Genomic DNA, 53,411 nt, shown 5'->3' with positions numbered 1-53,411 from the left:
CACCGACCTCGCCGAGGCCGCGGGCCAGGGCGGCGGCCACGCCATGTTCGTCTACCAGGGCAAGGACCTGCAGGCCTGCATCGGCGGCGAGCTGACCGTCCGCCATGACCCGGCGCGGATGGAGAAGTACTGGAGCCCGGTGGTCGCCGCCTGGTACCCCGAGGGCAAGGACGACCCGCGCCTGACCATGCTCTGCCTGGACTGCCACGACGCCCAGGTGTGGATCACCGAGGCCGGGCCGCTGCGCTTCGCCTTCGAGATCGCCAAGGCCAACGCGTCGAAGGCGCGGCCGGACCTCGGCGAGCGGACCAACCTCAACCTGCACTGACGCAGCCCTGAGTAGCGCGACGGCGGGGCCGGAGAGAAAGAACTCCGGCCCCGCTGCGCGCATCAAATGACAGGCTGGTCGTGATTCGCGGGCGTCCGCCGCCGCCAGCTATAGTTAAGTCGCGGACGCGACATTCGGACTGGACCGGGAAATCACCGGATATCCACAGGCTCCATCTAGTTTTTCTAAGTTTTTGCCGATCATCTGACGCCAGTGTCGAGTTCTCGACAGTCTTTGGCCAACCGCATCGATAACTTGAAACCCAAGCCGTACGGCGACGTTTCGTATCCCCGATGCAAAGGCCCTTCACCGCGTTGCGAAACCGTCTGCTCGCGTCGCTCTCCGCAGAAGACTACGGGCTGATCGCGCCCAACCTCGCCCAGGTGGACCTGGAGCGGGGGCGGCTGCTCTACGATCCCGGCGACGACATCGAGACCGTCTACTTCCCCCAGGACGGGGTGATCTCCCTGATGACCCTGATGGAGAACGGCGCGGCCATCGAGAGCGCCACCATCGGCCGCGAAGGGGCGCTGGGCCTGATGGCGGCGGTGGCGCCGCGCCAGTCGCTGTCGCGGGCCATCGTCCAGACGCCGGTGCGGGCCGCCCGGATCAGCGCCGCGGCCCTGCACGACGCCTGGGAGAAGTGCCCGGCGATCCGCCGGCTGGTCGACCGCCACAACGAGGCCCTGTTCGGCCACGCCATCCAGTCGGTGGCCTGCAACGCCCTGCATTCGGTGGAGGCCCGCTTCTGCCGCTGGCTGCTCTCCTGCCACGACCGCATCACCAACGACACGGTGGCGCTGACCCAGGAGTTCCTGGCCGACATGCTGGGCGTGCAGCGCACCACGGTGACTGCGGTCGCGCGCGGCCTGCAGGACAGGGGCGTGATCCGTTATCGCCGCGGCGTGGTGGACATCCTGGACCGCAGCGTGCTCGAGAGCCTGACCTGCGAGTGCTACTCGGCGATCAACCGCACCTATGAGCGCCTGCTGCCGTAAGGGGGTTGCCCGGGGACGGTTTTCCCACTTTGTTGCGCGGCAAGGCAGGCTGGACCTGCCACAGCCCCATTGCGCATCCCGGGACCGTTCATGACCGCCGTTTCGCGAAATATCCTGCTCTCCGCCGCCGCGGCGGCCGCCCTGATGATCGGCGCGCCGGCCCTGGCCGGCGTCCACGACCACGCCTGCGCCGACGCCGCCTGCGAGACCGAGCTGCTGTTCCAGGAGGCCCAGTCGGGCGGCGGCGCGGGCGACGCCTCTCTGGCCTCGCCGAGATACGGGACCTGGGGCTTCGACCGCTCCGGCATGGACGCCTCGGTGAAGCCCGGCGACGACTTCTTCAAGTACGCGAACGGGGCCTGGGATGCGCGCACGGAGATCCCCGCGGACCGCGCCCGCTACGGCAACTTCGACAAGCTGAGCGAGCTCTCCGAGAACCGGGTGCGCGCGATCCTCGACGAGGCCGCCGCCGGCAGACTCGCCGATCCCGACGCGGCAAAGATCGGGGCGGCCTACACCTCCTTCATGGATGAGGCCACCGTCGAGGCGCTGGACGCCCGGCCGATCGCGCCCGCCCTGGCCGAGATCCGCAAGGTGAAGAGCCGCGACGAGTTCACCGGCCTGATGGGCAAGGCCAACACCACCGGCTTCGCCTCGATCCTGCCGGTGTTCATCTCCATCGACGCCAAGGCGCCCACCCGCTACGCGGTGATGACCGCGACCGGGGGCCTGACCCTGCCCGACCGCGACTACTATCTGGCTCCCGCCTTCGCCGAGAAGAAGGCCGCCTACCAGGCCTATGTCGAGAAGATCCTGACCATGATCGGCTGGGACGCCCCGGCCGCCAGCGCCAAGGCGATCGTGGACTTCGAGACCCGGCTGGCCGAGGCGAGCTGGACCCGCGCCGAGCGCCGGGACCGCGACAAGACCTACAACCCCGCGACCCTGGCCGAACTGCAGGCGCTGACCCCCGGCTACGACTGGAACCGCTACCTGGCCGGGACGGAGCTGCCCAAGGTCGACCGGTTCATCGTCACCACCAACACCGCCTTCCCGAAGTTCGCGAAGGTCTACGGCGAGACGCCGCTGCCGACGCTGAAGGCCTGGCAGGCGTTCCGGGTGGCCGACGACGCGGCGCCCCTGCTCTCCAAGCGCTTCGCCGACGCCGCCTTCGAGTTCCACAACAAGACCCTGCAGGGCCAGCCCGAGCAGCGGCCGCGCTGGAAGCGGGCGGTGGCCTTCACCAACCAGGCGGTCGGCGAGTCCGTGGGCCGGGTCTATGTCGCCCGCTACTTCCCGCCGGAGAGCAAGGCGAAGATGGACGACCTGGTGGCCAACATCCGCACGGCCATGAAGGCGCGCATCGAGAAGCTCGACTGGATGGGGCCGGAGACCAAGGGCCGCGCGCTGGACAAGCTGGCCAAGTTCACCGTGAAGATCGGCTATCCGGAGGAGTGGCGCGACTACTCCGCCCTGACGCTCGATCCGAAGGACCTCTACGGCAACGCCCACCGCGCCAACGCCTTCGAATGGCGGCGCAACGTGGCGCGGCTGAACGGGCCCGTGGACAAGAAGGAGTGGGGCATGACCCCGCAGCGGGTGAACGCCTACTACAACTTCGCCAACAACGAGATCGTCTTCCCGGCGGCGATCCTGCAGGCCCCGTTCTTCGATCCCGACGCGGATCCGGCGATCAACTACGGCGGCATCGGCGGTGTGATCGGCCACGAGATCAGCCACGGCTTCGACGACCAGGGCCGCAAGTCGGACGGCGACGGTGTGCTGCGCGACTGGTGGACCGCCGAGGACGCCGCCAAGTTCAACGCCCAGGCCCAGAAGCTGGGCGCCCAGTACTCGGCCTTCGAGCCGCTGCCCGGCGCCAAGGTCAACGGCCAGCTGACCATGGGCGAGAACATCGGCGACATGGGCGGGCTGTCGCTCGGCCTCGACGCCTACCACGCCTCGCTGGACGGCAAGCCGGCGCCGGTGATCGAGGGCTTCACCGGCGACCAGCGGGTGTTCCTCGGCTGGGCTCAGGTGTGGCGCCAGAAGCAGCGGGACGACGCGCTGCGCCAGCAGGTGGTCTCCGACCCGCACTCGCCGTCCTACTACCGGGTCAACGGCACGATCCGGAACCTCGACGGCTGGTACACGGCCTTCGACGTGAAGCCGGACGATTCGCTCTACGTGGCCCCCGTGGACCGCGTGCGCATCTGGTAGGCGACCTGCGTTCTCCGGCCGGCGCCGCCGCCGGCCGGAGAAACGTGGATAATGAAACCTTGAGGCGCGGATCCGCCCGCCCCCTCAATCGGAAGGGTACGGCGCGTCGTCGCCCCCTGCGCGCGCCGCTTCGCGGTGAACCTTCCCGCGCTTACGGAGTTGTTGCGACGGCGGACAGCTTGGCCGTCGGGAACCCGACACTCCAGGGGCAAGATGCGGATCGCGGCGCTACTCAGTCTTGGGCTTCTCGCCGGGTGCGCGACCACCACGACGGTCGACGCGCCGACCGCGCTCAGCGGGCGCGAGCTGGACACGGCGCTGAACCTCTACGGCCGCTGGGACGAGCGCATCGTGCTGGCCGACCGGCCGCACTACGTCTGGCGCCGCGCCGTCCTGATGAACGGCAAGACCTACTACTGCGAGCTGCGCACCGAGGTGGCGTTCCGCAACACCATCAGCGCGGTGGCGGTGGAGGGCTATCCCGCCGCCTGCTCGCTGTTCCAGGTGCAGTACAAATCAGCCCATGAGGCCAGGGCCACGCCCGAGGCGCCGCGCACGGAGATCGTGGCGGCCCGCAACTACCGCCCGGTCGGCGGGGCGGAGAGCGTCACGAGCGCCAGCCGAGACGCCGCAGCGCATCCTCAAGAACCGGCCGCTGGCCCGCGTGGATCCTGACCCGCGCCTCGTCGGGGGCGAAGTAGGCCGCCTGGTCCACCTCGGGAAACGCCGCCCGGCGACCTGAGCGCGGCGGCCACTCCATCTCGAAGACATTGCTGCGCAGGCCGGTGAGGTCGAGGTCGGCCCGCACCAGCCAGGCGTGGATCCACTTGCCGCCCGGGGTGCGGCAGGGCGAGAGCGGCTGGGCCTCGCCCGAGATGGGCTGGCCGAGTTCCTCCTCGAACTCGCGCAGGGCCGCGGCGTAGAGGTCCTCCCCCGGCTCGGCCAGGCCCTTGGGGATCGACCAGGCCGCCCTGTCCCTGCCGCGCCAGTATGGCCCGCCCGGATGGACCAGCAGCACCTGCGGGCCGTCAGCGGCCGGCCGCCAGGCCAGGACGCCGGCGCTCACCTCCGGCATGGCGAGGGCTCCGGACGCGGGATCGCGGGGGCGAAGATCATCGGCAGGACGAACGCTCGGTCGAGGCCAGGGGGCGGGTTTTTGTACGCCGGCGACTGAATTGCCCCGGAACGTAGCGGCCCGGCGCCCGCGCGCCTATCGTATGGGCAAAGACCACAAGCGGAGGAAGACGATGCGACCCCTGATGCTCGGGACCCTCGCCCTGGCGCTGGCCCTTCCGGCGGCGGCGTCCGCCCGCGAGACGGCGGTCCGGTCGGGCGACCTGAATCTCGCGCAGGCCCGCGACGCCCAGCTGATGCTGCGCCGGCTGGACAGGGCGGCGCTGGAGGTCTGCGGCGCCGCCATCGTCAGCGTCGCCGACCAGCAGCGGGCGGTCCGCCGTTCGGCCTGCTACCGCGGGGCCATGGACGGGGCGGTGGCGTCCCTCCGCGCGCCGGTGGTCATGGACCTCTACCGGGAGCGCGCGAACGGCGCGGACTGACGGCCGCTCCCCCTCCCCGCGCCCTCTTCCCGCGCGGCGGGGGCCTACGGCTTCTTCGCCGCCTGGACCTCGATCTCGGCGAGCATGCCGGGCTGGACCAGGGCGGCGACCTCGGAGGTGATCCGGGCCGGGCGGTTCTTCAGCGGACCGTACACGGCCATGTAGGCCTCCATCATGCCGGCGAAGTCCATGCGGCCGCCCTTGGCCGGGTCGCCGACCAGCAGGACGCGCATCATCACCACGTCCTCCCAGCCGTAGCCCTGGGCCTTCAGGATCTCCTCGATCTGGGAAAGGATGCTGGTGACCTGACCCTTGGTGTCGGCCCATTGCGGCGGCGTCCCCTGGGGCGCGCCGGCGTTCAGCGGCCGGGGCGTGATGCCGCTGACGTAGAGCATCTCCGAGCCCGCCGGGACCTTCACCGCCCGCGAGATGGCCCCGTTCGCCGGGTTGACGTGCAGGTTCTGCGCCTGGGCGGCGCCGGCGGCGGCGAGGCTCAGCGCGAGCGCGACGGTGACGGACTTCAGCATCTTCAGGAACTCCCCCGGGATTCAGCGGCGACCGGACTGCGGCCGCCCGCGAGTCATAGCCTCGGGCCCGGGCGGGCGCCGATCAAGCCGGCGCCGAGGGCCCGGAAAGGACGCCCCGCGGCGGGCAGCGGGCAGTCGCGGCCGGCCGGCGCCCGAAAATTGGTCGTCCCGGGCAGGCGCCCGAGCTTTCGACAGCCAGATCAAAAACACGGACCGCGTTTTTTGGTCTGGCCCGCTCAAATCGACGGCTGGCTCAAAGATGACGATGTTGGATAGAAAATAATCACTACCGTCTAGTCTGACCTGAATCCAAGCATCCGCTGGAATACGACCCTAAATCCATTGACTCCAGACAACTCCGGCCCGGTCCTGATTGCGGGAAGACGGCCGCGATGGGGCATGTAGCGCCCTGAATAATGAAACACGTGGTCCGGCTTCTCTGCAGGCAAGAAACGGGGGTTATCTCATGCAGACGAAGACGGGGCGGCGGCTTTGGCTCGCCGGAATTTCGGTCCTGGCGGTGGTGGGGGCGCTGGCGGGAGCCGGATCGGCCGGGGCCGCGGACGCCGACATCGGCGAGGTGATCGTCACCGGCTCGCGGGCCGCGCCGCGCACGGCGATCGAGAGCCCGGTGCCGGTGGACAGCTTCAGCCAGGAGGATATCGAGTCGATCTCGGTGACGGACACCCAGGACCTGCTGAAGACCCTGGTGCCATCCTACACCCTGACCCGCCAGCCGATCTCGGACGGCGCCACCTTCATCCGCCCCGCCTCGCTGCGCGGCCTGCCCTCGGACAAGACCCTGCTGCTGGTGAACTCCAAGCGCAGGCACCGCTCGGCCCTGGTGGTCACCGGCGGCTCGGGCGTACAGGCCCAGGACGCCGCCCAGATCCCGGCCGCGGCGCTGAAGTCCGTCGAGGTGCTGCGTGACGGCGCGGGCGCCCAGTACGGCTCGGACGCCATCGCCGGGGTCATCAACTTCATCCTCAAGGACGGGCCGGACGGGGGCAGCCTGCAGGTGCAGGCGGGCCAGTACTACGAGAAGGACGGCGACTCGATCATCGTCAGCGGGAACAAGGGCCTGCCGCTGCCGAACAACGGCTTCGTGAACGTCTCCTTCGAATATTCTACCGAGCAGCCGACGGCGCGGGTGCAGACCTTCTGCAACCGCGGCATTCCGAACCAGTCGGCGGGCTTCTGCATCCCGCTGTTCGCCACCGAGACCACCGGACCGGGCACGCCCTTCACCGCCGCCTACGCCCAGCAGGTGAACTACGCCGGCCTCTACCAGCGCATCCCGCAGAAGTGGGGCCAGCCGGAGGGGACGGCGACGCGGGTGTTCGTCAACTCGGCGATGGAGCTGGGCGTCGGCGAGCTCTACGCCTTCGGCAACTACAGCCGCAGCCATCAGAAGGAGGACTTCAACTACCGCAATCCGGTCGACGTGGGGGCCTCGACCAACAACCTCGACGACTACGTACGGATGGCCAACGGCCAGCTGTTCCGGGCCAACCAGATCTTCCCGCTGGGCTTCACGCCCGAGTACTTCGGCACGGTCACCGACTACTCGCTCGTCGGCGGCTACCGCGGCGAGGCCGGCGCCTTCGGCTACGACCTTTCGGCCCGCTACGGCTACGACAAGCTGCGCTACGACTTGGACGAGACGGTGAACTTCTCGCTCGGCGAGAAGAGCCCCACGGAGTTCCACCAGGGCGACCTGGTCTCCGACGAGATCGCGCTGAACGCCGACCTGACCTACGCGTGGGAGACCGGCTTCACGGCGACGCCGGTGGCCGTGGCCTTCGGCGCCGAGTACCGCAAGGAAGGCTACGAGATCCGCGAGGGGGACATCCCGTCGTACATCGCCGGGCCGTACGCTACGCCCGACCCCTACGACTTCTGCACCGACGAGCCGCTGGTGGCGAACCGGACGCTGCGGCCCACCGCGCCGCAGAACGCCGGCATCGTCTGCAACACCACGACCCAGGTGATCGACGGGCGGACCTTCACCAACCCGGTCTATGCGGTGTTGGGCGTGGGTTCGAACGGCGCGCCGGGCTTCCCGCCGCTCTACGCAGGGCGACTGACCCGCAACTCCAAGGCCGCCTACCTCGACGTCTCCACCGACGTCACCGAGCAGCTGTTCCTGCAGGCGGCGATCCGGGCGGAGGACTTCTCCGATTTCGGCTCGACGCTCGACTACAAGGTCGCCGGCCGCTTCGAGATCAACGACATGTTCGCGGTCCGCGGCTCGGTGGGCACCGGCTTCCGCGCCCCCACCACCGGCCAGAACTTCACCACCATCGTCTCCACGGTGGTGAACAACGGCCAGCCGGTGGCCCAGGGCCTGTTCCCGGCCTCCAACCCCGTGGCCCAGTTCCTGGGCGCCGAGGACCTGGAGCCGGAGACGTCGCAGAACTTCTCGTTCGGGGTGACCGCCCAGCCGATCGAGGGCCTGACGCTGTCGGTGGACGCCTACTACATCCTGATCGACGACATGTTCTACGCGGTGACGCCGATCACGGTGACGCCGGCCCTGCAGGCGGCGCTGATCGCGGCCAACGTGCCGGGGGCCGACACCATCGGCCAGGTGAACTTCTTCCAGAACGCCTTCGACGCGAAGATCCAGGGCGTCGACGTGGTGGCGACCTACGCGGCCGAGTGGCCGAACGGGCAGTCGACCAACTTCAGCGCCGCCTTCAACTGGAACATGCCGATCGTCGACACGGTGAAGGTGATCACCGACCCGTCGGGCGTGCAGCGCCGGTTCTTCGACGGCGAGTACGTCTACGACTTCAAGCATTCCGAGCCGCGCTGGCGCGGGGTGATGACGGCGGTCCACAAGGCCGGGCCGTTCAGCGGCGTCGCACGGCTCAGCGTCTACGGGCCGTACAAGAACATGTTCAGCGCCACCAATCCGGTGATCCAGAAATGGGACCCGGAGGTGTTCCTCGACCTCGAGGGAAGCTGGGACGCGACGGAGAACACGACGCTCACGCTCGGCGTGCGCAACGTGTTCGACAACTACCCGACGCGCGACCTGATCGGCGAGTCGGCGACCAACGGGCGGATCTACCGCTCGGACATGATCGTCGACTGGCAGGGCGGGTTCTACTACGCGCGGGTGGGCGTGAACTTCTGACCCGCCCCTTGGTGTCAGGGTTCGCGTGAGCGGCGGGCGGGTCGAAGGACCCGCCCGTTTCGCTTTGCGAGCCTCAGAGCGGCTTGGACATCCGCACGAGCGGCACACGGACGCCGCCGGAGGTCGCCACCTCGAAGGGCTCCACCTCCCGGTAGCCGCAGGCCCGGTAGAGCGGCACGCCGCCCATCGTCGCGGCGAGTTCGGCCGCCCGGAAGCCCTCGGCCCGGGCCGCGGCCTCGCAGGCCTCGAGGATCGCCCGCCCCAGGCCCCGGCGGGCGAAGTCCGGGTCGGTGTACATGGCCCGCACCCGGGCGGGTTCGGCGGCCGGGTCCAGCAGGGCGGCGCTGCGGCCCGTGGTGTGGTCGCCGCCGAACAGGGTCGCCCGCCGGCTCCAGCCGCCGCTGGCGGCGAGGCGGCCGTCAACCTCGACGACGTAGTAGGTCGCGTCCGCGAGGAGCTGGGTGTCCAGACCCATGATCTCGAAGGACGCCTCCACGGCCTCGGGCGGCAGGAACGGCTCCAGCAGCCGGCGGATCGACCGGTCCATCAGCACCCGCAGGGCCGGCGCGTCGGCGGCGGTGGCGGCCCGGAGGGTCGGGGCGGGATCGGCGTCGCTCATCACGGCCCAGTTTGGCCAGGCGGCGGCGCCCTGCAAGGGCGCAGCGGGGCCGTGAAGTAAACAAGCTTGGCACGGTCAACTTGACGCAGGTTTGCGGCGCCGGGCGCCACATTCCGGCCTGCGCAAATGGCGATCCCTGAGGGCGTCGAGCCGGGGGGCCCCTCCCTAACCAACCTGCAAGCCTCAGGCGCCGTTCCACGGCGCTTCCCAAGCCGCGACGCCGACGGGGGCGCGCGGCCTTTCCAGACCAAGGGTGATCAGTAATGAGCGCTGGAAGCTATTTCGACCTGCTGCGAGCACTGGGCCAGAACGAGTCGGGCAACAACTACGCCTTCGTGAGCAGCGTGGGCTATCTCGGCCGGTTCCAGTTCGGCGAGGAGGCCCTGCAGGCCATCGGCTTCTACGAGGGCAACGACGGCACGGGCGCCATCGACTTCATCGGCCGCTGGACGGCCAAGGCGGCCGGATACGGGGTCTATGACAAGGCGAGCTTCCTCGCCTCGCCGGCCGCACAGGACGCGGCCCAGCAGGAGTGGTTCGTCAACATCCACAACGACCTCAAGATGCTCGACCTGCTGCGCTTCGAGGGCCAGTGGGTGGACGGCGGCCAGGTGACCATGTCCGGCCTGATCGCCGGCGCCCACCTCGTGGGGGTGTGGAACCTGAAGGACTACCTGACCTCGAACGGCGCCATGAACATGCGCGATCCGTACGGCACGCCGGTCTCGGAGTACGTCAAGAAGTTCGCCGGCTACGACACGCCGTTCTCCGGCTCGCCGGCCCCGGCGCCGGTGACGGCGGGCGGCGGCGCGACGGCCGGCGACGACATCCTCGTGGGCGGCGACGGCCAGGACGTGCTGCACGGCGGTGACGGGCGCGACAACATCTCCGGCGGCGGCGGCTTCGACGACCTGCACGGCAACGCCGGCGACGACACCGTCTCCGGCGGCGGCGGCGGCGACTGGGTGGTCGGCGGCAAGGACCAGGACCTGCTCGACGGCGGCGACGGCGACGACGTGGTGCTGGGCAACATGGGCGACGACACCGCCGCCGGCGGCTGGGGCGCGGACGTGGTGCGCGGCGGCCAGGGCGACGACTCGGTGAGCGGCGGCGAGGGCGCCGACTGGCTCTCCGGCGACCGCGGCTCCGACGTGCTGGTGGGCGGCGCGGGCGCCGACACCTTCCACTTCTTCGGCGAGGCGGGGTCGGACCGGGTGCTGGACTTCAATGTCTGGGAAGGCGACCGGGTGAACATCCTGCCCGGCGACAGCTATACGGTGGCCCAGGTGGGCGCGGACACCGTGGTGACCGTGGACGGGACGGCCCAGCTCACCCTCGTGGGCGTGCAGCTCTCGTCGCTCGGCGACGGCTGGATCTTCTGAGGACGGCCCGGCGTCCCCCTGCCCGCTTGGGTCAGGGGGACGCCGCCGGCTGGCCGGCGAACAGCAGCCATGCGTTCAGGAGATAGGCGGCCACCAGGGCGAGGCTCGCCCAGCTGACCGCGCCGCGGACCCGTCCGTTGGGACGGTAGACCAGCCCCGCGGTGACGATGCCGGTCATCAGCAGGGCCACCAGCACCGTGGTCATGTGCCCGTCCGAGACGCTGGAGAGCAGCGGCGCCCGGGCGTAGGCGACATCGTCGACGGCCAGGATGACCATGTTGAAGAGGTTGCTGCCCAGCAGGTTGGCGAACGCCATGTCGAGCACGCCGATGCGCACCGCCGCCAGGGTGACCACCGCCTCCGGCAGGGAGGTGACGGCGGCCAGGAACAGGCTGCCGACCAGGCTGTCGGACCAGCCCATGGCGTCGGCGAGTCCGACCGCCGCGCCCGGCAGCAGCAGGGCGGCGGCCACCACCCCGGCCGCGGCCGCCGCGTAGCCGACGCCGGCGCGCCGCAGCGTGATGTGAGGATATTTGGCGGTCGCCGGCTCGACGGGCTCCAGGAGCTGCCGCCGCTCGAAGGTGAAGGTGCTGCGGAGCGCGAGCAGGTAGACCGGCACGATCAGCAGGGTGGCGACGCTGAGCGGCAGGCCGGGGACCGCGGCCGGGGCGGCGAGCCCGAGGCCCACGATCGAGAGCATGGCGGCGCTGAACCCCAGGGTGAGCGCGTGCCCCTGGGACGCGCGCACGAACATGCAGGCGGGACGGTAGAAGAGGTCCACGACGCTGAGCAGCAGCAGGTTGAGCACGCAGGCGCCCAGGATGTGCGCCACCGCCAGGTCCGGCGCCGCCTCCAGCCGCACCGCGCTCACGCCGGAGACCAGTTCAGGCAGGGAGGTGACGGTCGCCATCAGGACAAGGCCGATCCAGGAGCCGGACAGGCCGGTGCGCTCGGCGATCACGTCGCCGTAGTGCGAGAGCCACGAGGCGGCCACGGCGACGACGGCGCCGAGCAGGAGAAATTGGGTCCAGGCGAGGATCACGCGACCTCCGGCCAGCCTGATGGCCCGGCGCGGCGCGCGGCGCCTTGCGGCGGATCAATCCGGATGGGCAGGAAGACTGGAGCGGGTGAGGGGAATCGAACCCCTGACATTCAGCTTGGGAAGCTGACGTTCTACCTCTGAACTACACCCGCGAAGGCCCGCGGTTTCAGCCGCTTAGGGCCAAAGAGTCAAGGCCGCGGGCGGCGCCGGCGGAGATGACGTAGCGCTGACGCTCGCCGACGCGGAATTTGTACGAAGAAGGCGCCGGTCCCGTTGGACCCTCTATAGGCCCCAAGCTAAACTTCGGGTTCTGGCGTTCCCGCAGAGAAATTACCGCTAGGTAGAACTGGTTGGAACGGATTTCTTCGCCTTCGCGGCCTGATCCAAGTCAAAGAGGCTCAGTCCAACTCACGCTCAGCGATTCCCGGATGGATCCGGGGGCGGCAAGCCAACCAATCCCTCACTAGCGCCACCTTCTCCACACTGGAGGGTATGGCGGTCCGCGGCACGGGCTTGTTCAGCACCCGGCAAGCCTCTTCAAGTTCGCCCATGCGGTAGAGCGTAAGTGCTAGTCCTACCAACGACCGTCCGTCGTAACCACGTGACGTGAGCGCTCCGGCGCGGCCATACCAGTTGGCCGCTTGCTCTTCTAATGAGCGCACGCGATCGAACCAGGGCAATCCGTGCTCCACCACGGCCTGGGCCATCTCAGCGGGACCATTCGGCTCGTCCTTCTTCCACCATCGATCGTAGCCGTCGATCAGTTCTCCGATCCTCGCGCCGATCGTCGGCATCTGGATCGCTCCGCGCGCGGCGAAGATCGACAGGAAGAGTTTCTCGGTCTCGAGGTCCTTCATGTCGACGTTAACCGTCACGCCACCGAGCCAGCTGGACTGGCGGTTCACGCACTCCCACATGTCGCCCCGCACGCGGATCCAGTCGTCGCCGCGCCGCTCGAACCCGAAGGGGCGAAGCGCGTCGTCCAACGCTTTTGCGTATGATTGGCGTGTCACATGAAGTCCTTCGGATCGTAGAAGATGGCTCGGGTCTTGTTCCGCGTTTCCCGGGTGTACCTCTCGACCGGCTTAGCAGCCGCAGCGCAGTAACCACTATGGCTCAGCTAAGCTGGATCGTTAAGAACAAAACAAGAACATACGAAGTGACTGCTCCGCAGTGAGCTATGGCGCCGTCTGCGTGTGGGAATTCGGATCCTAAGGCCGCGCCACTTGGAAAGCGGCAGAGCCCGAGCTTCCAAGAGGCTCGGTGCGCGGCGTATGGATGCCGCATGTCAGACCAACCCATGACCTATGCGCGCTATCTCGCGCTGGACGAGCTGCTGGCGGCGCAGAAGCCGCTGAGCGACCGGCACGACGAGCTGCTGTTCATCGTGATCCACCAGACCAAGGAGCTGTGGCTCAAGGAGATCATCCACGAGGTGAAGCTGGCGCGCGGGCTGATCGCCGCGGGCGACCTGGAGCCGGCCTACAAGGCCCTGGCGCGGGTGTCGCGGATCCAGACCATCATGACCCTCTCGTGGGATGTGCTGGCGACCATGACGCCGGCCGACTACCTCTCCTTCCGCGGCAGCCTGGGGACCAGCTCCGGCTTCCAGTCGCACCAGTTCCGGGAGCTCGAGTACCTGCTGGGGCTGAAGGACGAGAGCTTCCTGCGCTTCCACGCCGAGCGGCCGGCGGCGCTGGCCGACCTGAAGTCCGCGCTGGAGGCGCCCAGCCTCTACGACCTGGCGATCGCCCAGCTGGCGGCGCGCGGCCTGCCGGTGCCCGAGGCGGTGCTGAGGCGCGACGTCTCGCAGACCTACGCCCCCTCCCCGGCCGTCGAGGACGCCTGGCTGGAGGTCTATCGCGACACCAGGGGCCACTGGGAGCTCTACCAGCTGGCCGAGAAGCTGGTGGACCTGGACGACGCCCTGCTCACCTGGCGGCACAAGCACGTGCTGACCGTGGAGCGGATCATCGGCGGCCGGCCGGGCACCGGCGGGACGGAGGGGGTGGGCTACCTCGCCCGGACCCTGACCCGTCGGGCCTTCCCCGAGCTGTGGAGCCTGCGCACGCGGCTGTAGGGACTTCCCTACTGCCGCTCGACCTTGAGGCCGCGTTTCTCGAGCTGGGCCTGGACGCTGTCGGGGCCGACGAGGTGGCCGGCGCCGACGGCGACGAAGCTGACGCCGGAGCCCTCGAGCTTGCGGGCGAGCTGGCCGGCCCAGTCCTCGTTCCGCTGCACGACCACGACCCTGTAGAGCTGGGGATAGTCGCGGCGGGTCTCCTCGACGAACTCCCGCTCCAGGCCGGCCATGTCGCCGGCCGCCCAGGCGGCCACCATGCGGTCGAGCTGGGCGGGGCCGTCGGCGACGTCGTCGAGGGTGGCGCTGAGCAGGGCCACCTCCACCTCCGGCGGCATGTCGGCGAAGAAGCGGAGCTGCTGGTCCAGGGTCTCCAGCGCGCCGAGCGTCTTGCCGGCGGCCTTCGCCTCGGCGGTGAGCACGGTCTCCACGCCGCTCTTGGCGTCGTAGCCGGCCTGGACGATGGGCAGGACGGCGAGCGTCAGGGCGGCGAGCCAGGGGCGCATGGGCTCCATGGCGCCGTCGGGCAGGCCCATGGCCCGCGCCGCGGCGGCGAGCCGCGGCCGGTCGGCGTCGGAGAGCTTGGCCGAGAGCGAGCCGGCGGGATCGACGCCGTAGCGGGCGATCAGCGGCTGGACGGCCTTGGGGTCGTCGGCGCCCAGCACCTCCAGCACCAGCTCGTCGCTGCGGCCAAGGGCGGCGGCCACCTTCGGCGAGCGCCATTCCGTGCCCGGCTTCAGCACGTGGACCGTGCCGAACAGGTAGATGGTGGAGTCCGCGTCCTTGACCGCCCAGAGGGGAGGCTCGGCGGCGGCCGGGCCGGCGGCGGCGAGCGCCAGGGCCGTGGCGGCGAGGGCGAGGCGGCGGGCCCCGCGGGCGAGGGTCGACAGCATGGGCGTTTCCTGTTGCGGGGCCGCGCTCAGGCGGCCTCGTCCTCGAAGATGGACTCGATTGGCAGGTCGAAGACCTTGGCGATCCGGAAGGCGAGCGGCAGGCTGGGATCGTACTTGCCGGTCTCGATGGCGTTGACGCTCTGGCGCGAGACCTGGAGGCGCTCGGCGAGGTCGCCCTGGCTCCAGTTGCGCTCCGCGCGGAGCACCTTGAGGCGGTTCTTCATCGCGAACGCTCCTAGCGCTTGGAGATCCACCAGCCGACCCAGACCAGGAGGTAGCCGACGAGCTGGGCCGAGATGACGAGGATGGCGCCCAGGGCCACGAAGGCCTCCGGCGTCGTGCCGCCGTTCAGGCCGGCGGTGATCAGCCCGCCCTCGGTGCGCTCCAGGAGGATCAGCCCGACGAGGCCGACGAACATCCCGAGGGAGGCGCCCCAGTACCAGGCCGTCTTGTGGGCGTCGCGGGCGACCTCGTCGAGCAGGCGCCACCACATGATGGAGGCCACGAGGGCCAGGACCACCGGCACCGAGAACCAGAGAGCGAACTGCAGCGGCTGGTCGGGATCGACGAAGCGCCGGGTGGCGAGGCCGAACACCAGGCCCACGGCGACGGCCGTGAACGGGATGACGCTGCGCCGGAAACTCGAGGTGAGGAACATGGGGACCCCTTTTTCAGAAGCGCCCGGCGACGATGCGGCCGGCCAGGAGCGGGAGGATTTCGGTGGCGGAGGCGAGCAGGCGCGGCGCCTCGGCGACGGCGCCCAGCGCCGGCGGCCGCAGCAGCAGGGCCGCGCCGGCGAGGGCGTAGGTCCCCAGGGCGGCGGCGGCGAGGACGGTGATGACGGCCCAGACCGACACGCGGCGCGGCATGGCAAGCTCCCTTGTCTGAGTGACAAGGAAACATGACAACGAAAATCTGTCAAGCACCCATGACAGAATGTCGGGCGTGCTTGCTACTGCACCCGCTCGACCGCGAAGCCGCGGGCCGCCAGCAGGGCCGGCAGGCCATGTTCGCCCACCATGTGCAGGGCGCCGACGTTGACCAGCTCCACGCCGGCGCCGGACATCTCGCCGGCCAGCTGCTCGGCCCACTGGAGGTTGCGGCGCTTGAGCAGCGCCTCGTAGAGGCCGGGGTTCTCGTCGCGCAGCTCGCCCACCAGCGCGGGACCGAGGCGGGCCAGGTCGCCGGCCGCCCAGGCCTGCTCCAGGGAGGGCGCGGGACGCAGGCTGAGCCTCGGTCCCTGCGAGCGCTGCCGGATCACGTCGGAGAGGTACTGCACCTCCGCCCGCTCGGAGAGGCCGGCGAACAGCCGGGCCTGGTCCTCCAGGGTCTCGAAGGCGCGCACGGTCTTGGCGGAGCGGCGGGCGGCGCGGGTGACGGTCATGTCGGCGCCGGCCTCGACGCGGGCGCCACGGCCCAGCATCGGCTGCATGGAGAGCATCAGGGCCGCGGCCCAGGGCCGGAGGTGGTCGATGCGGGCCACGTCTACGTGGCGGCCCAGCGCCGCCAGGTCCTGCGCCGACAGCTTGCGCGACAGCGGCCGGTCCGGGTCCTTGCCGTAGGTGTCGAGGATGCGGCCGATGGTGCGCGGGTCGGCGGTGTCGAGGTCGGCCTCGAACCAGACGGTCCCGGCGCGGGCCAGCACGGCGTCATAGGCCGGCGTCCGCCAGCGGGTGGCGGGATCCAGCGCGTGGAGGGTGCCGAAGAGGTAGATCTCGCTGTCGGCGTCCTTGACCACCCACAGCGCCGGCGCCGCCGAGACCGGCCCGAACACGCCAAGCCCCCCGAGCACCACGGCCGCCGCCAGGACGGCCCTGCGAAACCACGCCACCCACGCCCCCCTTCGGGACGGCGGGCGTGCGTCGCCCGTTCTACTCGCCCCAGACCCTGAAGTGCTTGGATAGCTTCAGCCCCTGGCGCTGGTAATGCGACCCGAGGTCGCCGTAGAGGCGCGTGGGCTTCTCGGTCAGCGGCTCGTAGACGAGGCGGGCCACGGTCTGGCCGTCCTCCAGGATGAACGGGGTCTCGTGGCTGCGCACCTCGAGCACGCCGCGCGAGCCCTTGCCGTGCGCCTCGTCGGTGCCGAAGCCCGGGTCGAAGAAGCCCGCGTAGTGGACCCGGAACTCGCCCACGGAAGGATCGATGGGGGTCATCTCGGCGGCCTCGAGGACGGGGATCTCCACCGCCTCCTTCGACGCCAGGATGTAGAACTCGCCCGGATCGAGCAGGAGCTGGCCGTTCTGCGGGATCAGCGGCTCCCAGTAGAGGCGCGGATCGTGGCCGTCCACGTGGTCGAGGTCGACGACGGGGGCGTGGCGGCGGCCGCGGAAGCCCGCGACCTCGCCGGTCAGGTCGACGCCGACGCTCTCGGTCCGCAGCCTCGGCGGGTCGCCGCGCTTCAGGCGCAGCTGGTTGAGGCGGGTGCCGCGGCGGACCAGGACCGAGAAGGTCTGGGGCGCGATCTCGATGTAGGCGGGCCCGTGGTAGCCCTCGACCACGTCGTCGAAGGCCGGGCCGCCGTCGGAGAGCAGGCGCACGAAGACGTCCACCCGGCCGGTGGAGCTCTTCGGATTGGCGCGGGCCGAGACGCCGGGCGGCAGCGCCAGACGCTCCTGGAGCTCGGCGATGTAGACGCAGCCCTTCTCCAGCACCGCGCCGCGGGTGAGGTCGAGCTCGTGCATGGCCACGTCGGCGATGCGCTGGGCGACCGTCTGGCCGACCCTGGGCAGGAAGGAGGCCCGCACCCGCCAGCACCGGGCGCCGAGCCGCAGGTCGAGGCTGGCCGGCTGGACCTGGTCGTCGTCGAAGCGGTCTTCGGTGAGGATCGCGCCCTGCTCGATCAGGGCGTCGATGGACTGGCAGGGCAGGATGCCCGGGCGGTTCGGTTCGCTCATGGGCGGCGAAGCCTTAACGCGGAACGGGAGTCTTGCAAGGCTTCTCCGCCAGCGAACCCGAGGGCGGGGCCCTGCGACGGCGAAGCCGTCTGTTTGACCACGAACCACACGAACGGGAGCCGCTGAGAGCGCGGCGCATCGACTGTGACGTTCGTGTCGTTCGTGTGGTTCGTGGTTTCATTGCGCGGCTGCGCCGCGCTCGAGGCCGCAGCAGAGCTGGGCGCGGGTTCAGCAACGCTCGCCTTGACGACGGCCCCTCGGCTGCCGTTCATGCCGCACCGCCGAAGGAGGGTGCGTCATGGCTGAGGATCCGCGCGACTGGGAAGAGGCGACCCGGGCCGTCCGCGGAGGCATGGCCCGCACGCCGTACGGCGAGATCTCCGAGGCCCTGTTCCTGACCCAGAGCTTCGCCTACGAGAGCGCCGGCGCCGCCGACCGCCGGTTCTCGGGAGAGGACCCGGGCTTCATCTACCAGCGCTTCGGCAACCCCACGACCCAGGTGTTCGAGGACCGGCTGGCGCTCATGGAGGGCGCCGACGTCTGCCGGGCCACGGCCTCGGGCATGAGCGCGGTGCACGTGGCGCTGATGGGCCTGCTGAAGGCCGGCGACCACCTGGTGGCGGGGCGCGCGCTGTTCGGCTCCTGCCGCTGGATCATCTCCGAGTGGCTGCCGAGGTTCGGCGTCGAGGCCACCTATGTGGACGCCACCGACCTGGAGGCCTGGAAGGCCGCGGTGCGGCCGAACACCCGCGCCTTCCTGGTGGAGAGCCCGGCCAACCCGCTGCTGGAGGTGACCGCCATCGGGGCGGTGGCCGAGATCGCCCATGCGGCCGGCGCCAGGCTGATCGTCGACAACGTCTTCGCCACCCCGATCTTTCAGAAGCCGCTGGCGCTGGGCGCCGACGTGGTCGTCTATTCCGCCACCAAGCACATCGACGGCCAGGGCCGGGTGCTGGGCGGGGCGATCCTCGGCGGGACCGAGCTGATGACCGAGGCCTACAAGGACCTGCTGCGCCACACGGGGCCGGCGCTGTCGCCGTTCAACGCCTGGGTGCTGCTGAAGGGGCTGGAGACCCTGGAGCTGCGCGTGCGCCGGCAGACCGAGAACGCCGCGCGCGTGGCCGACGCGGTGGCCGCCTCGGGCAAGGTGCGCAAGACCGTCTACTGCGGGCGGCCCGACCATCCGCAGGCCGCCATCATCGCCAACCAGATGAGCGGCGGCGGCAACCTGCTCGCCTTCGACCTTGGGAGCCGGGAAGCCGCCTGGCGGTTCCTGGACGCCCTGCAGATCGTCGACATCTCCAACAACCTGGGCGACGCCAAGTCGATGGCGACGCACCCGTCGACCACCACCCACCGGTCCATGCCGGAAGAGCAGCGGCTGGAGATCGGGCTCACCGAGGGCTGGGTGCGGATGAGCGTCGGCCTGGAAGGCGCCGGCGACCTGGTGCGCGACGTCTCACGGGCGCTGGACGCGGCCTAGGCCGCCTGTTCGAGCTTCTCCGGGGCCACGGCGTAGACGCGGCTGCAGTACTCGCAGGTGACGTGGATCTTGCCGTCGGGCTCGACCATGTCCTCGCGGTCGGCGGCGGGGAAGGACTTCAGCACCGTCTCGATCCGGTCCTGCGAGCAGCGGCAGAAGGCGCGCAGCGGCGTGGAGCCGAACACGCGCACGCCGTCCTCGTGGAAGAGGCGGAACAGCAGGTGGTTGGAGGAGAGCAGGCTGTCGATCAGCTCGTCCTCGCCGATGGTCTCGAACAGCGCCTGGGTGCGGTTCCAGGCCTCGGCCGTGGAGCCGCGGGCGTCGTCCTCGGCGATGTTCTGGATCAGCACGCCGCCGGCCCGCCACTTCAGGCCCTCGCCGTCGTCGGCCTGGCCGACCGCCAGCCGCACGCGGGTGGGGGTCTGTTCCGACTGGGCGAAGTACTGCTCGGCGCAGAGCGCGAGCGTCTCGCCCTCGATGGCGGTGACGCCCTGGTAGCGGTCCATGTCCGGGCCCTGGTCCACGGTCATCAGGAAGATGCCGTCGCCCAGCAGCGAGCGCGCGCCGGGGCGCACGAAGCCCTCGGACGCGGCGGCCACCTCGTCGGGGTCGAAGCGGCAGTAGCCGCGCAGGCCGCCGGAGGTGTCGTAGTCGGCGACCACGTAGCGCACGGGGCCGGAGCCGCGGGCCTCGACGATCAGGCGGCCGTCGAACTTCAGGTTGGAGCCCACGAGCGAGGCGAGCGCGCAGGCCTCGCCCAGCAGGTTGGCGACGGCGTCGGGATAGTCGTGCGCGCGCAGGATCTCATCGACCGAGGGGCCCAGGCGGGCGACGCGGCCGCGCACGGGCTCGCCCTCGATCTGGAAGGCGCCGACCAGGTCGTCGGGTACGGAAGGCGTAATCATCGGCCCCATATAGGAAGACGATTCCAGGATTCGAGCTTCGCCCTATCGGCCGGTCCAGGCGATGGGCCGGATGGCCGCAGGGTCAGCCGATGTGGCCGAAGCACCAGGCGAGAATGGACTTCTGGGCGTGGATGCGGTTCTCCGCCTCGTCCCAGATCAGGCTGCGCGGTCCGTCGATCACCTCGTCCGTCACCTCCTCGCCGCGGTGGGCGGGCAGGCAGTGGAGGAAACAGGCGTCCGGGTTGGCCAGCTCCATGAGCTTCTCGTCCACCTGGTAGGGCTCGAGCGCGTCGAGCCGCTCGTCGTGGTCGGTGTCGCCCATGGACACCCAGGTGTCGGTGATCACGCAGTCGGCGCCGCGCACCGCCTCGCGCGGGTCGCGGGTGGTCATCACCTGGCCCTGCTGCTCCTGGGCGCGGGCGAGGTCCACGAGGTCCGGGTGGTAGACGGCGGGGCTGGCGATGTTCAGCCGAAAGCCGAGCTTCGGCGCGGCGTGGATGAAGCTGGCGCACACGTTGTTGCCGTCGCCGATCCAGGCGAGGGTCTTGCCCTCCACCCGGCCACGGTGCTCCTCGAAGGTCATCAGGTCGGCGAGGATCTGGCAGGGGTGGCCCTTGTCCGAGAGGCCGTTGATCACCGGCACGGTGGCCGAGAGCGCCAGGCGCTCCACGTCCTCGTGGTAGTTGGCCCGGATCATGATGGCGTCGACCATGCGCGAGAGCACGCGGGCGGTGTCCTCGATCGGCTCGCCGCGGCCGAGCTGCATCTCCGCGGCGTTGGAGATGATCACGTCGCCGCCCAGCTGGCGCATGGCCGCGTCGAAGGAGAAGCGGGTCCGGGTGGAGTGCTTCTCGAAGATCATGGCCAGCGTCCGGCCGTCGGCGGGGCGGTCGGCGTCGGGGCGGCCCTTGGGCCAGCCCAGGCGCGCGGCCTTGCGGGCCTTGGCGTCGTCGAGGATGGCGCGGAGGTCCGAGCCCTCGAGCCGCCAGAGGTCGAGGAAGTGGCGGATCTGGCTCATGCCGCCGCCTGCGCCTTGGCCCGGGCGGCCTCGCAGGCCTTCTCCAGCTTCTGCATGGCCTCGCTGGCCTCCTCGATGGTGAGGACCAGGGGCGGCAGGAGCCGCACGCAGTTGTCGCCGCCGCCGGCGATCAGCAGGTGCTGGTCGCGGGCGTGCTGCATGAACTCGCGGTTCGGCGTGGCGAGCTTGACGCCGATCAGCAGGCCCTTGCCGCGGATGTCGAGCACGACGTCGGGGTAGCGGTCCTTCAGGCCGGAGAGCTGCTGGGTGAAGTAGCCGGCCACCTCGCGCACGTGGGCGAGCAGTTCGGGCTTCACCAGCTCCTCGAACGAGGCGACGCCGACGGCCATGGCCAGCGGATTGCCGCCGTAGGTGGAGCCGTGGGAGCCCGGGCCCATGCCCTTGGCCGCGTTGATGGTCGCCAGGCACGCGCCCACCGGGAAGCCGCCGCCGAGCGCCTTGGCCACCGCCATGATGTCGGGATCGGCGCCGCCCTCGGCCCATTCGTAGGCGAAGAGCTTGCCGGTCCGGCCGAGGCCGCACTGGATCTCGTCGTAGATCAGGAGCGTGCCGGTCTCGTCGCAGAGCTGGCGGATCTCGCGCAGCTGGGCTTCCGTCCAGGACCGGGCGCCGCCCTCGCCCTGCACGGGCTCCAGCAGGATGGCCGCGGTGGTCGGGCCGACGAGCGCCTTCAGGCCCTCGAGGTCGCCGAACTTGGCGCCGACGAAGCCGGGGGGCGGCGGGCCGAAGCCCTCCACATAGCTCGGGTTGTTGGCCGCGAAGATCGCCGCGATCGTCCGGCCGTGGAACGAGCCGTCGAAGCCGATGATGTCGATCCGCTCGGGGTTTCCGTTCGCCCAGTGGTGCTTGCGCGCGGTCTTGATGGCGCACTCGATCGCCTCGGCGCCGGAGTTGGTGAAGAACACCACGTCGGCGAAGGTCGCGTCGGTCAGCATCCCCGCCAGCTTCTCCTGGTTGGGAATCCTGAAGATGTTGGAGGTGTGCCAGAGCTTCTCGGCCTGGTCCTTCACCGCCTGCACCAGCTTGGGGTGGCTGTGGCCCAGCGCGGTCACCGCGATGCCGGCCATGCAGTCGAGGTATTCCTCGCCCTCGGTGGTGTAGAGGCGCACGCCCTCGCCTCGCTCGAACGCCAGCGGGGCGCGTGCGTAGACGCCCATGATGTGGTCGCTGGGAACGGCGGAAGCGGTGGTCGTCTGCGTCACCGAAGGAGCCCTCCAAAACGGAGCGTCCCCGCCGCTTGCGCGCCGGGGACCGGAAGGCTTGGCGTTTTCGTCCTCTAACGCCGGTGTGTCAATCGCGCCGGCGTGACAGCGTCCGGCGCCCGGCGACCGGCTGCGCCTAGGTCTTGATCTTGTAGCCCACCTCGAACATCCGCAGGCAGGCCCAGCCGGTGGCCAGGACGAGCGCCACGGTCATGGCCACGCCGATCCTCAGGTCGCTCTCCGCCTGGCCGACGAAGCCGTAGCGGAAGCCGTCGATCAGATAGAAGAACGGGTTGAAGTGGCTGGCCGAGCGGAACGGCTCGGGCAGGCGCTCCACGAGGTAGAAGGTGCCCGACAGGAAGGTCATCGGCATGATGACGAAGTTGGTCACCGCCGCCATGTGGTCGAACTTCTCGGCCCACAGCCCGGCCATGATGCCGATGAAGCCCATGATGAAGGCGGCGCCCAGGCCGAAGACCAGGATCGCCCAGGGCTGGGCGACCGGCAGGCGGGCGAACGGCAGGACGGCCACGAGGCTGACGGCGCCCACGACGATGCCGCGGGTGGCCGCGCCGAGGCCGAAGCCCACCACGTGCTCGCCGGGCGTCAGCGGCGGCGTCAGGAAGTCGCCCATCAGCCCGTTGAACTTCGCCTGCAGCAGGCTCGACGAGGAGTTGGCGAAGGCGTTGGACAGGATCTGCATCATGATCAGGCCAGGCGCCACGAAGGTCCCGTAGTCGACGCCATGCACGGCGCGGCCGCCGCCCACCGCGACCACGAAGACCAGCATGTAGAGCAGGGCCGTCACCACGGGCGCGGCGAGCGTCTGCATGCCGACCTTCATGAAGCGGCGGATCTCGCGCAGATAGAGGGTCTTCAGCCCCACCCAGTTCACGCCCGGATACTCCCGGGGCTGGGGCGGCGAAACGGCGTCGGCGGCGGCCATGTCCTTCATGCCTGCTGATGTGCGCCGCCTGCGCGCAAGCCGCAAGCCTGCGACAAAAACGCTGGCTGATGACGCTACATCTAGTTCCTGTGGACAAGCCCAAGGGCGCCTATTGTGGGCCTTAAGGAGTTGTTTACTACTGATGGTGGTTGGTAGGCGCTGAGGCTGCTCAACGCCACAAGATGTTGATCCGAGACCGCGGGGGCGCGGCCGGATCCCTGGGCTGGGAGAGGCGAAATGGGTTGGACGGACGAGCGTGTCGAGCTGCTCAAGAAGCTCTGGCAAGACGGCCTCTCGGCCAGTCAGATCGCCAAGCAGCTGGGGGGCGTCACCCGCAACGCGGTGATCGGCAAGGTCCACCGCCTGGGCCTGTCGGGCCGGGCCACCCCGTCCAAGCCGGCCCGCACCGTCTTCAAGGCGCCGCGCCCGGCGCGCCCGGTGACGGCGGCCCCCTCGGCCCCGCGCCGCATCGCCGAGCCGCCGGCGCTGGCCGCCGCCCAGCCCTCGCCCGTGCGCTATGTGGAGGAGGCCCCGGGCACCGCCACGGTGCTGACGCTCGGCGCCCACATGTGCAAGTGGCCGATCGGCGATCCGGCCATGGACAACTTCACCTTCTGCGGCCGCCGGTCGGGAGAAGGCCCCTACTGCCACGAGCACAGCCAGGTGGCCTACCAGCCGGCCCAAACCAAGAAGAAGTCCAGCGCCGCCGAGCTCGCCCGGAGCCTGCGCCGCTACATCTGAGATCCGCCTTCGCGCGGTGAGTGATCCGTTGGGGATGGGGGCGCGTCCGGCTCGCGGCGGTTTTCCGCCAGCAGGCCGGGCGCGCCCTTTCCCGTTTCTGGCGGTGCGTCATTGGGTTTCGGGGCCCGCATGGCTAACTTCCCCCAATGAGCGAGCCCGCCCCTGAGTCCACCGCCGCCGAGAGCGGCAATGCGCGGCCGTATTCGGTCTCGGAGCTGGCGTTCGCGCTGAAGCGGACGCTGGAGGACGCCTATGGCTTCGTCCGGCTGCGGGGCGAGCTGTCCAAGGTCACCCACCACTCCAACGGCCACGTCTACCTGACCCTGAAGGACGAGCGCGCGGCCATCGACGGCGTGGTCTGGAAGGGCCAGGTGAGCCGGCTGCAGGTGCGCCCGCAGCAGGGCATGGAGGTGGTGGTCACCGGCAAGATCACCTCCTATCCGCAGGGCTCCCGCTACCAGATCGTCATCGAGACCATGGAGCCGGCGGGCGTCGGCGCCCTGCTGGCGCAGCTCGAGCGGCTGAAGGCCAAGCTGCAGGCCGAGGGGCTGTTCGAGGCTTCCCGGAAGCGCCCCCTGCCCGCCATGCCGGCGGTGGTGGGGGTGATCACCAGCCCGACCGGCGCGGTGATCCGCGACATCCTGCACCGGATCCGCGACCGCTGGCCCTGCCGCGTGGTGGTCTGGCCGGTGGTGGTGCAGGGCGACGCGGCCGCCGCCCAGGTCTGCGCGGCGATCCGGGGCTTCAATGCGCTCGAGCCCGGCGGGCCCATCCCCCGCCCCGACATCCTGATCGTCGCCCGCGGCGGCGGCTCGGTGGAGGATCTCTGGCCGTTCAACGACGAGACCCTGGCCCGCACCGTGGCGGCCGGGACCATCCCGCTGATCAGCGCGGTGGGCCACGAGACCGACACCACCCTGATCGACTTCGTCTCCGACCGCCGGGCGCCGACGCCCACGGCCGCGGCGGAGATGGCGACGCCGGTGCTGGCCGAGCTGCAGGCGCTGGTGAGCGACCTCGGCGCGCGGATGCACCGCTGCGGCGGGCGCGCGGTGGAGGACCGCCGGGGCCGGGTGCAGCACGCCGAGCGGGCGCTGCGGCGCGTGCCGGACCTCGTGGAGCTGGCGGTGCAGCGGTTCGGCATCGTCTCGGGCCGGCTGGGCGCGGGCCTGGCGAAGAACGCCGCGGCCCATGAGCGCGACCTGGTGCGCGTGGCCTCGCGGCTCTCGCCCCTGCTGCTGCAGCGGCCGCAGCAGGTGCAGAAGGACCGGCTGGAGGCCGTGGCCGTGCGCCTGCAGCCAGCGGCCGAACGGAAGCTGGAGCGGCTGTCGGAGCGGCTGACCGCGCTTTCCAAGCTGCACGCCTCGGTGGACCCCGAGCGCCCCCTGGAGCGCGGCTTCGCGCGGGTGACGCGGGCCGACGGCTCGATCGTCCGCCAGGGCGCGGCCCTGGCCAGCGGCGAGGCGGTCTCGATCAAGTTCGGCGACAAGGTGACCCGCGAGGCGGTGATCGACGGCGCCGGCCGGAGCGAGCCTCCGGCCGCGCCGAAGCCCGCCCGTGCGAAGCCGAAAGCCCCCTCACCCGCGCAGGGCGATCTGTTCTGAGGCGCGCCGGACGGTTATATCGGCAGCCATGAACGCCCACGACCGCGACTTCTCCGGCCAGGACCTCGCCAAGCTGCACTACGGCGACGGCGAGTTCGCCGTGCTGAAGCCCGGCCGCTACGTCATCTGCGCCGTCACCGGCAAGAAGATCCCCCTCGAGCAGCTCCGCTACTGGAGCGCCCCCCTGCAGGAGGCCTATGCGGGCCCCGCCGAGGCGCTGCAACGGTGGAAGGAAACCAACGGCTAGGACCGCTTGCGCTTGTAGAGTTCGCTCGGCCAGCGCTTGTGGACCCAGAACCACTCGGCCGGGCGCTCGCGGATGCGCGCCTCCATCCACGCGTTGATCGTGCGCACGCCGGCCTCGATGTCGGCGTTGCGGTCGCCGGTGTCGGTGAGCCGGATCGGCTCGTGGACGACGACCCGGAAGCGGGCCTTGTGCATGCGCTGCACGCTCATCGGCTGCAGCGGGATGCCGAAGCGCAGCGCGAAGGACGACGGCCCGGGCGCGGTGTGGGCGATGACGCCGAACAGGGGCGCGGCGATCCCGCCGTTGAACTTCTGGTCGTTCATCAGGGCGACGGACTCGCCGCGGGACAGCGCCCGCAGCAGCTCGCGCGCGCCGTCCGTCCCCTTGGGCGCGAACAACCGGACGCCATAGCGGAACCGGCTCCGCCGGATGCGCTCGTCCACATAGGGGTTGTTGGTCGCCCGGTAGGTGATCTGGCAGGTGACGCCCGAATGGATGATCACCGCCGGCATGATCTCGAACGACGAGAAGTGGCCGGAGATGAAGACCACCGGGCCGGCTCCGTCGCGGATGGCGGCCAGCCGCTCGGCCCCCACCACCTCCACGCGGGACGGGTCGGCGATAATCCGGTCCAGGATCGGGAACTCGGTGAACCAGCGGCCCGCATGCGCCCACTGCTCGGCGAGCAGGCCCTCGATCTCGGCGTCGGACTTCTCCGGGAAGGCGATCCGCAGGTTGGTCTCGGCGACCCGGTGGGCGCTGGTCAGCGGGCCGAGCCTGGTGAACAGCCAGGCGCCGAAATCCGACACGGCGTCGATCGGGAAGGCGCGGGCCAGCGCCTCGGCCACGTCGTAGGCGAAGGCCTCCAGCCGCCACGCGATGTCCTGCCCCAGCGAGGGCTTCTTCTCCGCCATCCCGCCTAACTAGGGGGCGTCGGGCCTTCCGTCCAATTCGCGTGGCGCGCGACTTGCGGCGTGGACGGCCAAATGTCCCGGCATGGGACGGGGATGATGGGGTTGGCGTCATGAGCAGCGAGATCGACGTTCACCTGGGGCGCAGGCTGCGGCGCCGGCGCCGCCTGCTGGGGCTGACCCAGCAGCAGCTGGCGGCGGTCTGCGGCGTGCGCTTCCAGCAGATCCAGAAGTACGAGTGCGCGGCCAACCGCATGTCGGCCGCCCGCCTCTGGCAGCTCTCCGAGGTGCTCGAGGTGCCGGTGAGCTACTTCTACGAGGGCCTCTCCCAGGCCCAGCGAGAACTGCATGCGGCGGCGGGCGAAGGCGGCGGCGAGATGTTCGCCCGCAAGGAGACGCGAGACCTGATCCACGCCTACTACCAGCTGGGCGAGCGGCCGCGCCGCCGGCTGCTGGACCTCGCCAAGTCGCTCAACGGCGAGGCGGAAGGCTGATAAAGGGCGGGCCATGCCCGCCCTCTCCCCTGACAAGATCGCCGAGCTCGACGCCTTCCTGCTCGAGCTCAACCGGGTGGCCGCCGAGGCCACCCTGCCCATGTTCCGCGCCGAGCACGGCATGGTCGACAAGGGCGGCGTGAAGGGCTTCGATCCCGTCACCGAGGCCGACAAGGGCGCCGAGCGCGCCATCCGCAAGCTGGTCGCCGAGCGCTACCCCGACCATGGCGTGATCGGCGAGGAGTACGGCGAGGACCGGCCCGAAGCCGAGTTCGTCTGGATCACCGACCCGGTTGACGGCACCCGGGCCTTCATCGCCGGCCTGCCGCTCTGGTGCACGCTGATCGGCCTGCGGGTTGAGGGCCGCCAGGTGCTGGGTTCGATCGCCCAGCCCTATCTCGACGAGGTCTATGTGGGGACGCCGCAAGGCTCGCGGCTGGCGGCGCGGGGCGGCGTCTGGCCGCTGAAGGTCCGCTCCTGCCCGAAGCTGACCGACGCGGTCATCGCCACCACCGATCCGGAGGGCTGCTTCGACGGCGCCGAGCACGGCGCCTGGACCCAGGTGCGGGCGGCGGCGAGGCTCGCCCGGCTGGGCTGCGACGCCTACGCCTACGCCATGGTCGCCACCGGCCAGATCGACCTCGTGGTCGAGGCCGGCCTGCAGCCCTGGGACGTGGCCGGCCTCGCCCCGCTCATCGAGGGCGCCGGGGGCGTCGTGACCGACTGGCGCGGACGCCCCATGCCCGAGCGGGGCGGACAGGTGGCGATCGCCGGCGACCGCGCCTGCCTGGAGGAGGCGCTGGTCGCCCTGAAGCGATCGGCCAAATAGGCTAGACGGTCGCCGGCTTCTTCGCGCCGGCCTTGGGGGCGGCGGGCTTCTTGGCCGCGGCCTTCGGCGCAGCGGGCTTCTTGGCGGCGGCCGGCTTGGCCGCGGCGGCGGGCTTCGCAGCCGGCTTGCCGGCAGGCTTGGCGACGGCCTTCGGGGCGGCGGCCTTGGCGGCCGGCTTGGCGGCCTTGGGCGCGGCGGTTGTCTTGGCCGGAGCCTTGGCGGCGGGCTTCGCAGCCGCCTTCGGCGCAGCGGCCTTGGCCGGCGCCGGCTTGGCCACGGCCTTGGCGGCCGGCTTCTTCGCCGCAGCGGGCTTCGCAGCCGTCTTCGCCACCTTGGGAGCCGCAGCCTTCGGAGCCGCGGGCTTCGGGGCAGGCTTGGCGGCGGCCTTGGGCGCAGCGGACTTGGCGGCAGGCTTCTTCGCCGCCGGCTTCTTCGCGGCCGCGGGCTTGGCGGCCGGGGCGGCGGCGGTCACGGGCGCGGCAGGCGCACTGGCCGCAGGCTGCGGAGCGGGCGCGGGCTTGGGGGCTTCGGCGGGCTTCGGCGCAGGCGCCGCAGCGGTCGGCTTCGGCGCTTCGGCAGGCTTCGGCGCGGTGCGGCCGGTCAGCATGTCGAACGCCTTCAGGAAGATGTTACGCATCTCGTCGGTCTCCATCAGGATTTCGTGGTAGGCGCCGGGGACGTTGACGAACTTTCCCTGCGGCAGGTGTCGGGCGGCGGCCGCCTGGGCGGCGTTGTCCACCAGCTTCTCTTCCCCGGCCGAGACGATGGTCACGGGCGTGGTCACCTCGCGCAGGCGCTCGGGCCTGGCGAGGAAGGCGGTGGCGCGGAAGGCGAAGTCGAGCCAGCCCCAGGTGGGCTGCCCCAGGGCGAGGTCCGGGTGCTCGGCGACGATGGCGCAGTTGCGGGCGAAGCGCGCCCGGTCGTGCGTCAGGATGTTGGTCTCGAAGTCGTCCTCGGGGGCGGCCCGACGGACGTCGCGGACGTAGCGCGCCGCGCGGCCGGCGAGCACCTGCAGCCGGGCCATGACCTTGGCCTGGCCCGGCGGGGTCTTGCCGGTCTGCACGCCCAGCATCGGCGCGGAAAGCAGGGCGCCGGCGAAGCGGTTCTCGCCATGCGCCAGGGCCAGCAGGGTCAGGCAGCCGCCCATGGAGTGGCCCACCGCCAGCCAGGGGGCCGGCAGCCGGGCGGCGAAGGCGCCCAGCAGGGCGCGGTAGTCGTCGAGGAACGCCCTGTAGCCGTTGGCGTGGCCCTTGAGCCGGTCGGCGAGCTCACGATGCGACAGCCCCTGGCCGCGCCAGTCGTGGACCAGCACCACGAAGCCGCGGGCGCGGAAGTCCTCGATGGTCTCGAAGTACTTCTCGATGGGCTCGGTGCGGCCGCCGGACAGAACGACCGAGCCGCGCGGCGTCCCTTCCGGCCGGAACAGGGCCGCGCGCAGCTTCGCCCCGCCGTGGCCGACGAACCACTCGGCCGACCCGCCGGCGGGGACCGGATTGTCGCGTGTCGGAAACAGGGGCGCCGGCTCGGCCATGGGCGTCCCTTAGCCCGTGCTGGAAAACAGAGATTGAATCTGCGGCAGGAGCTTCATGGCCAGCCCCATGTCGGAGAGCTTGAGTCGGCCGGTCATCACCGCGCGCATCGGATCGAGCTCGCCCTTGCCGAGCGCCTCCAGGTCCTTGCGCGCCACGCGCACCACGAGGTCGGCCGGCAGGTCGCCGTTGCTGACCTCATTGCCCTGGATGTGGATGAACCCCTCACCCTTCAGGTCGAGCTTGATGGACCGCTCGAGGGCAGCGCCGGACGCCGCCGCGCGGCGGATCCGATCCGTGATCTCCTCGATGGTCGCCATGCCCCCCGGCCTCCCGACTCACCGTCGAGCTTCGCTTTGCAGGCGAGCGAAGTAAACCGTCAGGGTTGCGTTGCGGAAGGTTTCACGAACCTCAGCGTCATTCGGTCGCTCTCGCCGATGGCGTCGTAGGGGGCGTGGTCGAAACTGGCGTCGTCCGGCTGGCCGCGCGGGCTGGAGCGGCGCACGGGCGGCAGGGTCCAGACACCGAAGGGATGGTCCTTGGTGTCCTTTGGATTGGCGTTGATCTCGCTGGCCGCGGCGAGCTGGAAGCCGGCCTCCTCCGCGAGCTTGATCACATAGGGCTGCTGCACGTAGCCGTCGGCGGCCAGCACGTCCTGCACCGCGCCGATGTTCGCCCGGTGCTCCTCGACGCCCAGCACGCCGCCCGGCTTCAGGGCGGCGAAGGCGTCGCGGAACGCCTTCTCCGCGATGCCGGCGGCCATCCAGTTGTGCAAGTTGCGCAGGAAGAGGACGAGGTCGGCGGTCCCGGCCGGCGCTACCGGGCCGCTGGTCGGGCCGAAGGCGGTGATCTCCACCTGACCGTAGAGCCGGGGCTTGTCGGCGAGCTTCCGGCGATAGGCGTCCACCGCCTGGGCGGCCACCGGATCGGCCGGATCGGTCTGCAGGTTGGCGGCATAGAGCTTGCCGCCCGTGGCCGCCAGGAACGGGGCGACGATGTCGGTGTACCAGCCGGCGCCCGGCCAGAACTCCACCACCGTGTGCCCGGGCTTCAGGCCCCAGAACTTCAGGCTCTCGACGGGATGGCGCCAGGCGTCGCGGGCCCGGTCGGCGGGCGGCCGCCAGTCGCCGGCCACCGCGCCCTCGATGGTGGCCGGACCGCCGGAGGCCGCGGCCTTCTTGGCCGGAGCCTCGGCCGCGCCACGCGGACTGCAGGCGCCGAGCGCCACGGCGCCCAGCAGCACGAAGCGGCGGGAAAGGTAGGGAATGGGGCGCGCCAAATCGACCTCGTCACGCCCCCCGGCATCTGACATCGGCAGCCGGAGTAGCCTGCGCCGCAGCGGCGGTCAAAGCCGCAGCGTCACGAAGGCTTCACGAAGCGGAGCGTCATGCGGTCGCTCTCGCCGATGGCGTCGTACTTGCTGCGGTCGAAGCTGGGATCGGCCGGCTGGCCGCCGGGCGCGGTGCGGCGCGTCGGCGGCAGGGTCCAGACACCGAAGGGATGGTCCTTGGTGTCCTTCGGGTTGGCGTTGACCTCGGACTGGGCGGCGAGCTTGAAGCCGGCCTTCTCGGCGGCGGCGACCACGGACTTCACGGCCACATAGCCGTCCGTCACGCCGGGCTTCTCCGGACGCGGGTCGGCGCGGTGCTCCTCAACGGCCAGGACGCCGCCGGGCTTCAGCACGTCGAAGGCGTCCTTCATCACCTTGTCCAGCATGCCCTGCTGGAACATGAAGTTGTGGATGTTGCGGGCGGTGATGACCATGTCCGCCGATCCCGGCGCGCCGAGCGGTCCGGACTGCGGCCCGAAGTTCACCACCTTCACCGGCCCCCACTTGGCGGCGTCGGCGTACTTGGCCTCGAAGTCGGCGCGGCCCTTCTTCGCACCTTCCGAGATGTTGGGATTGGCGAGGTCGGCGCCGGTGGTGACGTAGGTCCCGCCGGTGGCCTTCGCGTAGGGCGCGAGGATCTCCGTCCAGTAGCCCGAGCCGGGCGACAGCTCGATCACCGTCTGGCGCGGCTTGAGGCCCCAGAAGGCCAGGGTCTCGGCCGGGTGGCGCCACTGGTCGCGGGCCCGGTGCTCGGCGGCCCGGGCCGGGTTGTCCACGGCCGTCTTCAGCTGGGCGTCGGCCGCCTGGGCGGGCGCGGCGGCGACCGTGACGGCGAGGGCGGACGCGGCGAGGAGGGCGCGGAGCATGGCGGTTTCATCCCAATCAGCAGCCAGCGGGGCCTGGCTTTTCGGGCGCCACCCTCGCGTGCGGGACGGCGGCTGGCAAGGCCCCGATTGGGCTCTTGAACCCGCAGGCGCGCGCCCTACCTCTACTGGCGGAAGGCGCTGGATGTCCGGGCCTTCCGGGGCGCCGCGCGAGGCCTGATGGCTCGCCGACAGCTCCGAAAACGCAACCTTGCTTGTCAAGAAGGATGTGACCGCATGCGTACGATCGACTTCTCCCCCCTCTATCGCTCCGTCGTGGGCTTCGACCGGCTGGCCGACCTGCTCGAGTCCGCCACCACCGAGGCCGCCACGGGCTATCCGCCCTACAACATCGAGCGGACCGACGAGAACGCCTACCGCATCGAGATCGCGGTGGCCGGCTTCCGTCCGGAAGAGCTCAATGTCGAGGTGAAGGAGAACCTCCTCACCGTCCAGGGCCGCAAGGCCGCCAACGACGAGACCCGCCGCTACCTGCACCGCGGCCTGGCCGAGCGCAATTTCGAGCGCCGGTTCCAGCTGGCCGACTACGTGGTGGTGACGGACGCCAACCTCGCCGACGGCCTGCTCTCCATCTCGCTGAAGCGCGAGCTTCCGGAAGCCCTGAAGCCGCGCCGGATCGAGATCGGCTCGGGCAAGTCCCCGCTGATCGAAGGCGAAAAGGCCGCGTAAGGCCGAAAGCCTCTCAGCCCGAACATGGGGCGGTCCCGCGAGGGGCCGCCCTTTTTCGTTTTCAGATGATGTCTTCCAGCCCGCGGGCGCCCTGGCGGATGACGCCGGCGAAGTTGGCCTGGCGCAGCAGCGCGCCGGTGAAGTTCGCCCGGCTGACGTCGGCGTTGGTCAGGTTGGCCTGGTGCAGGTCGGCGCGGGCGAGGTCGGCGCTCTTCAGGTTCGCGCCGGTGAGGTCGGCCGGCAGCACGCGGTTGGGGCCGATCAGCAGCGGCCCCATCAGGGCGTCGCGCAGGTCGGCGCCGGCGAGCTTGGCCCCCACGAGGCGCGCGCCGCGCAGGTCGGCCCGGCGCAGGTTGCAGTTGCGCAGGTCGGAGCCCTCGAGGTGGGCGCCCTGGAGCTGCACGCCCTCCATGTCGAGGCCGTAGAACACCGCGCCCTTGGCCGAGAGCGCCGTCAGGTTGAAGCCGCGGATGCTGGCCAGCGCCCGCAGGTCGGCGTTGTTGAACGACGAGGGGTGGCCCTCCGCCCCGCCGGTGGCGCACCAGCGGGCATGCTCGCGGATCATGATCTCGTAGGGCAGGTCGGCCGCAGGGATGCCAGCCGGTTCGTCGGTGAGCACGCCCTTCAGGTTGGCGTCCATGACGTTCCAGGCGGCGGTCTTGGCGCCCACCAGGACCGCGTCCTGCAGGTCGGCGCCGGCGAGGTCGGCGCCCGAGAGGTCCGCGCCGGAGAGGTTGGCGCCCTTCATCTGGGCCTGCTTGAGGTTGGCCCGGATCAGCTTGGCGTCCTTCAGCACCGCGTCGGTGAAGTCGGCCTTCTGGGCCATGACCCCGGAGAGCCTGGAACGCTCCAGGTTGGCGCCGGCCAGGATCGCGCCGGCCACCTCGCCCGGCCGGGCGGTGGGCTCCAGGCGGCGGAAGCCCTCCTTGCGGTCGGCGGCGGCGAGCGAACCCTCCCGCAGGTCGGCCTCGAAGAGGTCGGCGCCGGTCAGGTTGGCGTTGCGCAGGCAGGCGCCACGCAGGTCGGCGCGCCGCAGCGAGGCCTCGCTGAGGTCGGCGTGCTGCAGGTCGGCGCCGAAGAAGGTGGCGTGGTCGAGCCTGGCGCCCTTCATCCTGCAGTCCTGCAAGACGGCGCCGGTGAAATCGGCGTTGCAGAGGTTCTTGCCGCGCAGGTCGAGGTTGGAGAGGTCGGTCCAGGCGAACACCGCCCGCGCCCCGCCCGGCTTCGAGCTCCACAGGCGGTCGTGCTTGGTGGCGATGGCGTTCAGCTCCGCCTGGGTGAGGCGGCGGGTCAGCATGCTGTTGGCAGGTGCGACGGCCATGACCCGCGACCCTAGGGCCCTCGCGCTTAACGGAGGATTTCCAACGCCTTAGGTTCCGGCCGGTCGGTACGCGGCATAGAGCCGCCCGGCCTCGTCGGCGAGCAGCCCCGTCTCGACCGTGACGCCGGCCGCGCGCAGGCGCTCGGCCCCCTGTCCCGCGGCGAAGACGGACGGGTCCTCGCAGGCCACCACCACGCGGGTCACGCCGGCCGAGACCAAGCGCGCGGAGCAGGCGGGCGCGCCGGACGAGCGCGCGCCGCAGGGCTCCAGGGTGACATAGGCCGTGGCGCCTCTCGCCGCCTCGCCCGCCTGGGACAGCGCCAGCTCCTCGGCGTGCGGCCGGCCGCCCTCGCCGGTGACGCCCTCGCCCGCCACCCGGCCCTCACGGACGATGACGCAACCGACCGACGGGTTCTCGCCCGTGCGGCCCACGTGGGTCTGGGCGAGCGCGATGGCGCGGCGCATGTGGGTCTCGTCGGAGGTCATCGGCGCACCATGGGGCCTCGCTCATGCCCCCTCAAGGTCGCGCTTGAGGCGGGCGAGCAGTTCCACGGACCCCTGGGCGTAGGGCGAGATCCAGCGGTCGTAGATGTCCCTGAAGGGCGCGGCGTTCAGGTCGTTCCAGCGGGTGCGGCCCTCCCGGCGGGCGATCAGCAGGCCCGCCCGCTCCAGCACGCCGATGTGCTGCATGACCGTGCAGCGGTCGAGGACGCCCTCGAAGGCCTCGCACAGCTCGCCCGTGGTCCGCGACCGGGTCTTCAGCAGGTCCAGGATCCGGCGGCGGCGGGAATCCGCCAGGGCCCTGAAGACGAGGTCGTCGCTGTCGGCTGTTGACATGTTATATTTTTATAACATAAATGGCTGGCGATTCGCAACCGGAGGCAGGTCCGATGGAGCCGAAATTCCAGGTGCAGCTGAAGATCCGGAAGCCGGTGTCGGAGGTGTTCGACGCCGTCGTCAGGCCCGAGAAGCTGACGGGCTATTTCATCCAGACCTCGAGCGGCCCGCTAGTCGAAGGCGCAGTGGTGAAATGGAGCTTCGCCGAGGCGCCCGAGCCCTTCGACGTGAAGGTGCGCGAGGTGGTGGCGGACGAGCGGATCGTCTTCGAATGGCCGGCCGACGGCGGCTACGACACGCGTGTGGAGATGGTGTTCCGGCCGCTGGACGGCGGTAACACCATGGTCCAGATCCGCGAGACCGGCTGGCCCGTGGACGAGGCCGGGATCAAGTCGTCCTACGACAACGCCGGCGGCTGGATGCACATGCTCTGCTGCCTGAAGGCCTACCTCGAGTACGGGATCAACCTGCGGGCCGGCGGCGCCTTCTAGAGTGGCGGCAGCGGCGTGGCGCGGGCCTCGTCGAGGTAGCGGGCGGCGGTGGGCTTCAGGTTCGCGTCGAGCTCGATCAGCAGCGGGTTGCCGGTGGGGATCTCCACCCCGACGATGGCCTCGTCGGCGACCTTGAACAGCAGCTTCACGATGGCGCGCAGCGAGTTGCCGTGGGCGGCGATCAGCAGGGTCTTGCCGGCCTTGAGCTGCGGCGCGATCTCGGCCTCCCAGTAGGGCTGCACGCGCTCGAGCGTGGTCTTCAGGCTCTCGGTCGCCGGCAGGTCGACGCCCGCGTACCGGCGGTCCTTCGAGAAGTCGTACTCGCCGCCCGGGGCAAGTTCCGGCGGCGGGACGTCGTACGACCGGCGCCAGACCTTCACCTGCTCCTCGCCGTGCTTCTCGGCGGTCTCGGCCTTGTTGAGGCCGGTCAGGCCGCCGTAGTGGCGCTCGTTCAGCCGCCAGTCCTTCACCTCGGGCACATAGGCCTGGCCGGCGGCGTGGAGCGCGATCCAGGAGGTGCGGATCGCCCGCGTCTGGACGGAGGTGTAGCAGCCGTCGAGCAGGACGCCGGCGGCCTTGATCAGTTCGCCGCCCTTCTTCGCCTCGGCCTCGCCCTGCGGCGTGAGGTCGACGTCCACCCAGCCGGTGAAGCGGTTCTCGAGGTTCCACTGGCTCTGGCCGTGGCGGAGCAGGATGAGCGTCGGCAAGTGGGACCTCCTTCGATGCGGACCCGAGCGGCTAGGGCGCGGGGCGTTGGCCGTCAAGCGCCGAAGCCGCTATAGGGCGGTGATGCTCGACCGCCTCTACCTGCCGATCCTGGGGCTCGCCGCCGTTCTGGTGATCGCCCTGGCCATGGTCTGGCCGCAGGGCTACGGCGCGCGCTCGCCGGGCCCCTTCGGCCACACGCCCGTCCAGCAGACGCCGGAGATGAAGGCCGCCATGAAGCGTGAGCACGAGGCCGCGCAGGCCCGCGCCAGCCAGGCGCGGGAGGCGGTCCGCGACCTGCAGGCCCAGGCCATCGCGCCGACCCAATGAGCGACTTCGACGCCATCGCCGTGGGTCGCCGGGTGCTCGCGCAGGAGGCCGAGGCGCTGTCGGTCCAGGCCCGTGGGCTGGACGAGCGGTTCGGCCGAGCGGTCGACCTGCTGTTCGCCGCCAAGGGCCGGATCATCTGCACCGGCATGGGCAAGGCCGGCCACGTGGCGCGCAAGATCGCCGCCACCTTCGCCTCGACCGGCTCGCCGGCGCTGTTCGTCCACCCGGCGGAGGCCAGCCACGGCGACCTCGGCATGGTCACCGGCGACGACGTGATCCTGGCGCTGTCCAAGTCCGGGGAATCCCGCGAGCTGGCCGACATCCTGGCCTACGCCACCCGCTTCGCCATCCCGCTGATCGCCATCACCGCCCAGCCGCAGAGCGCGTTGGGCCGGGCCGCCGAGGTGGTCCTGCCGCTGGCCGACGCCGCCGAGGCGACCGCCGAGGTCAGCGCGCCGACCACCTCCACCACCCTGCAGATCGCGCTGGGCGACGCGCTGGCCGTGGCGCTGCTGGAGCGGCGGGGCTTCAAGCCCACCGACTTCCACGTCTTCCATCCGGGCGGGAAGCTGGGGGCGATGCTACGGACCGCGGGCTCGCTGATGCACGGCGCCGAAGAGCTGCCGCTGGTGGGCGAGGCCACCCCGATGCGCGAGGCCCTGCTGGTGATGACCGAGAAGCGCTGGGGGATTGTCGGCGTCACCGACGCGGAGGGGCGGCTGGCCGGCGCCATCACCGACGGCGACCTTCGCCGGCACATCGAGGGCCTGATGGACCACACCGCCGGCGAGGTGATGACGCCGGGCCCGAAGAAGACCGTGCCGCCGGACATGCTGGCCTCGGAGGCGCTGGCCCTGATGAGCGACCCGGCGCCGGCCGTGACCGTGCTGTTCGTCGTGGAGGACGGGCGACCGGTGGGCATCCTGCACGTGCACGACATCCTTCGCGCCGGGGTGATGTAACACCGCGCCCAACCCCAAGACGGGGAGAAGCGGCACGAAACGTCACCGTGAGCGTTGAAAGTGGCCTTGGGGCCTTCCGCTCATTAAAGACACCCAACGCCGTTTTCCCGGAGTTCCGATGCTGCCTGCTCCCCGCGCCGACCTCGCCCCCAACACCTTCGACTACGAAGTCATGCCGCTGGTGAAGGCCACCGGCTTCCGCGAGTACGACGCGCGCTGGCTGTTCGGGCCGGAGATCAACCTCCTGGGCGTGCAGGCCCTGGGCCTGGGCCTGGGCACCTACATCCACGAGCTCGGCCAGACCCGCATCGTGGTCGGCCACGACTACCGGTCCTATTCGCTGTCCATCAAGCAGGCCCTGACCATCGGCCTGGTGGCGGCCGGCTGCGAGGTGATCGACATCGGCCTGGCCACCTCGCCCATGGCCTATTTCGCCCAGTTCGACCTGGACGCGCCCTGCGTGGCCATGGTCACCGCCAGCCACAACGAGAACGGCTGGACCGGGGTGAAGATGGGGGCCCAGCGTCCGCTCACCTTCGGGCCCGACGAGATGGGCCGGCTGAAGGAGATCGTGCTCGGCGGGACCTGGAAGCAGCGGCCGGGCGGCTCGGTGGCGCACATCGACGGCGTGCGCGAACGCTACATCGCCGACGCGGCGAGCCGGGCGCAGATCAGCCGACCGCTGAAGGTGATCGCCGCCTGCGGCAACGGCACGGCGGGCGCCTTCGCCCCCGAGGCCCTGCGCCGGATGGGCGTGGCCGAGGTCATCGAGATGGACTGCGACCTCGACTGGAACTTCCCCAAGTACAACCCGAACCCCGAGGACCACCACATGCTATCGGAGATGGCCAAGGCCGTCCGCGAGCACGGTGCGGACCTGTGCCTCGGCTTCGACGGCGACGGCGACCGCTGCGGGGTGGTGGACGACGAGGGCGAGGAGATCTTCGCCGACAAGATCGGCCTGATGCTGGCGCGCGACCTGTCGCAGCTGCACAAGGACGCGACCTTCGTGGTCGACGTGAAGTCCACGGGCCTGTTCGCCACGGACGAGGTGCTGAAGGCCAACGGCGCCACGACCGTCTACTGGAAGACCGGCCACTCCTACATCAAGCGCAAGACCGCCGAGTTGGGCGCCCTGGCCGGGTTCGAGAAGAGCGGCCACTTCTTCTTCAACCCGCCGATCGGCCGGGGCTACGACGACGGCATCGTGGCGGCCGCCGCGATCCTGGCCATGCTCGACCGCAATCCGGGCAAGAAGCTGTCGGACCTGAAGAAGGCCCTGCCCGTCGCCTACACCTCGCTGACCATGAGCCCGCACTGCGCCGACGAGGAGAAGTACGGCGTCGTCGAGGACGTGGTCCGGGAATACACCGAGTTCGCCAAGGGCGGCGGCAAGATCCTGGGCCGTGAGATCGTCGACGTGATCACCGTCAACGGTGTCCGCGTGGCGCTGGAGGACGGCTCCTGGGTGCTGGTGCGGGCCTCGTCCAACAAGCCCGAGATCGTGGTCGTCGTGGAGAGCTCCCGGAGCGAGGACGACATGCGCGCCCTGTTCCGCGAGGAGGTGAAGCCGCGGCTCGCCCGACGGCCGCAGGTGGGGGCCTACAACCAGGAGATCTGAGGGCGCCAATTTTGCAGCGTCCCGCTCCCGTTGTGCCGCTGTGAACCAGCGGCCTGTTGTGATGCCCGCGCCTGCGTGGTGAAAGGCGCTCGAACTCGAGTTGGGGATAACCAGCCATGCACGTGGCGATGATCGGCACCGGCTATGTGGGCCTGGTGAGCGGCGCCTGTTTCGCGGACTTCGGCCACACGGTCACCTGCATCGACAAGGACGCCTCGAAGATCGAGCGGCTGAAGGCGGGCGGGATCCCGATCTATGAGCCGGGGCTGGACGTGCTGGTGGCCCAGAACGTCAAGGCCGGGCGGCTGTTCTTCGCCACCGAGGCGGCCGAGGCGGTGAAGCAGGCGGACGCGGTGTTCATCGCCGTGGGCACGCCCTCGCGCCGCGGCGACGGCCACGCCGACCTCTCCTACGTCTACGCCGCCGCCGAGGAGATCGCGGGCCTGGTGGACGGCTTCACCGTGGTGGTCACCAAGTCCACGGTGCCGGTCGGCACGGGCGACGAGATCGAGAAGATCTTCAAGCGCGTGCGGCCCGACGCCGACGTGGCGGTGGTGTCGAACCCCGAGTTCCTGCGCGAGGGCGCGGCGATCGAGGACTTCAAGCGGCCGGACCGGGTCGTGGTGGGCACCGACGACGACCGGGCCCGCGCGGTGATGCGCGAGCTCTACCGGCCGCTCTATCTCAACGAGACGCCGATCCAGTTCACCGGCCGGCGCACCAGCGAGCTGATCAAGTACGCGGGCAACGCCTTCCTCGCCATGAAGATCACCTTCATCAACGAGATGGCCGACCTCTGCGAGGCGGTGGGCGCCGATGTGCAGCAGGTGGCCAAGGGGATCGGCCTCGACGGCCGGATCGGCGGCAAGTTCCTGAACGCTGGCCCCGGCTACGGCGGCTCCTGCTTCCCCAAGGACACCCTGGCCCTGGTGCGCACCGCCCGCGACGCGGGCTCGCCTGTGGAGCTGATCGAGACCACCGTGCGGGTAAACGACGCGCGCAAGAAGGCCATGGCCCAGAAGGTCATCAAGGCGGTGAACGGCCAGGATCTGTCGGGCAAGACGATCGGGGTGCTGGGCCTGACCTTCAAGCCGAACACCGACGACATGCGCGACGCGCCCAGCCTGGACATCGTGCCGGCCCTGCAGGCGGCGGGCGCGCGGGTGCAGGCCTTCGACCCGGAAGGGCACGAGGCGACGCACATGCTGAAGGACGTGGACTTCAAGACCGACCCCTACGCGGTGGCCGAGGGCGCCGACGCGCTGGTGATCATCACCGAATGGGATCAGTTCCGGGCGCTCGACCTCGACCGGATCAAGCTGCTGATGAACCGGCCGGTGCTCGTCGACCTGCGCAACATCTACAAGCCCGACGACATGAAGGCGCGCGGCTTCGCCTACACCAGCGTGGGGCGGCCGTAGCGACGGATCGCGGAGGCGGTGGCGGCCTAGAAGCCGCCGGAGCTCAGGTGGATCAGGAGCTGCCCTAGCCAGACCGCGCCGGCCCAGAAGGCGAGCGCCAGCAGAACGACGAAGGCCAGGCAGGCGACAGAGCTTACGCCCTTGCCGACCACCGGCCGCGCCGCCCCGCCGAAAGCGAGGTCGCGCCGCATGTTTCCTCCAACCCTGTTCGTTCGCCTGCGCCGGTCGAGCGGCGCAGCATGTGTCGATGCTGACACAAGCGTTCAGACTTGGGTAGGGTTGCCGCCACGGCGCCCCGGATCACGGGACAGTGTTCGGCCGCCGGGGGCGGCGCAGGCCCCTAGGCGGCGGCCTTCTTCACGGCGCCGGCGATCTCCTTGACCACCTGGTTGACCAGCTTCTCGTCGTCGCCCTCGGCCATGATGCGGATCAGGGGTTCGGTGCCCGACGCGCGGACCACGATGCGGCCCGAACCGTTCAGCTTCTGCTCGGCGTCGGCGAGAACCGCCTTCACCTGCTCGCTCTCCAGCGGCCTGCCGGCCGCGAAGCGGACGTTCTCCAGCCGCTGCGGCACCGGCTCGAACTGGCGGGCGAGCGCGCTCAGCGGCTGGTCGCTCTCCTTCAGCACGGCCAGCACCTGCAGGGCGGCCAGCAGGCCGTCGCCGGTGGTGGCGAAGTCGCGCAGGATGATGTGGCCGGACTGCTCGCCGCCGAGGTTGAAGCCGCCCTCGCGCATGCGGGCCATGACGTAGCGGTCGCCCACCTGGGTGCGCTCCAGCTTCAGCTTGCGGGCGGCCAGGTAGCGCTCGAGGCCCAGGTTGGACATCACCGTGGCCACCACGCCGCCGCCGGTCAGGCGGTCGCGCTTCGCCCAGTGATCGGCGATCAGGGCCATGATCTGGTCGCCGTCGACGACCTGACCCTTCTCGTCGCAGATCACCAAGCGGTCGGCGTCGCCGTCGAGGGCGATGCCGATGTCCGCGCGGTATTCCTTGACCGTCTTCTGCATCAGGCCGGGCTGGGTGGAGCCGACCTCGTCGTTGATGTTGAAGCCGTTGGGCGAGACACCGATGCGGATGACCTCGGCGCCCAGCTCGTAGAGCGCCTCGGGGGCCACCTTGTAGGCCGCGCCGTTGGCGCAATCGATCACCACCCGCATGCCGGTGAGGTTCAGCCGGCGGGGGAAGGTCGCCTTGGCGATCTCCACGTAGCGGGCCTGGCAGTCGTCGATCCGCTGCACGCGGCCGAGGCCTTCGGGTGTCGCGAGGCCCTCCTGCAGGCCCTGGTCCATGAGGGCCTCGATCTCCAGTTCGCGCTCGTCGGAGAGCTTGTAGCCATCGGGCCCGAACAGCTTGATGCCGTTGTCGGCGAAGTGGTTGTGCGAGGCGGAGATCATCACGCCCAGGTCGGCGCGCAGGCTGCGGGTCATCATCGCCACGCCCGGGGTCGGCAGCGGCCCGAACAGGCGCACGTCCATGCCCACGCTGGTGAAGCCCGCCACCAGCGCAGGCTCGATCATGTAGCCCGACAGCCGCGTGTCCTTGCCGATCACCACCAGGTGGCGGCGCTCGTCCTTGGACATGAACAGCTTGCCCGCCGCCATGCCGACCCTGAGCGCGACTTCCGCCGTCATGGGGTGCTTGTTCGCCTGGCCGCGGATGCCGTCAGTGCCGAAATAGGCGCGCTTGCTCATCGATTGCTCTCGAAACGATCCGAAACTCAGATTTAGTGGCCGGCAGCTTAGCCGATGCTAAAGGCCCAGCGTTACAGGCGTGAGCGCAGGTTCGCCCTCTATCACAAAGGAATCAAAGCCTCATGTGCGGTATCATCGGCATCGTCGGCGCGTCTCCGGTGCAGGAACGGCTGATCGAGAGCCTGAAGCGGCTGGAGTACCGGGGCTACGACTCCGCAGGGGTCGCCGGCTTCACGGACCAGGGGATCCAGCGCCGCCGCGCCTCGGGCAAGCTGAAGAACCTCGAGGAGGTGCTGGCGGCCGAGCCGCTGGTCGCCACGGTGGGGATCGGCCACACCCGCTGGGCCACCCACGGCCCGCCGACCCAGGGCAACGCCCACCCGCACCGGGCAGGCCGCGTGACCCTGGTGCACAACGGGATCATCGAGAACTTCGCCGAACTGAAGGCGAAGCTGGAGGCCGAGGGCCGCGCCTTCGAGACCGACACCGACACCGAGGTGGTGGCCCAGCTGCTCGACCGCGAGCTGGAGAGCGGCAAGGCGCCCGTGGACGCCTTCAAAGCGACCCTGGACCAGGTGCGCGGCGCCTTCGCCCTGGTGGTGATGATCGAGGGCCAGGACGGCCTCCTGCTCGGCGCCCGGCGCGGCCCCCCGCTGGTGGTGGGCTACGGCGACGGCGAGATGTTCCTGGGCTCCGACGCCCTGGCGGTCGGCCCGTTCACCAACCGCGTGGCGTACCTGGAGGACGGGGACTACGTGGCCATCGACCGCGCCACGGCGCGGGTGTTCGACGAGGACGGCCGGCCGGTCGACCGGCCGGTGCAGGTGGTGCCGCAGTCTCCCGCGCTCATGGAGAAGGGCAACTACCGCCACTTCATGGAGAAGGAGATCCACGACCAGCCGGAGGGCTGCCAGCGGACCATCGCGGCCTATGCCGACATGGTCGCCGGCGTCACCATCTTCGAGGGCGTGGACCTGGCCGGGATCGAGCGGATCCAGATGGTCGGCTGCGGCACGGCCTACCTGGCCGGCCTGGTCGGCAAGTACCTGATCGAGCCGCTGGCGGACCTGCCGGTGGACGTCGACGTGGCCTCGGAGTTCCGCTACCGGCAGCCGGCGCTGCGCGAGAACACCCTGATGATCGCGATCTCGCAATCGGGCGAGACGGCCGACACCCTGGCGGCCCTGCGCTACTGCCGGGACAAGGGGCTGAAGACCGCCGTGGTGGTCAACGCCCAGGGCTCGACCATGGCCCGCGAGGCCGACGTGGTCTGGCCGATCTACTGCGGCCCGGAGATCGGGGTGGCCTCGACCAAGGCCTTCACCGCCCAGGTGTGCGTACTGACGGCGCTGGCCGTGGCCGCCGCCCGGGCCCGCGGCAGGATCGACGCGGCGGAGGAGAAGCGGCTGGTCGGGGTGCTCGTCGAGGCGCCGCGCCTGATCGCGGAGGCGATCAACCTGGAGGAGGCCGTCCAGGGGGTCGCCCACGACCTCTCGAAAGCCGCCGACGTGCTCTACCTCGGCCGGGGTCCGATGTATCCGCTGGCCCTGGAAGGCGCCCTGAAGCTGAAGGAGATCAGCTACATCCACGCCGAGGGCTATGCGGCCGGGGAGCTGAAGCACGGCCCGATCGCACTGGTGGACGAGGAGACGCCGATCGTCATCCTGGCCCCGTACGACAGCTACTTCGAGAAGTCGGCCTCGAACATGAGCGAGGTGATGGCCCGGGGCGGCCAGGTGGTGTTCATCACCGATCCCGAGGGCGAGCGCCACGCGCCGGCCGGCGCCAAGGTGGTGGTGACGGCCCCCCGCTGCGACCCGCTGATCGCGCCTCTGGTGATGTCGGTGCCGATCCAGCTCCTGGCCTACCACGTGGCCGTCCAGAAGGGCGCCGACGTGGACCAGCCCCGCAACCTCGCGAAGTCGGTGACGGTCGAATAGGGCGCAAAAGAAAACGGCCGCCCCTGCGGAAGGGGCGGCCGCCTCGGATCAGTTCAGGCGTCTTGCGACGTCTTACTTCGGTTCCGGCGTCGTCGTCGTGGTCGTGGTGGTCGTGTCAGCCGGAGGCGTGGTCGCCATGGCGCCGGTGTCGGCCGGCGGCGTGGTGGCCATCGCGCCGGTGTCGGCCGGCGGCGTGGTGACGGTCACGCTGGTGTCCGGCGCCGTCGCCGCGGCGTCCGCGGCCGTGCCGGTGGCCGGCGCTTCTTCGGTCTTCGGCTGGCAGGCAGACAGGCCGACAGCCATCACGGCGGCGGCGGCGACCGAAGTCAGGATACGCAGTTTCATTGGAAGGCTCCCCTGGAGGACTATCCCCCGACAGGACCGGACCTTACACACTCCCGTGTCTTCCCGAAATCGTGAACTCGCCCCGGGGGTGAGTTTTTGACGCAGGGAGCTGTGGATTTCGCGGCTCCGCTCCTCTAGTCGCCTCGCGGGGATCGGGATCGGAAGCTCCGCGTTATGGCGCCTGCCGGAACGGCGAAGCTTCAGCAGACGGAACAAGGTCGGAGGGGTTGATGACGAAACGCGTGCGCAAGGCGGTGCTGCCGGTGGCGGGCCTGGGGACCCGCGTGCTGCCGGGCGCCAAGACCACGCCGAAGAACCTGCTGAACGTCGTCGACCGTCCGATCCTGTCCTATATCGTCGAGGAAGCCCGGGCGGCGGGCATCGAGCACTTCGTGTTCATCGTCGGCCGCGGCCAGGGCGCCATCGAGGACTATTTCGACTCCAGCCCCGAGATCGAGGGCATCCTGGAGGCCAAGGGCAAGGTCGAGATCCTGGCCGACGTCCGCCGCGACCTGCCGGAGCCCGGCCAGATGAGCTTCATCCGCCAGATGGCCCCGCTGGGCCTCGGGCATGCGGTGTGGTGCGCCCGCGACGTGATCGGCGACGAGCCCTTCGCGGTCATGCTGCCCGACATGCTGATGGCGGCCGAGCCGGCCGCGCTCGCCCAGGCGGTGGCCGCCTACGAAAAGGTCGGCGGCAACATCGTGGTGGTCGAGCCGGCGCCCGAGGGCGAGGCCCACAAATACGGCATCGTCGCCCTGGACGGCCAGGAGGGGCGGTTGAACCGGATGACGGGCATGGTCGAGAAGCCCGCGCCGGGGACCGAGCCCTCCAACCTGTTCATCTCGGGCCGCTACATCCTCCAGCCGGAGATCTTCGAGGTGCTGGCCACCCAGGAGCGCGGCGCGGGCGGCGAGATCCAGCTGACGGACGGCATGGCCAACCTGATGAAGACCCAGGACTTCCACGCCCTGGAGTACGAGGGGACCACCTACGACTGCGGCGACAAGATCGGCCTCCTGCGCGCCAACGTCGCCTTCGCCCTCATGCGGGCGGACCTGAAGGACGCCGCCCGCAAGGCGATCCAGGAGCTGCTGTAGCTACTCAGGCTTCCGCATTGCCCTGCCGTGCGTTAGCCCTTTCATCCGGGGAGCACGGGAGCGGCGGATTTGCGGGTACTGATCCTCGGCGGCGACGGGTTCTGCGGCTGGCCCACGGCGCTCCACCTCTCGGCGCGCGGCCATGAGGTGGCGATCGCGGACAACCTGTCCCGGCGCAGGATCGACGCGGAGCTGGGGGCCTATTCGCTGACCCCCATCGCCGACATCGAGACCCGGCTGGCGGCCTGGACCGAGGTCTCCGGCCGGACCATCGGCTTCCACCCGCTGACCGTCGGCAAGGACTATGACGCCCTGCTGGCCCTCCTGACCGGCTGGCGGCCCGACGCGGTGGTCCACTTCGCCGAGCAGCGGGCGGCCCCCTATTCGATGAAGTCGGCGCGCCACAAGCGCTACACGGTGGACAACAACCTCAACGCCACCAACGACATCCTGGCGGCGATCGTCGAGAGCGGGCTCGACATCCACCTGGCCCACCTGGGCACCATGGGGGTCTACGGCTACGGCACGGCCGGCATGGCGATCCCGGAAGGCTATCTGACCGTGAAGGTGGAGACGCCCGAGGGCTGGGTCCCGCGGGAAATCCTCTACCCGGCCAATCCGGGGTCGATCTACCACATGACCAAGACCCAGGACGCCCTGCTGTTCCAGTTCTACGCCCGCAACGACCGGGTCCGCGTCACCGACCTGCACCAGGGCATCGTCTGGGGCACCCAGACCGCCGAGACGCGGATGGACGCGCGCCTGGTCAACCGCTTCGACTACGATGGCGACTACGGCACGGTGCTGAACCGATTCCTGATGCAGTCGGCGGTGGGCTATCCGCTGACCGTGCATGGGGCGGGCGGGCAGACCCGGGCCTTCATCAACATCCAGGACACCGTGCGCTGCGTGGAGCTGGCGCTGAGCCATCCGCCCGAGCGCGGCGAGCGGGTGAAGGTGATGAACCAGATGACCGAGTGCTGGCGGGTGCGCGACCTCGCCCAAATGGTCGCCCGCCTGACCGGCGCCGAGGTCGCCCACCTGCCCAACCCGCGCCAGGAGGCCGACGAGAACGACCTCGCCGTCGAGAACCGCCGGCTGCTGTCCTACGGCCTCGACCCCATCACCCTGGAGGACGGCCTGCTGCTCGAGGTGACCGAGATCGCCCGGCGCTACGCCGACCGCGCGGACCTGGCCAAGATCCCCTGCGTCTCCGCCTGGAACGCCGAGCGGGCCGCGGCCACGGCGGCCGCCCAGGCCGGGGCCGTGGCGGCGGAGTAGCGCTTGCGCCTGTTCGTCTTCGGCTACGGCTTCTCGGCCCGGGCGCTCGCGAGGCGCCTGCGTCCGCAGGGCTGGGACGTGGCCGCCACCTTCCGCAGGCCGGAGGCGGGGGCGGCGCTGGCCGCGGACGGGGTCACCGCCCTGCCGCTCGGCGACCGCGACGCCATCGCCGAGGCGCTCGCCGGAACCCAGGCCCTGCTGGTCACCGCCCCACCAGGCCCGGAGGGTTGCCCGGCCCTGCAGGTCCTCGTCCCCGCCCTGGCGCGCGCGGGTGCCTTCCCGGACTGGACCGGCTACCTCTCGACCACCGGGGTCTACGGCGACCGCCGCGGCGGCTGGGTGTTCGAGACCAGCCGGCTGGCCGCCCAGTCGGTGGAGGGCGCCCGTCGCGTCGGGGCCGAGCGCGACTGGCTGGAGGTGGGGCGCGGCATGGGACTTACCGTCACCGTCTTCCGCCTGCCCGGCATCTACGGCCCCGGCCGCTCGGCCTTCGACCGGCTTCGCGCCGGACAGGCGCGGCGGATCGTGGCGCCCGGGCAGGTATTCTCGCGCATCCACGTGGACGACCTGGCGACGGGGCTCGAAGCCTCGATCGCCGCCCCCCGGGCCGGCGGGATATACAACCTCTGCGACGACGAGCCGGCGCCGAACCCCGACGTGGTGGCCTACGCCGCGGGCCTGCTCGGCCTGCCCGTCCCGCAGGAGATCCCCCTGGCGGAGGCCGGGCTCGGGCCGCAGGCGATGCGCTTCTACGCCGAGAGCAAGCGGATCTCGAACGCCCGCGCCAAGGCCGAGCTCGGCTGGCGGCCGGCCTATCCGACCTACCGCGAGGGGCTGCGGGCGATCCTGGCGGCGGGCGGCTAGACCTTCGGCCCGCGGCCGGCGAGCAGGATGCCGGCGCCGATCAGGGCCAGGCCCGCGCCGTGGAAGAGGTGGAAGGACTCCCCCAGAAGGAGGACGGCCAGCACGGCCCCGAACACCGGCTGGAGGTGCAGGTACTGGCCGGCCCGCGCCGGGCCGATCAGCTCCACGCCGCGGTTGAAGAACAGGTAGGCGAGGAAGGACGGGAACACCGCCACATAGCCTATGCCCAGCAGGGCCTGCGGCGTGACGGCCATGGTCCGGCCGGACGCGATCTCGGCGAGGTAGAAGGGCGCCAGCAGGACGATCGCCGCCCCGAAGGTCGCCCACAGCAGGCTCATGGGCCGCACCTGCGGGCGGCGGCGCAGGATCAGGGAATAGACCGCGTAGAGCACCACGCCGACCAGCACCACCGCGTCGCCGCGGTTGAGGCCGAGGTGCAGCAGGTCCCAGGGCCGTCCGCGGGAGAGCACGACGAGCACGCCGACCAGGGACAGGGCCACGCCCGCGACCTGCCAGCGGCTGGTCCGCTCGCGCAGGGCCAGCCAGGCGAACAGCATGATCAGCGGCGGGATGGCGGCCTGGACGACGAGGCTGTTCAGCGCCGTCGTATTCTGCAGGCCGACGTAGAGCAGGGCCCCGAAGCTGGCGACGCCGGTGGCGGCCAGCGCCAGCACGGTGGGCCACCGCCGGATGAGCTCTTCGCGGTCCTCGGCCAGGCCGCGCCAGGCGAGCGCCGACACGATCAGGAAGGCGACCACCCAGCGCCAGAAAACCAGCGCCATGGGCGGGGTCACGCCCACCAGCGCACGCCCGGCGATGGAGTTGCCGGCCCAGAACAGGATCGCGGCCGAGAGCAGGAGGGGCGCGGCCCGCCAGGGGCTGGACGTCCTCAGGCGAGCTCCTCCACGGCGGCGACCAGGCGGGCGATGTCCTGCGGCCGCGACAGGCGATGGTCGCCGTCCTTCACCAGGGTGAAGACCACGTCGTGGCCCTTCAGGGCGTTGGCGAGCTGCAGCGCGTGTGTCCAGGGGACGTCCGGGTCCTCTCCACCCTGGAGGATGCGCACCGGGACCTCGATGGGGATCTCCTGCGCCTCCAGGATCGACCAGCGGGCGCCGTCCTCCAGCAGGTCGCGGGTGATCGGATAGGGCTCGCCGTACTCCGAGGGCCTGAGCCACACGCCGTCGCGGGCGAGGTCGGCCAGCCCCTCCGGCGGGATCTCCGGCCGCATCAGCTTCTCGGTGAAGTCCGGCGCGGGGGCCACCAGGACCATGGACTTCACCCGCTCCGGCTGCGCCATCGCCGCCAGGCAGGCGATCCAGCCGCCCATGGAGGAGCCGACCAGCACGGTTTCGCCCGATGTGAGCGCCTCGATCGCCGCGAGCGCGTCCTCGCGCCAGCGGGTGATCGTCCCGTCCCGGAAGTCGCCATCGGACTCGCCATGGCCGAAGTAGTCGAAGCGCACATAGGCGCGGCCGGAGGCCCTCGCCCAGTCGGCCAGAGCCTGGGCCTTGGTCCCGGCCATGTCCGACTTGAAGCCGCCCAGCCAGACCACCGCGGGCCCCTCGCCCGCCACCCGCCGCCAGGCCAGGCGCGCGCCGTCGGGCCGCGCGAGGTAACCGCTCTCTTCGCTCATGCCGCGCTCATAGCCTGCGGCGCGTCGCGCGTCAGCGCCGGCGGTGTTTACGAGGGCCCGTTTCACGCTATGCAGGGGGCGTGCCCCTGCCGCCCGACTTCACCCTCCTGCAGGTCGTCCCGGAGCTGGAAACCGGCGGCGCCGAGCAGACCACGATCGACGTGGCCCAGGCCGTCGTGAAGGCCGGCGGCCGCGCGCTGGTCGCCACCCGCGGCGGTCGCATGGCGACGCGCCTGGAGGCCGACGGCGGGCGGCTGACCCAGATGCCGGTGCAGTCGAAGAACCCGCTGGTGATCCTCGGCAACGCCGCGCGTCTGGTGGACCTGATCCGATCGGAGAAGGTGAGCGTGGTGCACGCCCGCAGCCGCGCCCCGGCCTTCTCGGCGCTGTGGGCCGCCAAGGCGACCGGCACGCCCTTCGTGGCGACCTACCACGGGGTCTACAAGGCGGGTTCGCCGCTGAAGCGCTGGTACAATGCGGTGATGACCCGCGGCGACCTGGTGATCGCCAACTCCGAATATACCCGTGACCACCTGCTGGCCGAGCACAGCCTGGCCGCCGACCATATCGTGACCATCCCGCGCGGGCTGGACCTCGACCGCTTCAGCCCCGCCTTCGTGACCTCCGACCGGGTCGCGGGGCTCCGCAAGGCCTGGGGGATCGACGAGGCGGACGGACGGACCAAGATCCTGCTGGCCGGACGGCTGACCCGCATCAAGGGCCACCTGACGATCATCGAGGCCGCCGCGAAGCTGAAGGCGCAGGGGGTCGACGACTTCCTGATCCTCTTCGCGGGCGACGACCAGGGCCGCACCGGCTACCGGGAGGAGCTGGAGGCCGCCATCGCCGGGGCGGGCCTTTCCGACCAGGTGCGACTCGTGGGCCACTGCGACGACATGCCGGCGGCCTATCTCCTCAGCGACCTGGCGCTCCTGCCGACGACGAAGCCGGAGTCGTTCGGCCGCGCCGCGGTGGAGCCGCAGGCCATGGGCCGCCCGGTGATCGCCTCGGCTCACGGCGGCACGGTGGAGACGGTGGTCGACGGGGTCACCGGCTGGCTGGTCCCGCCGGGCGACGCCGACGCCTGGGCCGAAGCCCTGCGCACGGCGATCGGGATCGGCCACGGCAAGCGGCTGGAGATGGGCGAGAAGGGGCAGGCGCGCGTGCGGCAGCTCTATTCCGTGGACGCCATGTGCGAGGCCACGCTCGCGGCCTACGAACGGGTGCTGGAGGCCCGCGCCTGATGCCCCGCGCCGTACAGAAGATCCTGGTCATCAAGCTGGGCGCGCTCGGCGACTTCGTGCTGGCGCTGGCCGCCATGAAGAAGATCCGCGAGGCGCACCGGAAGGACCACATCACCCTGCTGACCACGCCGCCGTTCGAGGCGCTGGCGAAGTCGTGCCCCTATTTCAACGCAGTGGAGACCGACGGGCGGCCGGAGACCTTCCCGCAGTGGATGGCCCTGCGTCGCCGGCTGAAGGGCGCCAACTACGCCCGCGTCTACGACCTCCAGACCTCGGCCCAGTCCAACCGCATCTTCCAGATCCTCAGGCCCGGCCCGCCGCCGTGGTCGGGCGTCGCGCTCGGCTGCTCCATGCCGCATCGGAACAAGCTGCGCGACAGCATGCACACCCTGGAGCGGCAGGCCGACCAGCTGATGTACGCCGGAATCTGGCCCGACGCCCCGACCGCGCCCGGAACGGCGCCGCCGCCGGACCTGTCCTGGGTCTGGAAGCACCTGCCGGCGGAGCGGCCGGTGCCTGGCGCGGTGAAGCCCAGGCCCTATGTCATGTTCGTACCCGGCGGCTCGGCGCACCGGCCGGAGAAGCGCTGGCCGGTGGAGCGCTATGCGGAGCTCGCCCGCATCCTCTATTCGCGCGGCTTCGACATCGTGATCATCGGCGGGCCGCAGGAGACGGCGCTGGCCCACGCCATCCAGCGCACCGTGCCCAGGGCCCGCGACCTGACCGGCCGGACCGACTTCGCCCGCGTGGCGATCCTGGGCGCCAAGGCCGCCCTGGCGGTGGGAAACGACACCGGGCCGCTGCACCTGGCGGCGGCGTCCGGCGCGCCCACCGTGGTGCTGTTCTCCGGCGCCTCGGACCCCTCGCTGTCGGCGCCGCGCGGCAAGGTGCTGGTCCTGCAGGCTGACAGGCTCTCGGAAATGCCTGTGGCCAAGGTGGCACAGGCGGCCGTCTCTCTCTTGCCGCAGACCGCCGGCGCGGGTTGATAGAGCGTCAACCGTCACGCATATACTGACCTACGACCGGAGCGCTCTGCGCGCGCCGGCGTTTTGCGTTGAAACCACCCGCTCGTCTAAACAGATCTAGGAGCCTCGCCTATTCGCCGCCCCATGCAGGCGCCGCCCGTCAAAGACGGTCCGCGCATAAACGATGAAATCCGCGTTCCCCGTGTCCTGCTCATCGACCAACACGGTGAGAAGCAGGGCGTGATGCCCACGTCCTCCGCCCTGGAGGCCGCTGAAGAAGCGGGCCTCGACCTGGTGGAGATCGTCCCGAACGCGGATCCGCCCGTTTGCAAGATCCTGGACTACGGCAAGTTCAAGTTCCAGGAGCAGAAGAAGAAGAACGAGGCGCGCAAGCGGCAGAAGGTGGTGGAGATCAAGGAGATCAAGCTCCGCCCGAACATCGACATCCACGACTACGAAGTCAAAGCCCGCTCGATGCACCGGTTCTTCGAGGAGGGCGACAAGGTGAAGGTCACCCTGCGCTTCCGCGGCCGCGAGCTGGCCCACCCGGAGCTCGGCATGAAGCTGCTGCAGAAGGTGAAGGCGGACTTCGAACCGGTGGCCAAGGTGGAGTACGAGCCCCGCATGGAGGGCCGCCAGATGATCATGATCCTGGCGCCCCGCTAGTGCGGACCGGACACCTGCGAATTCTGGGAGCGGTCGCCGTCACGGCGGCCGCTTTTCATTTGCCCGCCGCCGCCCAGCAGGGGCCGTCGCCCGAGAACGCGGCCTATCCGCCGTTCAGGATCGCCGAGGGCCTCTACTATATCGGCGCGGCCGACTACGCGGCCTACCTGCTGACCACGCGGGCCGGACTGATCGTCATCGACGGCGGCGACGCCATCACCGGCCGGCAGGCGGTGGCGAATATCCGCACCCTGGGCTTTGATCCGGCGCAGGTGAAGGTGCTGGTCAACAGCCACCAGCATTTCGACCACGCCGCGGGCCTGGCCGAGCTGAAGAAGGCCGCGCCGGGCGCCAGGCTCTACGTCAGCGCGCCCGACGCCCCGATCATCGAGGCGGGCGGCAAGGGCGACCCCTACCTCAAGGGCCCGGAGTGGGAGTACGAGCCCACCAAGGTCGACGTGATCCTGAAGGACGGCCAGAAGGTCAGCCTGGGCGGGGTCACGCTCACGGCGCACGTCACGCCCGGCCACACCAAGGGCTGCACAACCTGGACCTTCCCGGTGAGGGTCGCGGGCAAGGTGCGCCAGGCGCTGGTCCACTGCTCGTCCAGCGTGCTGCCGGGCTACCGGCTCACGGCGCCGGAGACCTATCCCGGCATGGCCGCCGACTACGAGAAGAGCCACCGGTTCTGGCTGAACGCGCCCTGCGAGGTGTTCCTGGCCAGCCACACCCGGTTCTTCGGCCTCGACGCCAAGAAGAAGGCGCTCGACGCCGGCAAGGCCGACGCCTTCGTCGATCCGGAGGGCTGCAAGGCCTACTACCAGGCCTCCTACAAGGCGTTCCGCGCGGTGCTCGAGAAACAGCAGGCGGCGGCGAAATGAACCGTCATCCTCCGGTCGCCCGCACGGGCGATCCGGGGGACCCAAGCTGACTCACGATGGGTCCCCCGCATCAGCCCGCGGCTGACCGCGGGATGAGGCGCAGGTGTGGCGCCGTTGTCCTTGTCGGCGTCCCGACCCCGTCCTAACACCGTTAACATGTCCGACTCCGCGCCGCGGGAGGCGACGCCGCCGCCGCGGTTCGCGGCCGCGGCGCTGATCTCGCTGATCTTCCTGAACATGCTGGGCTTCGGGATCGTCGTCCCGTTGCTGCCCTTCTACGCCAAGTCGTTCGACGCCCCGCCCTGGCAGATCGCCCTGATCTTCTCGGCCTTCTCCGTCGGGACCTTCTTCGGCGAGCCGTTCTGGGGCCGTCTTTCGGACAAGTACGGCCGCAAGCCGCTGCTGATCTCCACCATCCTGGCCAACTGCCTCTGCTACCTGGCGCTCGCCTTCGCACCGAACGCCTGGGCGGCGTTCGGGGTCAGGCTGCTCGGCGGCCTGTTCTCCGGCAACGGCTCGGTGATCCAGGGCTACATCGCCGACGTCACCCCGCCGGAGCGGCGGACGCGGGCGCTGAGCTACCAGAGCGCGGCCTGGAACGTCGGCCTGATCGT

58 protein-coding genes and 1 tRNA gene (2 of these 59 running past the window's edge) are annotated in these 53,411 nt (G+C 70.6%); 29 read left to right on the top strand and 30 right to left on the bottom strand.

The window, feature by feature from the left end:
- The 4 genes from V7Z97_RS05390 to V7Z97_RS05375 form a co-directional block, all read left to right on the top strand.
- On the top strand, window positions 1–328 hold the 3' portion of the coding sequence (locus V7Z97_RS05390; RefSeq protein ID WP_334161926.1) for a pyridoxamine 5'-phosphate oxidase family protein. It extends 170 nt beyond the left edge of the window; the window shows 328 of its 498 coding nt (coding positions 171–498); its start codon lies off the left edge, out of view; the stop codon is at window positions 326–328.
- Between the two features lie 314 nt (window positions 329–642).
- Entirely contained in the window at window positions 643–1,326 is a 684-nt protein-coding gene (locus tag V7Z97_RS05385; RefSeq protein ID WP_334161925.1) for a Crp/Fnr family transcriptional regulator, read from the top strand.
- A gap of 90 nt (window positions 1,327–1,416) precedes the next feature.
- Window positions 1,417–3,546: a M13 family metallopeptidase gene (locus V7Z97_RS05380; protein WP_334161924.1), complete on the top strand. Its 2,130-nt coding sequence runs from the start codon at window positions 1,417–1,419 to the stop codon at window positions 3,544–3,546.
- 213 nt (window positions 3,547–3,759) lie between these two features.
- Window positions 3,760–4,221 (top strand): hypothetical protein, encoded by a 462-nt coding sequence (locus tag V7Z97_RS05375; protein WP_334161922.1) that lies wholly within the window; start codon window positions 3,760–3,762, stop codon window positions 4,219–4,221.
- On the opposite strand, the gene V7Z97_RS05370 is transcribed toward V7Z97_RS05375, so the two are convergent.
- The gene (locus V7Z97_RS05370; protein WP_334161920.1) at window positions 4,154–4,621 is read right to left on the bottom strand and encodes an NUDIX domain-containing protein; all 468 of its coding nucleotides are present in this window, start codon (window positions 4,619–4,621) and stop codon (window positions 4,154–4,156) included. The genes V7Z97_RS05375 and V7Z97_RS05370 overlap by 68 nt on opposite strands.
- Before the next feature lie 172 nt (window positions 4,622–4,793).
- On the opposite strand from V7Z97_RS05370, the gene V7Z97_RS05365 reads away from it, so the two are divergent.
- Window positions 4,794–5,102 carry a UrcA family protein gene (locus V7Z97_RS05365; RefSeq protein WP_334161919.1) on the top strand — a complete coding sequence of 103 codons (309 nt, stop codon included), beginning with the start codon at window positions 4,794–4,796 and terminating at the stop codon, window positions 5,100–5,102.
- A gap of 44 nt (window positions 5,103–5,146) precedes the next feature.
- On the opposite strand, the gene V7Z97_RS05360 is transcribed toward V7Z97_RS05365, so the two are convergent.
- On the bottom strand, window positions 5,147–5,629 hold the full coding sequence (locus tag V7Z97_RS05360; RefSeq protein ID WP_334161917.1) for a RidA family protein: 483 nt from the start codon (window positions 5,627–5,629) through the stop codon (window positions 5,147–5,149).
- A 466-nt stretch (window positions 5,630–6,095) separates the two neighbouring features.
- On the opposite strand from V7Z97_RS05360, the gene V7Z97_RS05355 reads away from it, so the two are divergent.
- Window positions 6,096–8,771 (top strand): TonB-dependent receptor plug domain-containing protein, encoded by a 2,676-nt coding sequence (locus tag V7Z97_RS05355; RefSeq protein ID WP_334161916.1) that lies wholly within the window; start codon window positions 6,096–6,098, stop codon window positions 8,769–8,771.
- A 73-nt stretch (window positions 8,772–8,844) separates the two neighbouring features.
- On the opposite strand, the gene V7Z97_RS05350 is transcribed toward V7Z97_RS05355, so the two are convergent.
- Complete coding sequence (locus tag V7Z97_RS05350) at window positions 8,845–9,390, bottom strand: GNAT family N-acetyltransferase (RefSeq protein WP_334161915.1); 546 nt, start codon at window positions 9,388–9,390, stop codon at window positions 8,845–8,847.
- 263 nt (window positions 9,391–9,653) lie between these two features.
- Here V7Z97_RS05350 and V7Z97_RS05345 point away from each other — a divergent pair, with 263 nt between their 5' ends.
- Complete coding sequence (locus V7Z97_RS05345; protein WP_334161914.1) at window positions 9,654–10,772, top strand: calcium-binding protein; 1,119 nt, start codon at window positions 9,654–9,656, stop codon at window positions 10,770–10,772.
- A gap of 31 nt (window positions 10,773–10,803) precedes the next feature.
- Here V7Z97_RS05345 and V7Z97_RS05340 read toward each other — a convergent pair whose 3' ends face one another.
- The 3 genes from V7Z97_RS05340 to V7Z97_RS05330 form a co-directional block, all read right to left on the bottom strand.
- On the bottom strand, window positions 10,804–11,814 hold the full coding sequence (locus V7Z97_RS05340) for a sodium:calcium antiporter (protein WP_334161913.1): 1,011 nt from the start codon (window positions 11,812–11,814) through the stop codon (window positions 10,804–10,806).
- 77 nt (window positions 11,815–11,891) lie between these two features.
- A tRNA-Gly gene (locus tag V7Z97_RS05335) sits at window positions 11,892–11,966 on the bottom strand.
- 246 nt (window positions 11,967–12,212) lie between these two features.
- Complete coding sequence (locus V7Z97_RS05330; protein ID WP_334161911.1) at window positions 12,213–12,800, bottom strand: DUF4304 domain-containing protein; 588 nt, start codon at window positions 12,798–12,800, stop codon at window positions 12,213–12,215.
- A 299-nt stretch (window positions 12,801–13,099) separates the two neighbouring features.
- Between V7Z97_RS05330 and V7Z97_RS05325 the strand changes: the two genes are divergently transcribed.
- Window positions 13,100–13,894 (top strand): tryptophan 2,3-dioxygenase, encoded by a 795-nt coding sequence (locus tag V7Z97_RS05325; protein ID WP_334161909.1) that lies wholly within the window; start codon window positions 13,100–13,102, stop codon window positions 13,892–13,894.
- Window positions 13,895–13,902: 8 nt separating this feature from the next.
- Here the strand turns inward: V7Z97_RS05325 and V7Z97_RS05320 are convergent, their stop codons facing one another.
- From V7Z97_RS05320 to V7Z97_RS05295, 6 genes are all read right to left on the bottom strand, one after another.
- Window positions 13,903–14,787: a TraB/GumN family protein gene (locus tag V7Z97_RS05320; RefSeq protein ID WP_334161908.1), complete on the bottom strand. Its 885-nt coding sequence runs from the start codon at window positions 14,785–14,787 to the stop codon at window positions 13,903–13,905.
- 26 nt (window positions 14,788–14,813) lie between these two features.
- On the bottom strand, window positions 14,814–15,011 hold the full coding sequence (locus tag V7Z97_RS05315; RefSeq protein ID WP_334161906.1) for a helix-turn-helix transcriptional regulator: 198 nt from the start codon (window positions 15,009–15,011) through the stop codon (window positions 14,814–14,816).
- An 11-nt stretch (window positions 15,012–15,022) separates the two neighbouring features.
- Window positions 15,023–15,445 carry a hypothetical protein gene (locus V7Z97_RS05310; RefSeq protein ID WP_334161904.1) on the bottom strand — a complete coding sequence of 141 codons (423 nt, stop codon included), beginning with the start codon at window positions 15,443–15,445 and terminating at the stop codon, window positions 15,023–15,025.
- Between the two features lie 13 nt (window positions 15,446–15,458).
- Window positions 15,459–15,656, bottom strand: coding sequence for a hypothetical protein (locus tag V7Z97_RS05305; protein ID WP_334161902.1), 198 nt, complete (start codon window positions 15,654–15,656; stop codon window positions 15,459–15,461).
- Between the two features lie 83 nt (window positions 15,657–15,739).
- Window positions 15,740–16,618, bottom strand: a complete 879-nt coding sequence (locus V7Z97_RS05300; protein WP_334161900.1) for a TraB/GumN family protein — start codon at window positions 16,616–16,618, stop codon at window positions 15,740–15,742.
- Between the two features lie 40 nt (window positions 16,619–16,658).
- On the bottom strand, window positions 16,659–17,681 hold the full coding sequence (locus V7Z97_RS05295; RefSeq protein ID WP_334161899.1) for a 2'-deoxycytidine 5'-triphosphate deaminase: 1,023 nt from the start codon (window positions 17,679–17,681) through the stop codon (window positions 16,659–16,661).
- A gap of 298 nt (window positions 17,682–17,979) precedes the next feature.
- On the opposite strand from V7Z97_RS05295, the gene metZ reads away from it, so the two are divergent.
- Complete coding sequence (gene metZ, locus V7Z97_RS05290; protein ID WP_334161898.1) at window positions 17,980–19,164, top strand: O-succinylhomoserine sulfhydrylase; 1,185 nt, start codon at window positions 17,980–17,982, stop codon at window positions 19,162–19,164.
- On the opposite strand, the gene V7Z97_RS05285 is transcribed toward metZ, so the two are convergent.
- The 4 genes from V7Z97_RS05285 to V7Z97_RS05270 form a co-directional block, all read right to left on the bottom strand.
- Window positions 19,161–20,078, bottom strand: a complete 918-nt coding sequence (locus V7Z97_RS05285) for an Hsp33 family molecular chaperone (protein ID WP_442958010.1) — start codon at window positions 20,076–20,078, stop codon at window positions 19,161–19,163. The two genes, metZ and V7Z97_RS05285, sit on opposite strands and share 4 nt — an antisense overlap.
- Before the next feature lie 73 nt (window positions 20,079–20,151).
- Entirely contained in the window at window positions 20,152–21,087 is a 936-nt protein-coding gene (argF, locus tag V7Z97_RS05280) for an ornithine carbamoyltransferase (RefSeq protein WP_334161896.1), read from the bottom strand.
- On the bottom strand, window positions 21,084–22,265 hold the full coding sequence (locus tag V7Z97_RS05275) for an aspartate aminotransferase family protein (protein WP_334161972.1): 1,182 nt from the start codon (window positions 22,263–22,265) through the stop codon (window positions 21,084–21,086). The genes argF and V7Z97_RS05275 overlap by 4 nt, the downstream gene beginning before the upstream one ends.
- 181 nt (window positions 22,266–22,446) lie before the next feature.
- Complete coding sequence (locus tag V7Z97_RS05270) at window positions 22,447–23,265, bottom strand: ABC transporter permease (protein ID WP_334161895.1); 819 nt, start codon at window positions 23,263–23,265, stop codon at window positions 22,447–22,449.
- Between the two features lie 228 nt (window positions 23,266–23,493).
- On the opposite strand from V7Z97_RS05270, the gene gcrA reads away from it, so the two are divergent.
- From gcrA to V7Z97_RS05255, 3 genes are all read left to right on the top strand, one after another.
- Window positions 23,494–23,997: a cell cycle sigma 70 cofactor GcrA gene (gene gcrA, locus V7Z97_RS05265; protein WP_334161894.1), complete on the top strand. Its 504-nt coding sequence runs from the start codon at window positions 23,494–23,496 to the stop codon at window positions 23,995–23,997.
- A gap of 146 nt (window positions 23,998–24,143) precedes the next feature.
- On the top strand, window positions 24,144–25,601 hold the full coding sequence (xseA, locus tag V7Z97_RS05260; protein ID WP_334161893.1) for an exodeoxyribonuclease VII large subunit: 1,458 nt from the start codon (window positions 24,144–24,146) through the stop codon (window positions 25,599–25,601).
- A 28-nt stretch (window positions 25,602–25,629) separates the two neighbouring features.
- Window positions 25,630–25,848, top strand: a complete 219-nt coding sequence (locus V7Z97_RS05255) for a DUF2093 domain-containing protein (protein WP_334161891.1) — start codon at window positions 25,630–25,632, stop codon at window positions 25,846–25,848.
- Here V7Z97_RS05255 and V7Z97_RS05250 read toward each other — a convergent pair.
- Window positions 25,845–26,762 carry a lysophospholipid acyltransferase family protein gene (locus tag V7Z97_RS05250; protein ID WP_334161890.1) on the bottom strand — a complete coding sequence of 306 codons (918 nt, stop codon included), beginning with the start codon at window positions 26,760–26,762 and terminating at the stop codon, window positions 25,845–25,847. The two genes, V7Z97_RS05255 and V7Z97_RS05250, sit on opposite strands and share 4 nt — an antisense overlap.
- Before the next feature lie 110 nt (window positions 26,763–26,872).
- On the opposite strand from V7Z97_RS05250, the gene V7Z97_RS05245 reads away from it, so the two are divergent.
- Window positions 26,873–27,253, top strand: coding sequence for a helix-turn-helix domain-containing protein (locus V7Z97_RS05245; RefSeq protein ID WP_325458973.1), 381 nt, complete (start codon window positions 26,873–26,875; stop codon window positions 27,251–27,253).
- A gap of 13 nt (window positions 27,254–27,266) precedes the next feature.
- Window positions 27,267–28,082 (top strand): histidinol-phosphatase, encoded by an 816-nt coding sequence (gene hisN, locus V7Z97_RS05240; protein ID WP_334161889.1) that lies wholly within the window; start codon window positions 27,267–27,269, stop codon window positions 28,080–28,082.
- 1 nt (window position 28,083) lies between these two features.
- Here the strand turns inward: hisN and V7Z97_RS05235 are convergent, their stop codons facing one another.
- The 4 genes from V7Z97_RS05235 to V7Z97_RS05220 form a co-directional block, all read right to left on the bottom strand.
- A complete protein-coding gene (locus tag V7Z97_RS05235; protein ID WP_334161888.1) occupies window positions 28,084–29,613 on the bottom strand; it encodes an alpha/beta hydrolase in 1,530 nt (509 codons plus the stop codon).
- A 9-nt stretch (window positions 29,614–29,622) separates the two neighbouring features.
- Window positions 29,623–29,931: an SCP2 sterol-binding domain-containing protein gene (locus tag V7Z97_RS05230; RefSeq protein WP_334161886.1), complete on the bottom strand. Its 309-nt coding sequence runs from the start codon at window positions 29,929–29,931 to the stop codon at window positions 29,623–29,625.
- A 59-nt stretch (window positions 29,932–29,990) separates the two neighbouring features.
- A complete protein-coding gene (locus V7Z97_RS05225; protein WP_334161885.1) occupies window positions 29,991–30,890 on the bottom strand; it encodes a class I SAM-dependent methyltransferase in 900 nt (299 codons plus the stop codon).
- An 80-nt stretch (window positions 30,891–30,970) separates the two neighbouring features.
- The gene (locus V7Z97_RS05220) at window positions 30,971–31,807 is read right to left on the bottom strand and encodes a class I SAM-dependent methyltransferase (RefSeq protein ID WP_334161884.1); all 837 of its coding nucleotides are present in this window, start codon (window positions 31,805–31,807) and stop codon (window positions 30,971–30,973) included.
- Window positions 31,808–32,041: 234 nt separating this feature from the next.
- Between V7Z97_RS05220 and V7Z97_RS05215 the strand changes: the two genes are divergently transcribed.
- A complete protein-coding gene (locus V7Z97_RS05215; RefSeq protein ID WP_325458979.1) occupies window positions 32,042–32,494 on the top strand; it encodes an Hsp20 family protein in 453 nt (150 codons plus the stop codon).
- Window positions 32,495–32,555: 61 nt separating this feature from the next.
- On the opposite strand, the gene V7Z97_RS05210 is transcribed toward V7Z97_RS05215, so the two are convergent.
- The 3 genes from V7Z97_RS05210 to V7Z97_RS05200 are packed head-to-tail and all read right to left on the bottom strand — an operon-like array spanning window position 32,556 to window position 34,652.
- Window positions 32,556–33,815: a pentapeptide repeat-containing protein gene (locus V7Z97_RS05210; protein WP_334161883.1), complete on the bottom strand. Its 1,260-nt coding sequence runs from the start codon at window positions 33,813–33,815 to the stop codon at window positions 32,556–32,558.
- Between the two features lie 48 nt (window positions 33,816–33,863).
- Entirely contained in the window at window positions 33,864–34,301 is a 438-nt protein-coding gene (locus V7Z97_RS05205) for a bifunctional diaminohydroxyphosphoribosylaminopyrimidine deaminase/5-amino-6-(5-phosphoribosylamino)uracil reductase RibD (protein ID WP_334161881.1), read from the bottom strand.
- Between the two features lie 21 nt (window positions 34,302–34,322).
- On the bottom strand, window positions 34,323–34,652 hold the full coding sequence (locus V7Z97_RS05200; RefSeq protein WP_334161880.1) for an ArsR/SmtB family transcription factor: 330 nt from the start codon (window positions 34,650–34,652) through the stop codon (window positions 34,323–34,325).
- Window positions 34,653–34,705: 53 nt separating this feature from the next.
- On the opposite strand from V7Z97_RS05200, the gene V7Z97_RS05195 reads away from it, so the two are divergent.
- Entirely contained in the window at window positions 34,706–35,143 is a 438-nt protein-coding gene (locus V7Z97_RS05195; protein ID WP_334161879.1) for an SRPBCC domain-containing protein, read from the top strand.
- Here V7Z97_RS05195 and gpmA read toward each other — a convergent pair.
- A complete protein-coding gene (gene gpmA / locus V7Z97_RS05190; protein WP_334161878.1) occupies window positions 35,140–35,850 on the bottom strand; it encodes a 2,3-diphosphoglycerate-dependent phosphoglycerate mutase in 711 nt (236 codons plus the stop codon). The two genes, V7Z97_RS05195 and gpmA, sit on opposite strands and share 4 nt — an antisense overlap.
- Window positions 35,851–35,932: 82 nt before the next feature.
- Here gpmA and V7Z97_RS05185 point away from each other — a divergent pair, with 82 nt between their 5' ends.
- The 4 genes from V7Z97_RS05185 (at window position 35,933) to V7Z97_RS05170 (ending at window position 40,182) form a co-directional block, all read left to right on the top strand.
- Window positions 35,933–36,178: a hypothetical protein gene (locus V7Z97_RS05185; protein ID WP_334161877.1), complete on the top strand. Its 246-nt coding sequence runs from the start codon at window positions 35,933–35,935 to the stop codon at window positions 36,176–36,178.
- On the top strand, window positions 36,175–37,140 hold the full coding sequence (locus tag V7Z97_RS05180) for a KpsF/GutQ family sugar-phosphate isomerase (RefSeq protein ID WP_334161876.1): 966 nt from the start codon (window positions 36,175–36,177) through the stop codon (window positions 37,138–37,140). Before V7Z97_RS05185 ends, V7Z97_RS05180 begins: the two co-directional genes overlap by 4 nt.
- Before the next feature lie 118 nt (window positions 37,141–37,258).
- Window positions 37,259–38,761 carry a phosphomannomutase/phosphoglucomutase gene (locus V7Z97_RS05175; protein WP_334161875.1) on the top strand — a complete coding sequence of 501 codons (1,503 nt, stop codon included), beginning with the start codon at window positions 37,259–37,261 and terminating at the stop codon, window positions 38,759–38,761.
- A 116-nt stretch (window positions 38,762–38,877) separates the two neighbouring features.
- Window positions 38,878–40,182 (top strand): UDP-glucose dehydrogenase family protein, encoded by a 1,305-nt coding sequence (locus tag V7Z97_RS05170; RefSeq protein ID WP_334161874.1) that lies wholly within the window; start codon window positions 38,878–38,880, stop codon window positions 40,180–40,182.
- Between the two features lie 26 nt (window positions 40,183–40,208).
- Here V7Z97_RS05170 and V7Z97_RS05165 read toward each other — a convergent pair whose 3' ends face one another.
- Both V7Z97_RS05165 and glmM read right to left on the bottom strand, forming a co-directional pair.
- Window positions 40,209–40,373, bottom strand: a complete 165-nt coding sequence (locus V7Z97_RS05165) for a hypothetical protein (protein WP_334161873.1) — start codon at window positions 40,371–40,373, stop codon at window positions 40,209–40,211.
- 149 nt (window positions 40,374–40,522) lie between these two features.
- On the bottom strand, window positions 40,523–41,875 hold the full coding sequence (glmM, locus tag V7Z97_RS05160; RefSeq protein WP_334161872.1) for a phosphoglucosamine mutase: 1,353 nt from the start codon (window positions 41,873–41,875) through the stop codon (window positions 40,523–40,525).
- A gap of 122 nt (window positions 41,876–41,997) precedes the next feature.
- Here glmM and glmS point away from each other — a divergent pair, with 122 nt between their 5' ends.
- Window positions 41,998–43,815, top strand: coding sequence for a glutamine--fructose-6-phosphate transaminase (isomerizing) (glmS, locus tag V7Z97_RS05155; protein WP_334161871.1), 1,818 nt, complete (start codon window positions 41,998–42,000; stop codon window positions 43,813–43,815).
- Window positions 43,816–43,887: 72 nt separating this feature from the next.
- On the opposite strand, the gene V7Z97_RS05150 is transcribed toward glmS, so the two are convergent.
- Window positions 43,888–44,160 carry a hypothetical protein gene (locus V7Z97_RS05150; RefSeq protein WP_334161870.1) on the bottom strand — a complete coding sequence of 91 codons (273 nt, stop codon included), beginning with the start codon at window positions 44,158–44,160 and terminating at the stop codon, window positions 43,888–43,890.
- 230 nt (window positions 44,161–44,390) lie between these two features.
- On the opposite strand from V7Z97_RS05150, the gene V7Z97_RS05145 reads away from it, so the two are divergent.
- From V7Z97_RS05145 to V7Z97_RS05135, 3 genes are all read left to right on the top strand, one after another.
- On the top strand, window positions 44,391–45,260 hold the full coding sequence (locus tag V7Z97_RS05145) for a UTP--glucose-1-phosphate uridylyltransferase (RefSeq protein ID WP_334161869.1): 870 nt from the start codon (window positions 44,391–44,393) through the stop codon (window positions 45,258–45,260).
- A gap of 69 nt (window positions 45,261–45,329) precedes the next feature.
- Window positions 45,330–46,541, top strand: a complete 1,212-nt coding sequence (locus V7Z97_RS05140) for an NAD-dependent epimerase/dehydratase family protein (RefSeq protein ID WP_334161868.1) — start codon at window positions 45,330–45,332, stop codon at window positions 46,539–46,541.
- A gap of 3 nt (window positions 46,542–46,544) precedes the next feature.
- On the top strand, window positions 46,545–47,405 hold the full coding sequence (locus tag V7Z97_RS05135; RefSeq protein WP_334161867.1) for an SDR family oxidoreductase: 861 nt from the start codon (window positions 46,545–46,547) through the stop codon (window positions 47,403–47,405).
- On the opposite strand, the gene V7Z97_RS05130 is transcribed toward V7Z97_RS05135, so the two are convergent.
- Both V7Z97_RS05130 and V7Z97_RS05125 read right to left on the bottom strand, forming a co-directional pair.
- Window positions 47,402–48,262 (bottom strand): DMT family transporter, encoded by an 861-nt coding sequence (locus V7Z97_RS05130; protein ID WP_334161971.1) that lies wholly within the window; start codon window positions 48,260–48,262, stop codon window positions 47,402–47,404. The genes V7Z97_RS05135 and V7Z97_RS05130 overlap by 4 nt on opposite strands.
- Window positions 48,263–48,294: 32 nt before the next feature.
- Window positions 48,295–49,041, bottom strand: coding sequence for an alpha/beta fold hydrolase (locus V7Z97_RS05125; RefSeq protein WP_334161866.1), 747 nt, complete (start codon window positions 49,039–49,041; stop codon window positions 48,295–48,297).
- Window positions 49,042–49,121: 80 nt separating this feature from the next.
- Here V7Z97_RS05125 and V7Z97_RS05120 point away from each other — a divergent pair, with 80 nt between their 5' ends.
- The 5 genes from V7Z97_RS05120 to V7Z97_RS05100 form a co-directional block, all read left to right on the top strand.
- Window positions 49,122–50,285 carry a glycosyltransferase family 4 protein gene (locus tag V7Z97_RS05120; protein WP_334161865.1) on the top strand — a complete coding sequence of 388 codons (1,164 nt, stop codon included), beginning with the start codon at window positions 49,122–49,124 and terminating at the stop codon, window positions 50,283–50,285.
- Window positions 50,285–51,271 carry a glycosyltransferase family 9 protein gene (locus V7Z97_RS05115; RefSeq protein WP_334161864.1) on the top strand — a complete coding sequence of 329 codons (987 nt, stop codon included), beginning with the start codon at window positions 50,285–50,287 and terminating at the stop codon, window positions 51,269–51,271. The genes V7Z97_RS05120 and V7Z97_RS05115 overlap by 1 nt, the downstream gene beginning before the upstream one ends.
- A 123-nt stretch (window positions 51,272–51,394) precedes the next feature.
- On the top strand, window positions 51,395–51,916 hold the full coding sequence (gene infC / locus V7Z97_RS05110) for a translation initiation factor IF-3 (protein WP_257816266.1): 522 nt from the start codon (window positions 51,395–51,397) through the stop codon (window positions 51,914–51,916).
- 59 nt (window positions 51,917–51,975) lie between these two features.
- Window positions 51,976–52,797, top strand: a complete 822-nt coding sequence (gene bla, locus V7Z97_RS05105; RefSeq protein WP_334161863.1) for a subclass B3 metallo-beta-lactamase — start codon at window positions 51,976–51,978, stop codon at window positions 52,795–52,797.
- 156 nt (window positions 52,798–52,953) lie between these two features.
- Window positions 52,954–53,411: the beginning of an MFS transporter gene (locus V7Z97_RS05100; protein ID WP_442958009.1), read on the top strand. The gene runs 772 nt beyond the window's last position; only the first 458 of its 1,230 coding nucleotides appear in the window; it begins with the start codon at window positions 52,954–52,956; the stop codon falls past the right edge of the window.

The organism is Phenylobacterium sp. (assembly GCF_036821595.1).
Classification (GTDB): Bacteria; Pseudomonadota; Alphaproteobacteria; order Caulobacterales; family Caulobacteraceae; genus Phenylobacterium.
The sequence above is the reverse complement of the archived record's forward strand: the minus strand, read 5'-3'. Positions and strand labels throughout refer to the sequence as shown.

What these genes read in the sequence shown, in the direction of transcription:
- V7Z97_RS05205 (WP_334161881.1), bottom strand. Translation starts at nt 34,301, where the DNA reads ATGACCTCCGACGAGACCCACATGCGCCGCGCCATCGCGCTCGCCCAG.
- xseA (WP_334161893.1), top strand. Translation starts at nt 24,144, where the DNA reads ATGAGCGAGCCCGCCCCTGAGTCCACCGCCGCCGAGAGCGGCAATGCG.
- metZ (WP_334161898.1), top strand. Translation starts at nt 17,980, where the DNA reads ATGGCTGAGGATCCGCGCGACTGGGAAGAGGCGACCCGGGCCGTCCGC.
- V7Z97_RS05220 (WP_334161884.1), bottom strand. Translation starts at nt 31,807, where the DNA reads ATGCTCCGCGCCCTCCTCGCCGCGTCCGCCCTCGCCGTCACGGTCGCC.
- argF (WP_334161896.1), bottom strand. Translation starts at nt 21,087, where the DNA reads ATGAGCCAGATCCGCCACTTCCTCGACCTCTGGCGGCTCGAGGGCTCG.
- V7Z97_RS05315 (WP_334161906.1), bottom strand. Translation starts at nt 15,011, where the DNA reads ATGAAGAACCGCCTCAAGGTGCTCCGCGCGGAGCGCAACTGGAGCCAG.
- V7Z97_RS05250 (WP_334161890.1), bottom strand. Translation starts at nt 26,762, where the DNA reads ATGGCGGAGAAGAAGCCCTCGCTGGGGCAGGACATCGCGTGGCGGCTG.
- V7Z97_RS05355 (WP_334161916.1), top strand. Translation starts at nt 6,096, where the DNA reads ATGCAGACGAAGACGGGGCGGCGGCTTTGGCTCGCCGGAATTTCGGTC.
- V7Z97_RS05310 (WP_334161904.1), bottom strand. Translation starts at nt 15,445, where the DNA reads ATGTTCCTCACCTCGAGTTTCCGGCGCAGCGTCATCCCGTTCACGGCC.
- infC (WP_257816266.1), top strand. Translation starts at nt 51,395, where the DNA reads ATGCAGGCGCCGCCCGTCAAAGACGGTCCGCGCATAAACGATGAAATC.
- V7Z97_RS05215 (WP_325458979.1), top strand. Translation starts at nt 32,042, where the DNA reads ATGCGTACGATCGACTTCTCCCCCCTCTATCGCTCCGTCGTGGGCTTC.
- V7Z97_RS05270 (WP_334161895.1), bottom strand. Translation starts at nt 23,265, where the DNA reads ATGAAGGACATGGCCGCCGCCGACGCCGTTTCGCCGCCCCAGCCCCGG.
- glmS (WP_334161871.1), top strand. Translation starts at nt 41,998, where the DNA reads ATGTGCGGTATCATCGGCATCGTCGGCGCGTCTCCGGTGCAGGAACGG.
- V7Z97_RS05345 (WP_334161914.1), top strand. Translation starts at nt 9,654, where the DNA reads ATGAGCGCTGGAAGCTATTTCGACCTGCTGCGAGCACTGGGCCAGAAC.
- V7Z97_RS05210 (WP_334161883.1), bottom strand. Translation starts at nt 33,815, where the DNA reads ATGGCCGTCGCACCTGCCAACAGCATGCTGACCCGCCGCCTCACCCAG.
- V7Z97_RS05275 (WP_334161972.1), bottom strand. Translation starts at nt 22,265, where the DNA reads ATGGGCGTCTACGCACGCGCCCCGCTGGCGTTCGAGCGAGGCGAGGGC.
- V7Z97_RS05305 (WP_334161902.1), bottom strand. Translation starts at nt 15,656, where the DNA reads ATGCCGCGCCGCGTGTCGGTCTGGGCCGTCATCACCGTCCTCGCCGCC.
- V7Z97_RS05370 (WP_334161920.1), bottom strand. Translation starts at nt 4,621, where the DNA reads ATGCCGGAGGTGAGCGCCGGCGTCCTGGCCTGGCGGCCGGCCGCTGAC.
- V7Z97_RS05235 (WP_334161888.1), bottom strand. Translation starts at nt 29,613, where the DNA reads ATGGCCGAGCCGGCGCCCCTGTTTCCGACACGCGACAATCCGGTCCCC.
- V7Z97_RS05200 (WP_334161880.1), bottom strand. Translation starts at nt 34,652, where the DNA reads ATGTCAACAGCCGACAGCGACGACCTCGTCTTCAGGGCCCTGGCGGAT.
- V7Z97_RS05180 (WP_334161876.1), top strand. Translation starts at nt 36,175, where the DNA reads ATGAGCGACTTCGACGCCATCGCCGTGGGTCGCCGGGTGCTCGCGCAG.
- glmM (WP_334161872.1), bottom strand. Translation starts at nt 41,875, where the DNA reads ATGAGCAAGCGCGCCTATTTCGGCACTGACGGCATCCGCGGCCAGGCG.
- V7Z97_RS05295 (WP_334161899.1), bottom strand. Translation starts at nt 17,681, where the DNA reads ATGAGCGAACCGAACCGCCCGGGCATCCTGCCCTGCCAGTCCATCGAC.
- V7Z97_RS05145 (WP_334161869.1), top strand. Translation starts at nt 44,391, where the DNA reads ATGACGAAACGCGTGCGCAAGGCGGTGCTGCCGGTGGCGGGCCTGGGG.
- V7Z97_RS05195 (WP_334161879.1), top strand. Translation starts at nt 34,706, where the DNA reads ATGGAGCCGAAATTCCAGGTGCAGCTGAAGATCCGGAAGCCGGTGTCG.
- V7Z97_RS05185 (WP_334161877.1), top strand. Translation starts at nt 35,933, where the DNA reads ATGCTCGACCGCCTCTACCTGCCGATCCTGGGGCTCGCCGCCGTTCTG.
- V7Z97_RS05325 (WP_334161909.1), top strand. Translation starts at nt 13,100, where the DNA reads ATGTCAGACCAACCCATGACCTATGCGCGCTATCTCGCGCTGGACGAG.
- V7Z97_RS05320 (WP_334161908.1), bottom strand. Translation starts at nt 14,787, where the DNA reads ATGCTGTCGACCCTCGCCCGCGGGGCCCGCCGCCTCGCCCTCGCCGCC.
- V7Z97_RS05350 (WP_334161915.1), bottom strand. Translation starts at nt 9,390, where the DNA reads ATGAGCGACGCCGATCCCGCCCCGACCCTCCGGGCCGCCACCGCCGCC.
- V7Z97_RS05115 (WP_334161864.1), top strand. Translation starts at nt 50,285, where the DNA reads ATGCCCCGCGCCGTACAGAAGATCCTGGTCATCAAGCTGGGCGCGCTC.
- V7Z97_RS05255 (WP_334161891.1), top strand. Translation starts at nt 25,630, where the DNA reads ATGAACGCCCACGACCGCGACTTCTCCGGCCAGGACCTCGCCAAGCTG.
- V7Z97_RS05125 (WP_334161866.1), bottom strand. Translation starts at nt 49,041, where the DNA reads ATGAGCGAAGAGAGCGGTTACCTCGCGCGGCCCGACGGCGCGCGCCTG.
- V7Z97_RS05375 (WP_334161922.1), top strand. Translation starts at nt 3,760, where the DNA reads ATGCGGATCGCGGCGCTACTCAGTCTTGGGCTTCTCGCCGGGTGCGCG.
- V7Z97_RS05230 (WP_334161886.1), bottom strand. Translation starts at nt 29,931, where the DNA reads ATGGCGACCATCGAGGAGATCACGGATCGGATCCGCCGCGCGGCGGCG.
- hisN (WP_334161889.1), top strand. Translation starts at nt 27,267, where the DNA reads ATGCCCGCCCTCTCCCCTGACAAGATCGCCGAGCTCGACGCCTTCCTG.
- V7Z97_RS05380 (WP_334161924.1), top strand. Translation starts at nt 1,417, where the DNA reads ATGACCGCCGTTTCGCGAAATATCCTGCTCTCCGCCGCCGCGGCGGCC.
- V7Z97_RS05365 (WP_334161919.1), top strand. Translation starts at nt 4,794, where the DNA reads ATGCGACCCCTGATGCTCGGGACCCTCGCCCTGGCGCTGGCCCTTCCG.
- V7Z97_RS05360 (WP_334161917.1), bottom strand. Translation starts at nt 5,629, where the DNA reads ATGCTGAAGTCCGTCACCGTCGCGCTCGCGCTGAGCCTCGCCGCCGCC.
- V7Z97_RS05165 (WP_334161873.1), bottom strand. Translation starts at nt 40,373, where the DNA reads ATGCGGCGCGACCTCGCTTTCGGCGGGGCGGCGCGGCCGGTGGTCGGC.
- V7Z97_RS05150 (WP_334161870.1), bottom strand. Translation starts at nt 44,160, where the DNA reads ATGAAACTGCGTATCCTGACTTCGGTCGCCGCCGCCGCCGTGATGGCT.
- V7Z97_RS05285 (WP_442958010.1), bottom strand. Translation starts at nt 20,078, where the DNA reads ATGGGGCCGATGATTACGCCTTCCGTACCCGACGACCTGGTCGGCGCC.
- gcrA (WP_334161894.1), top strand. Translation starts at nt 23,494, where the DNA reads ATGGGTTGGACGGACGAGCGTGTCGAGCTGCTCAAGAAGCTCTGGCAA.
- V7Z97_RS05175 (WP_334161875.1), top strand. Translation starts at nt 37,259, where the DNA reads ATGCTGCCTGCTCCCCGCGCCGACCTCGCCCCCAACACCTTCGACTAC.
- V7Z97_RS05170 (WP_334161874.1), top strand. Translation starts at nt 38,878, where the DNA reads ATGCACGTGGCGATGATCGGCACCGGCTATGTGGGCCTGGTGAGCGGC.
- V7Z97_RS05245 (WP_325458973.1), top strand. Translation starts at nt 26,873, where the DNA reads ATGAGCAGCGAGATCGACGTTCACCTGGGGCGCAGGCTGCGGCGCCGG.